We start from the raw sequence: 57,671 nt of genomic DNA on the forward strand, positions 1-57,671 counted from the left end.
GGCGGCGGCCTGCCGCAGCGGACCCCGGGTTCCAACGGCGCGCCGTCGCGCGAGGGTGCACCCACCGGTCTGCAGCGCGATGCCGGTAACGGTCTGCCGCAGCGGGACGCCGGAATCGGCCTCCCGCAACGGGATTCGGGCAGCGGTCTGCCGCAGCGCGGTGCCGGTGGTGGACTGCCACAGCGCGAGGGCATCGGCGGACTCCCACAGCGTGACGCCGGAAGTGGTCTGCCGCAACGAGAGTCGAATGAGGGTCTGCCGCAGCGTGCCCCGGCCGCGGGCGGTCTGCCGCAGCGGCAACCGGGCGCCGGTCTGCCGCCGCGGCCGGAACCCACCCCGGGGCTGAGCCTGCCCGGACGTCATGCGCCGCAGCGGGACAGCTCCGCCGCGGACGCGAATGCGGAATCCGGCGAGGGCCGCGAACGCGGCCGTCACAGTTACCGGTCGAATCCGCAGAAGACGGCATCGTTCTTCCAAACTCGGCTGCAGCCCGCAGCCGACGCCGGCCCGTCGGAAGGGGGGAGTCCGATCTTCGCCGAGATGATGTCGGCGTGGCTCGCGGACCCCAACCCGGACCGGTCCCAAGTCGCCGCCTCCTTCGAATCCCCAGGTGACGAAGGCTGGCAGGCTGCCCGGCGGGCAGTGGAAACCTCGTCGGAGAAGCGGACGGCGGCCGGATTGCCGCAGCGCGATCCCGGTAATCGGCTGGTTCCCGGTGGTGTCACCGGGCGGGCCGATCGGACGCCGAGCCGCGACCCAGAGTCGATCAGGTCAAGTCTGAGTCGTCACCAGCAGGGCGTCCGGGATGGCCGCGCAATGGGAGCAATGAACCTAACCGGAGATAAAGGAGACCGATGAACCCCGATCTAGGTGGTACGAACCGTCAGCTGGATTGGCTGGTTTCGAACTTCGCCAACGAGGTTCCGGGCGTCGCTCATGCCGTGCTGGTTTCGGCGGACGGCCTGTTGATGGCCGCGAGCGCTCAATTGCCCGTCGACCGTGCCGAACAGCTGTCCGCCGTGACCGCAGGTTTGGCCAGCCTCTCTGTCGGCGTTTCGAACCTGTTCGAAGGCGGCACGGTACTGCAGTCCGTGGTCGAGATGGAACACGGTTACCTACTGCTCATGGCAGTCGGTGACGGGTCCTATCTGGCCGTGCTGACGAACACGTCCTGCGATATCGGCCAGGTGGGCTACGAGATGGCTCTGCTGGTCGAGCGGGTGGGCCAGACAGTCCAGGCCACACCTCGCGTCACGATGGGTTCCTGATGGTGGGATGGACATAGACAACCAGCACGTGGGGAGCGCCGAGCCCAGCCTCGTCCGTCCGTACTCGCTGACCGCCGGCCGTACGCGACCGACGGTGGAGTTGGCATTGGAGGCGCTCGTCGCATCGCATCCGGTCGCCCTAGAGCGGCAGTTCGAACTGACCAACATCGAGACGTCAATCGTGGAGTTGTGCAGAGAATCGCCATCTGTTGCGGAACTTGCTGCCCGACTGGGTATTCCGATCGGGGTGGCTCGAGTGCTCGTCGCCGACCTCATCGAGGCGGGACATGTTCGAGTTTCGGCGACTTTGAAAGACGATTCGAGCGACGATGAACGTCGCGAGCTGATCGAAAGGGTTCTCAGTGGACTCCGGCGTATTTGATTCGACGGCCCAGGTCGATACCCGCAACGCCAAGCCGACCTCCGCGAAGATCGTGGTGGCCGGTGGCTTCGGTGTGGGTAAGACGACCTTGGTCGGTGCTGTATCGGAGATTGTTCCGCTGCGCACCGAGGCTTTGGTGACCAACGCCAGTGTGGGCGTCGACAGCCTGGCCGCCGTGCCGACGAAGGCCACCACCACGGTGGCCATGGACTTCGGCAGGATCAGCCTCGCCGACGATTTGGTGCTTTATCTGTTCGGCACACCCGGCCAGTACCGCTTCTGGTTCATGTGGGACGACCTGATTCGCGGCGCCATCGGGGCGGTAGTGCTGATCGACACCAGACGGCTCGAGGATTCCTTCGCCGCCGTCGACTACTTCGAGGCTCGTGGGCTGCCGTTCCTGGTGGCCATCAACGAGTTCGACGACGCACCGCGGTATCCCCTGGAGGACATCCGCCAGGCGCTGGCCGTCCCGGCGGACGTGCCGATCATGTCGATCGACGCGCGCCGCCGCGAGCCCGTGAAGCAGGCGCTGGTCTCGGTCACCGAGTACGCGCTGCGCAAAGTGGTTCAGGGTTACTGATACGCCGGCGACCGGCCGCACGACGCGGCCGCGTCGGCGCGCGGTGGTACCACGACCGCCGATCGCCCGGTCCGGCGCGGTTACGCTCGGGACGTGAAGATCTCGGCGCGTGAGTTTTTCGACGGTGTGCTCGATCCCGGTTCATATCGCAGCTGGGATCGAGAACCGATCGAGGTCGCCGCCGCGCCGGCCTATCGCGCGGAACTGACCGCCGCGGCCGAGCGCAGCGGTACCGACGAATCGGTGCTGACCGGTGAGGGACGGTTGCGCGGGCGGCGCGTCGCGGTGATCGCGTGTGAATTCGGTTTTCTCGCCGGATCGATCGGCGTGGCGGCCGCCGAGCGGATCGTCACCGCCGTCGAACGCGCCACCGCGTCGGGTCTGCCCCTGCTCGCCTCGCCCACCTCGGGTGGAACCCGCATGCAGGAGGGCACGGTGGCCTTCGTGCAGATGGTGAAGATCGCGGGCGCGGTGGCCGCACACAAATCGGCCGGCCACCTCTATCTGGTGTACCTGCGCAATCCCACGATGGGCGGGGTGTTCGCCTCCTGGGGTTCGCTGGGGCACATAACCTTCGCCGAACCCGGGGCGCTGATCGGATTCCTGGGCCCGCGAGTGTACGAAGCGCTCTACGACCGGCCGTTCCCCGAGGGCGTGCAGACCGCGGAGAATTTGTATCGCAACGGGGTCATCGACGGGGTGGTGCCGGTCCGGTTCTTCCGCCGGATCGCGCACCGCGTGTTGAATGTCGCGGTTCTCGTTGCGGGACAGGCGGATTCGCTACATTTCGCTTCGCCCGTGCAGGATTTGCCGGGAGTCCCGCCCGGTGACGGCGGCGTCGCCGGCGGTGCGGCCGGAGAACCCGCCGAGCGGGATGCCTCAGCGCCACAAGATGATTCGAGTACCGGGCAGACCGCTGTGGATGCGCCGCCTGTCGACCGAGCGGATGCACCAGATGTGGGGCGGGCCGATGTGTCCGGTGTCGGGCGAGCGGGTGCGCCGGGTGTGGAGCGAGTGGGTTCGCCGGGCGCTGAGGGAGCGGACACACCGGCGTGGGAGTCGGTGCTGATCTCCCGTGATCCGCGGCGTCCCGGCATTCGTGAGCTGTTGCGGCAGGCGACCGATCGGGTGCCGTTGAGCGGTACGGGGCAGGGCGAATCCGACCGCACCGTCGTCCACGCCCTCGCCCGCCTGCGCGGCGAGCCGTGCGTGATCTTCGGTCACGACCGGGCCGGTCAGACCGGTGAGAACACCATGGGGCCGGCGGCATTGCGCGAGGCGCGCCGCAGTATGCACCTGGCCGCCGAACTTCGTATTCCGCTGGTCATGGTCATCGATACCGCTGGTGCGGCACTGTCACAGGAGGCCGAGGAACGCGGCTTGGCCCCCGAAATAGCCCGCTGCCTGGCCGATCTGGCCACCCTGGGCACGCCGACCGTCTCGGTTCTGCTGGGGCAGGGCACCGGCGGCGGCGCACTTGCGCTGCTTCCCGCCGACCGTGTCCTCGCCGCCACGCATGGCTGGCTGGCCCCACTTCCGCCGGAAGGCGCCAGCGCCATCGTCTTCCGCGACACCGAACACGCCGCGGAACTCGCTGCCGACCAACGGGTCCGGGCCGCGGACCTCCTCGCCGACGGCGTCGTCGACCGCATCGTCGCAGAACATCCCGACGCTGCCCGGGAACCCATCGATTTCTCCCGGCGCATGGTCGCCGCGATCGCCGAGGAAGTCGCCGCCCTCCGCACGCAGCCCGCCGCCGCCCTCCGCGCCCGGCGGCAGAACCGCTACCGCCGCTTGGGAGTTCCCGGCTGACGACGAACCGTCACCCTGCCGTAAGGAGCGCGACGCCCACGCCGGTGCCGACCGAAGCGATCGCGTCACCGATCCGAGTGCCGCGTACGCCTGCCGGACCACAGCCTGCGGCCACGGACACCACGCAGCGACGAACGCCGAGCTTCGGTGTTCTGCCTGCCAGGGGCATATGTCCCGAACACGCAGGTGCGCGTCGTTGACGGCTCGGCAAACCGCTTCTACGGTCGGAACGGTGACCTTTCGCAGCGAGAGCAGCACAGTACCGTCGGTGATTCTCAACGACGGCCATCTGATTCCGAGGCTGGGCTTCGGGGTCTTCCAGGTGCCGGAGGAACAGACCTTCGACACAGTGACCGCCGCGCTCGAGGCGGGGTACCGCAGCATCGACACCGCGGCGGCGTACGGAAACGAGGCCGAGGTGGGGCGGGCGATCGCCGAATCGGGGCTGGCGCGCGACGAGGTCTTCATCACCACCAAACTGTGGAATGCCGACCAGGGCTACGACTCCACCCTGCGCGCGTTCGAAGCGAGTATGGAGCGGCTGGGGTTCGAGTACCTCGATCTGTATCTGATCCACTGGCCGGTGCCGAGCGCGGACCGCTACGTCGACACATTCCGCGCCTTCCAGTCACTGAAAACGCAGGGTCGCATCGGTTCGATCGGTGTCTCGAACTTCCAGCCGGAACAGCTGCGGCGACTGATCGGTGAGACCGGTGAAGTGCCGGCCGTGAATCAGGTCGAATTGCATCCGGCGCTCGCGCAGAACACGCTGCGTGCCTTCCACGCGGAACACGGCATCGCCACCGAGGCCTGGAGTCCGCTCGGCCAGGGCGCGGAACTGAAGGATCCCACCGTGGCCGCGGTCGCCGAACAGGTCGGCCGCACGCCGGCCCAGGTCCTGATCCGGTGGCATCTGCAGCTGGGCAATATCGTCATTCCGAAGTCGGTGAATCCCGAGCGCATCCGGGAGAACTTCGACGTGTTCACCTTCGAACTCGACGCCGAGCAGATGACCACCCTCAACGCGCTCGATACCGGCAGCCGCGTCGGCCCCGACCCCGACACGTTCACGATGGGGCTCGACTGAGGCGCTGCGGCACTCAGGGCAGCGCCAGATAGCGCGTGAGTTCGACCGCCGCGGCGCGTCCCGCCCGGTTTGCGCCGATGGTGCTGGCCGACGGCCCGTAACCGATCAGGTGGATACGCGGGTCGGCGGCCACCTGCGTCGCGAGACGGCCCGTCATCGTGATGCCGCCGCCGGGCCCGCGCAGCCGCAGCGGGGCCAAGTGGTCGAGCGCGCTGCGGAAACCGGTGGCCCAGAGGATCACATCGGCGGCCCGGAAGCTGCCGTCGGCCCAGCGCACGCCCGCCGGTTCGATGCGGGCGAACATCGGATGCCAGGTCAGCGCGCCGCGCGCGCGGGCGGCGCGAATCCGGTCGTCGACCGGCAGTCCGGTCACCGACACCACCGACCGCGGCGGCAGCCCACGTCGCACGCGGTCCTCGACCATCGCGACCGCCCGGCGGCCCTCATCGGGCCCGAACGGCCCCTCCCGCCAGCGCGGCTCCGTCCGCGACACCCATGTCGTGCTCGTGACCTGGGAGATCTCGTCGAGCAGCTGGACCGCCGAGATCCCCGCGCCGACCACCACGACGTGCTTCCCGGCGAACTCCGCCGCCTTGCGGTAGTCGTGGGCGTGCAACTGGCGCCCGGCGAAGGTTTCCGCGCCCGGATAGTACGGAATGAACGGTTTTTCCCAAGTGCCGGTCGCGTTGATCACGCCGCGCACACGAAGGGTCTCGCCGGTGGCGCCCGGTAACTCGGTCAGCGCATCCGTCGATCGCCGCGAATCGGTGGCCGTATCCGGCTCGGTAACGGAACCCTGTGCGGCCGTGAGGTTTTCGCCGATCGCGGTCTCGACGTGCAACAGTCCGTCCACCAAAGCCCCCGGACATGTTGCGGTGCCGGCTCGGTCGCACACCACCCGCACCGAGACCGGCCGCCGAACCCGCAGGTCGAACCGCTTTTCGTACAGCTCGAAATAGTGCGGCACCGCGGTGGCGGCGGAAACGGAATCCGAACCGGCCGGCAGGGTTTCGGTGAACGACATCCCCGGCAGGTCGTGTACGCGATTCACCGTGCTCAAAGTCAGTGACGGCCAGCGGAATTGCCATGCGCCACCGGGCCCGGGGGAGTGGTCGACGATGACGAAATCGACGCCGGGGGTCAATCCGAGCCGCCGCAGGTGATAGCCGACCGACAGTCCGGCCTGGCCGGCGCCGATCACCACAATCTCGAAATCGGGTGCGGTCACCGCCGTCACAGTACGCGTCGGGTGCGTTGCGGCAACTGTCCGGCGCATACAGTGGAGTCGATACCGACCGGCGGGTGCGGTGAGGTGCGCCCCCGGAGGAGAAACCGCGCGAATGGGGAGAGGTCAGATGCTCGCAGTGAGCCGGGATGGTGATGTGGTCACCATCGAATTGCAGCGCCCGCAGCGCCGCAACGCCCTCAACGACGAGTTGGTGGCAGCGTTGCGCGAGGCCGTCACGTCCGCGGCGGCCGACGCGCGGGTGATCGTGCTGACCGGTCAGGGGCCGATTTTCAGTGCCGGCGCCGATCTGTCCGGCGTCTACTCGTCGGATTTCCTCGACGGACTGCTCGGTCTGTTGCAGGCCATCGAAACGGTGCCGGTGCCGGTGATCTCCGCCATCAACGGCGGCGCGCTCGGCGCCGGTGTGCAGCTGGCGTTGGCCTCCGACCTGCGGGTGATGAGCCCGGATTCCTATATCGCCATTCCGGCCGCGAAACTGGGCATCTCCGTGGATCGCTGGACGGTGCGCCGGTTGGTCTCGCTGATCGGCGGCGGCCCGGCGCGGACCGTGCTGATGGGCGCCGAGAGCGTATCCGCCTCCGACGCATACACTTTCGGCTTCGCCAACCGCCTCGGCACCCTGGCCGACGCGCAGGAATGGGCGAAGTCGATCGCCCAGCTCGCCCCGCTCTCGCTGCGTCACCTCAAGCTGGTGTTCAACGACGACGGCACCCGCGGCGAGGACACTCCCGAGCAGCGCGCGGCCCTGGAGGCCGCCTGGCGCAGCGCCGACGCCGAGGAGGCGCGGCTGGCGCGGGAACAGAAACGCGCGGCGAAGTTCGTGGGCCGCTGATGGCCGGCACCGAGATCGTCGCGGCCGCCCGCCGAGCGGCGCTGGCCGCGGCCGGGCTGGTCGGATTGCGCTGGGTGGCACGGGCGGCGTGGCGGATTCCCGCGGAAATGGGGGCATCCGCTGCCGCCATCGCGCCGCTGGCGACGCGGTCGGCGAGCTACCGCGACCGCCAGTTCCACAACACCGAACCCAGCAGCCAGATCACGCCCGGCTCGGGTGCGTCCCTGCTGCTGTCGGCTCTGACCCGTCGCGATGTGGGGCGGCCACCGGCGCAGATCCCGCTGGCCAGCGCCGAACACCCCGAGCAGGCGGCCGAGCTGGCGGTGACCTGGTTCGGCCACGCCACCGCGCTGGTCGAGGTCGACGGCTACCGCATCCTCACCGACCCGGTGTGGAGCGAGCGGGTCTCGCCGTCGCCACTGGTCGGCCCGGCCCGGCTGCATCCGGTGCCGGCGCCGCTGTCGTCACTGCCCGCGGTGGACGCGGTGGTCATCTCGCACGATCACTACGACCATCTGGACCGTGAGACCGTGCGCGCGCTGGTGGCCGGTCAGGACGCGCCGTTCGTGGTGCCGATCGGGATCGGCGCGCATCTGCGCAAATGGCAGGTGCCGGAGGCGCGCATCATCGAATTGGATTGGAACACCTCCACATCCATCGCCCGTCCGGGGCGCGGTGAGCTCACCGTCACCTGTACCGAGGCGCGGCATTTCTCCGGGCGCGGCTTCACCCGCAACACCACGCTGTGGGCGTCGTGGGTCTTCGCGGGCCCGCGCCGACGGGCATATTTCGGCGGCGACACCGGATACACGAAGGCGTTCGCCGAAATCGGCGCGACCTACGGTCCGTTCGATCTGACCCTGCTGCCGATCGGCGCCTACGACGTGCATTGGCCGGATGTGCACATGAATCCCGAGGAGGCGGTGCGCGCCCACGCCGACGTATGCGTCGGAGACGCCGAATACGGCATGTTGGTGCCGATTCACTGGGCCACGTTCAACCTGGCCTTCCACGGCTGGTCGGAACCGGTCCGGAGACTTGTTGCAGCGGCGCGTGCGGCGGGTACCCGGGTAGTGGTGCCGCTTCCCGGCGGGCGGATCGATGCCGATGCGGCATCACCGCAGGTCTCCTGGTGGGAGGATGTGCGCTAGCAACGCAGTCGACGAGTGAAGGAGTGGGCTTCATGAGTTTGATGGATACGCTCAAGGGGCTGGTGAGTAAGGGCCGCGACGCGGCCTCGCAGAACGCGGACAAGGTGCACGGAGCGCTCGACAAGGCCGGTGGCTTCGTCAACGAGAAGACCGGGGGCAAGTACTCCGATCACATCGACAAGGGCACCGAGGCCATCAAGAAGAACATCACCCCGCAGGGCGGCAACACCCCGCCGCCGGCGCCCGAGCCGCCCGCCACGCCGCCGCAGACTCCGCCTGCCACACCGCCGCAGGCGCCGCAACCGCCGGAGGGCTGAGGGGCGCGGCGGGATGCCCGGTTCGCCCGGGCTCACTCGCCGATCGACAACGGGCACCGCCTGGAGGTTCCCTCCTCCGGTGGTGCCCGTTCTCGCTTTACACTGCGACTATGGCGGCGCGCCGCGAGTTCGGGGGTATCGAGGTCGGTCTGACCAACCTCGACAAGGTGCTGTACCCGGCGACGGGCACCACCAAGGGTGAGGTGATCGACTATTACACCGCCATCGCACCGGCTCTGCTGCCGCATATCGCCGATCGTCCGGTGACGCGTAAGCGCTGGCCCAATGGGGTGGGCGAATCCTCGTTCTTCGAGAAGAATCTGGCCGCGCACGCACCGAAATGGATCGAGCGGCGGCCGATGGAACATTCCGATCGCCGGGTGAACTATCCGGTCATCGATTCGGTGGCCGGTCTGGCCTGGCTCGGACAGCAGGCGTCGTTGGAAATCCATGTCCCGCAATGGCGCTTCGTCGACGGCTCGCGCGGCCCGGCCACCCGCATCGTCTTCGACCTCGATCCCGGGCCCGGAGTGGAACTGGCCGATTGCGCATCGGTGGCGTTGTGGATTCGCGATACCGTGCGCGACGCCGGTCTCGACGCCTATCCGGTCACCAGCGGTAGTAAGGGTATTCACATCTACGTGCCACTGGATCGGGTACTGAGTCCCGGCGGCGCCTCGACGGTCGCCAAACAGCTGGCGACCGGCCTGGAGAAGTTGCATCCGGCACTGGTCACGGCGACGATGGCGAAGGCCGTGCGACCGGGCAAGATCTTTCTGGACTGGAGCCAGAACAATCCGGCGAAGACCACCATCGCGCCGTATTCGATGCGCGGGCGCGAGCAGCCGACGGTGGCGGCGCCGCGCAGCTGGGACGAAATCGCCGATCGACACCATCTGCGGCAGTTGCGTTTCGACGAGGTGCTCGAACGCTGGCGCACCGACGGGGATCTGCTGGCTGGCCTGGATCCGCCCCTGGGCAGTCCCGGTGCGCCGGATCCGCTGCAGACCTACCGATCCATGCGCGACCCCGCCCGCACCCCCGAACCGGTTCCGCCCGGCCCGCCCGACCCCGGCGCCGGTGATCGCTTCGTGGTGCAGGAACATCACGCCCGGCGACTGCACTGGGACGTGCGGCTCGAACGCGACGGTGTGCTGGTGTCGTGGGCGGTGCCGAAGGGACCGCCGACCTCGCCGTCGCAGAACCGGCTGGCCGTGCACACCGAGGACCACCCCCTGGAATATCTGCATTTCCACGGCACCATCCCGAGTGGCGAATACGGGGCCGGGCAGATGACGATCTGGGATACCGGCACCTACGACACCGAGAAGTGGCGCACGGACGAGGTGATCGTCCAGTTTCACGGCGAGCGTCTCAACGGCCGCTACGCCTTCATCCGCACCGACGGCAAGCAGTGGTTGATGCACCTGATGAAATCACAGGCCGCCGAGCCGGAAGAGGATGCGGGACAGGGCGGTTCGACCGACGGGCAGCGCGGCGCCCTGCCGGACGGCGCCGCCGAACGCGGGCGCGGCGGTTCCGAAACCGATGCCGCGGGCGGTGATTCCGCCGCGCGGTCGGGGGCCGAGTTTCCGCGCGGGCTGTCACCGATGCTGGCGACCTCCGGGGATGTGGCGAAACTCGGGGCCGGAGACTGGGTCTTCGAGACCAAATGGGACGGGTTCCGGGTCATCGTCGAAATAGACGAGAACGGCGTGGTGATCCGCAGCCGCGCGGGCAATACCGTCACCGGCCGCTATCCGCGGATCGCCGAGCTGGGGCGGCAACTGCGGGGGCATCGGATCGTGCTGGACGGTGAGGCGGTCGTCTCCGACGCCGAGGGGGCATCGAATCTGGCTCTGCTGCAGGCGGATCCGGCGCAGGCGGACTTGGTCGCCTTCGATGTGCTGTATCTGGACGGCACCTCGCTGCTGCGCAAGCGCTACGCGGATCGGCGGCAGGTGCTGGAGGCGCTGGCCGAGGGCGTGCCCGCGTTGCTGGTTCCGCCGCGTCTGGACGGTACGGGTGCGGACGCCCTGGAATACAGCCGCGAGCATCGTCTCGAGGGAGTCGTCGCCAAACGCAAGGATTCGGTCTATCTGCCCGGCAAGCGCGGCCAGTCGTGGGTCAAGACCCGCAACTGGCGCACCCAGGAGGTGATCATCGGCGGCTGGCGGCGCAGTGCCGCAAGAGAATTCGCCTCTCTGCTGGTGGGTGTGCGCCACGAAGGCGAGCTGTATTACATAGGTCGCGTGGGCACCGGTTTCAGCGATCACGAGATGTCGGAGCTGACCGCGCGGCTGCGCCCGCTGCGCCGCAAGACCAGTCCTTTCGCCAACGAGCTGACCGCCGACGAACGCAAGGATGCCGTCTGGGCGACGCCGAAGATATCCGGCACGGTGCGGTATATGAACTGGACCGAATCCGGGCGGCTGTGGCACCCGGCGTGGGTACCGGAGGCGAAGTAGCGGGCGCCGCACGCTGCGGCAATGTGGCACTCGGGGACCAGGACTCGACGGCCGCGACCGGGTGGGTCGCGGCCGCCGGGCAGGGATCGTACGAGCGCCGCCGCGACCTCAGTACGTGGTGGTGTCGTTCCACTTGGTCGTGCCGGCGGGGGCGGCCAGCGTGCTGACCAGGTCGACACCCGCGATGATCAATGCGGGGCCGCCGACCACGATCGTGCCGATGATGGCTCCCACCGTTGCGCCGGTGATGAATCCGGCGATGATGCCCGGGCCGGTGGGCGCGGCGACGGCCGCCCCGATCACACCGCCGATGACCGCGCCGGCGGCCGTTCCGACGAAGCTGCCGATCGCCGTCGCGAGCCCGAACTGGGTGGCGAAGGCGTTCATCGCATTCTGATTCTCCCGGGGCGACGCCACCGGCGTCACCGGAACCGGCCGGGCCGCCGCGGCGTCCTTCACGACGGTCAGATCCAGGACCCGGGCGTCGTCGCGCACCTGATGGGGCATGGGGTACTCCAGGCCGTCCTGCCGGAAGGACAGCGGCAGCGTGACGAGTGTCCGGCCGTCGGCGTCGGTGACGTCGACGGTGCGTCCGCCCGCGTCGACGCGGAAAAAGCCGCCGTCGAGAGTGGTTTCGACGGTGTTGCCCGTCAGATGGGTTTCGTAGCGCACCGTGGGTGCGCCGGTATCGGCATGGACGGTACCTGCCCCGAGGGCAACGGCCACCACTGCCGGAAGGGCAACGGCGGCGAACTTGCGCAGAAACATTCCGGTTCCAATCTCCATCAGGAAGACATTCGGCAGCCGAAAACGACGCGCGCTGAGAACCCAATACCCCCGACGTATTTCAACCCCTGCGCGTGGAGCCGTGGTCCGGCTAACTCACTGAAGTAACCGTACCTTCACTCGGTCGTAAAGTGGAGCGAATTCGATCCGCTGACTTGGTTTTTCGCAAAGCGAACACGTTTGCCCGCCGCTGCGTCAGATTGCTGACTATTTGCCTCGGCGAGTTACAGCAACACGCCGATGGCCGCCGCGCCTCCGCACACCAGCACCGACACGATCAGGGCGAGGTAGTCGGCGCGGTGGGGTCCGGCCGGATGGGCGGTCAATTCGCCCGTCCCGCCGCGTGCCGTGATGGCCTCACCCAATTCGCCGGCCCGGCGGGTGGCGACGGCCATGGCCGCGGTGAGAATGTCCACGAGCGGATTCGCGGCTCCGCGCGCCATGGAACCGTCCTTGGGACGTAGCCGGCGGGCGGCGCGCAACACCCGGATCTCGTCCATCAGCAGCGGCAGTCCGCGCAAGGTCAAGGCCACCACGACCGCCCACTCGTCCACCGGAATCCGCAGCACCCGCAGCGGCGCACCGAGTTTGGCGAGGGCGGGGGCGATCTCGCTCATCGGGGTGGTCCACGCGATCAGGAACGAGGTGGTCAGCAAGATCAGCCCGAACAGGGTCACCTGGACATACCGCAGGACGGCGGTTCCGCCGGTGGGGATGGTGATCAGTCCGCCGAGCACGATCAGCGCCCAGAACCACCACGGCAGCCGTGGCAGCGTGCCCAGCGGCAGCCTGGCGGCCAGTCCGATCACGATCAGGAAGGCGACCACCACACCGAGTACCGGCCATGTGGGCTGCAACATCAGCAGGAGGCTGATGAAGAAGGCGACGATCATCTTGGTTCCGGCCCAGAGCCGATGGATCGGGCTCTCGACCGGAACTTCGCGCAGCAGCACCATACTCATCGCGCACCTCCGAGGGCGTCGCCGTGCCGGCCCCGGCTGTGGCGCTTCCGGAGCCGAGTTGGGTCCGGTTCGGGGCGCGCGCCGTCCGTGCCCGCCTGAACGGGTTCGGATCGCGTGCCCGCGATCCCGGCTTCCCCGCGTCCGTCGCCGTCGGCGGGCGTACCTACCACCGGTTCGGCCGGTCCCGGAGAGGCCGCCGGAGCGCCGGCGGTATCGGACGGGCTGTCGGCGGCGGCCGCGACGGCGGGCAGGCTTTCCAGAATCAGACCGGATTGCAGGTGGACGGTGCGGTCGCAGACGCTCTCCATATCGGCCACGTCGTGCGAGATGACGATCAGCGTCAGTCCCGAATCACGCAGCCGGGCGAGCAGTTCCACGACTTCCGCGCGACCCTGCGGATCGAGTCCGGCCAGGGGTTCGTCGAGCACCACGACCTGCGGACGGCTGGCGACGATCGCGGCGAGGACCACGCGCTTGGCCTGACCGCCCGACAATTCCTCGATCGAGCGCGAGGCCATCGCCCGGTCCAGCCCGACCGCGTCGAGCGCGCGGCCCACCGCGCCGGAGCCGGTGCCGTGCCCGCCCCAGTCCTCGATCTCGGCGCCGACGGTCTGGCGCTGCAATTGCAGCCGGGAATGCTGGAAGGCCAGCTCGACCGCGCCGATGCGCTTGTGCACGGGCCGGGAGCCGGTGTAGTCGCACAGCCGGCAACTGCCGGTGGTCGGCACGACGAGCCCGGCCATGATCCAGGCCAGGGTGGATTTCCCCGACCCGTTGCCGCCGACCACGAGCAGCGTCTCGCCGCGGTGGACGGTCAGATTCACCCCGCGCAACGCGGTCGCCGCCCACGGCGTACCGCGATTGTAGGTGTGGCGCACATCGCGCAGTTCGAGCAGCGGTTCGCCGATCGGGCAGCGCCGCAGATTGCGCGCCGGGCGCGGCCAGACCGGCAGATGCTCGACCTGGCGGCCACCGGAGAGATGGATGACCCGGTCGGCGGCCGCCGCGTCGGCCTCGTGGTGGGTGACCAGGACGACGGCCATCCGGTGCCGGGCGGGCAATCCGGCCAGCAGCGCGACCAGTTCGCGCCGGCCGTCCGGATCGATCATCGAGGTGGCCTCGTCGGCCACGAGCAGTGCGGGATCACGTGCCAGGGCGGCCGCCACCGCCAGGCGCTGTTGCTGGCCGCCGGACAGGGTCGCGGTCTCCGCTCCGCCGAGCCCGCTCAGTCCGACCTCGCACAGCAGCGCCTCCACGTCGACGGCCCGCGCGGCCTCGGGGGGCAGGCCCCACACCACGTCGTCGGCGACCAGGACTCCGAGTGTCTGGCTCTCGGGCCGCTGCAGCACCAGTGCGGTGCCGCCGATCACGCCGAGCCCCGCCGAACCGGGACGTTCGACCGTGCCGGCGGTAGGCGGAAGTCCGGCCAACAGGCGGGTGAGCGTGGATTTACCGGATCCGTTGTGGCCGACGACGGCGACGAATTCGCCGATCTCGACGCTGAGGTCGATTTCGGTCAGCGCATCGGCACGCGCCCCCGGATAGCGGAAGGACACGCCGCGCAACCGCACCGGCACCGGCGCGACCGCCCGCGTATCGGCCGGCGCTTCCAGCCGATCCCGCCCCGGCAACCACTCGAGGCGATCCAGGACCGAGCCGAGGACGAACCAGGAGAACACCGCCGTGAAGACCACGCCGAGGAACACGCCGCCGCCGATGTAGAGCCACCACCAGGCCAGCACTCCGTCGGTCACCGAGACGACACCGTTGCCCAGCGATTCGAGTTGTTGCTGCCGGGAGAGCATGTGATCGATGCCCTGGGCGATATTGCGCACGTTGTCGAAGACCAGCCGGCGCGAGGCGGCGAACAGGAAGAGCATGCCGACCGAGAACGCCGCCCAGATCAAGCCGGCCAGGGAGGACAGGAACAAGACCGTGATCAGTCCGAGTCGCCGCCGTTTGACGGTGCCGATGATGCCGCCGATCGTCGCCGCGCTCACCACGGTGGCCGCCGGCACCAGACCGGCGGCGACGAAACTCACCAGGGTCGCGGCGACGGTCGCACCCAGGATGGCGCGCAGCCGGTAGCGCTGCGCCAGCAGACCCATCGGCACCGCGGCGACCAGATTGAGGGCCGCCGCGTAGGGCACCACCGAGCCGATGGTCACCAGCCCGACGGTCACCCCACCGAGGACCGCCGCGGTGGCGAGTTCGACGGGGCGCAGCGGGCCGTGAGCGATTCGCGGCTCGGCGCCGGCGGAGGGAGGCGCGGTCACGGCTCAAGTCTGCCAGCACCGGCCGACTGCGGGACGGCCCTCGCCGGCGCGAAGGGCTCGCGCGGACCGCTCGCGCTGGTCATCACGTGCGGACGGGCTCCGGTGCGCGCAGCACGTAGTCGTCCGGGTTCAGCGACCGGGTGCGCACGCGGTACGCGGTGACGGTGCCGGGCCAGTTGTTGGTGATCCGCCCGGCGGCATTGCGATACCAGCTCGAGCACGCGGTCCACGGCGTGCGCAGCAACCGGCGCTGGGTGTGCGCGTCGAAGGCGGCCGCGGTCTCGGGCTTCACCTCGAGACAGGATCCCGGATGTTCGCTCAGATAGCCCACGGCCTGCCGGATGTAGCGGGCCTGGCATTCGATCATGTAGATGATCGAGCCGATGCCCAGATTGGTGTTGGGGCCGTACATGAGGAACAGATTCGGGAATCCCGGCACCGTCATCCCGAGATAGGCCCGGGCCCCCTCGGCCCACACCTTCTCCAGGTCCGCACCGTCGCGTCCGAAAATCCGGATCGGCCAGAGGAATTCGCTGCCCTTGAAGCCGGTACCGTAGACGATCACATCGGCCGGATATATGGTCCCGTCGGCGGTGCGCACGCCCTCGGGCACCACCTCGGCGATGGGCTCGGTGACGACGTCCACATTCGGCCGCACCAGCGCCGGGTAGTACTCGTTGGAGAACAGCACCCGCTTGCACAGCACCGGGTAGTCGGGTGTCAGCTTCGCGCGCAGGTCCGGATCGGGCACGTCGTGGCGAAGGGCGCGCGTCCCCAGCCAGGTGGCGATGCGCCGGATCGGCGGAATCGCGGCCAGGCCGAGAGCGAAGAACTCCAGGAAGCACCAGATCCACAGGCGTTGGGCCAGTCGCAGCCCGGGAACATGTTGGAACAGTGCGTGGTGGATCGGCCGATACTCGCGGTCGGTGCGCCGCACCACCCAGGCAGCGGTCCGCTGGAACAGCGTCAGACGTTCCACCTCGGGGGCGATGGCGGGCACGAATTGGATTGCGCTGGCGCCGGTTCCGATCACCGCGACCCGCTTCCCGGTGAGGTCGACGTCGTGTTCCCACTGCGCGGAATGGAACGACGGTCCGGTGAACGTCTCGATGCCCGCGATATCGGGCATCCGGGGGCGCGACAGCTGCCCGACCGCGCAGATCAGCACGTCCGCGGAGCGGATCTCGCCGTCTGCGGTACGGATCGTCCAGCGCCCGGTGTGTTCGTCGAAACTCGCCTCGGTGACGTCGGCGCCGAAGCGGATCCGCTCGAGCAGCCGGTGTTTCGTCGCCACCGTGTGCAGGTAGCCCAGGATTTCGGTCTGACCGGAGTAGCGATGCGGCCAATCCGGTTTCGGTTCGTAGGAGAACGAGTACAGCGGGGAGGGCACGTCGCAGGCGGCGCCCGGATAGGTGTTCTCCCGCCACACCCCACCCAGGTCGCCGGCCCGTTCCAGCAGCGTGATGTCGTCGAAACCGTTGCGCTGCAGCTCGATTGCCACACCGAGTCCCCCGAACCCGGCTCCGACGATGACGACCGACGGCTTGGTAGCGGGCATGCGCGCGCTCCTCGAATCGAGAACAGTATCTCCACTGTAGGCGCGTGCCGCCGGCTCCGAACCCCGTTCCGCGAACCGTGCTCAGCGCGGTTGTACGCGGATCCGCCCGCCCATCGGTACGGTGCGAACGATCGAGGTCAGCCGCCGATCCGCGACGGCGTGCAGCACCACGGACGGGTCCGGCGCGTAGTCGATCGGAACGTCGCCGGGCTCCTCGACCTCCCATGCCCCGCCGATGGCCGAGGCCACGCTGGGCGCCACCACCAGCTGCCGCCCGCCGAACAGCGTCGTGCCCATCGCGTGCATATGGCCGGTGAGCACGCCGAGAATTCGCGCGTCACCGGCGATGGTACGTTCCAGCCGTTCCGGATCGGCGAGCCGGATCGGATCGACCACCGTCGAGTACATCGGCACCGGGGGGTGATGCATCGCCACCAGCACGGAGGCGTCCGCGGGCGTGGCGGCCAGCAACCGGTCCAGCCATGCGTAGGTGCGTTCGCCCAGCGCGCCGCCGCCCGCGCCGGGAATCGTGGAATCGAGCAGCGCCACGGTGAGCTCGCCGATCTCGACGGCCTGGTTGATCGGCCCGTCCTCGGCGGGGCCGTCGAGCAGCGTCTGTCGCAGATTCGCGCGGTCGTCGTGGTTGCCGGGCAGTACGTACAGCGGGATGTCGGTGGTCAGCGATTTGCGGGCCTGCTCGTACTGGGCGAGGGTGCCGGATTCGGTGAGGTCGCCGGTGACGAGGATGGCGTCGGGCCGGCGCGGTAATCGGTCGAGGTAGCCGAGGACGGCGGCGACTCGTTCGGCGTTGCGCGGATCCAGATCGAAGTGAGTATCGCTGAGCTGTGCCAACAGAATCATGGCGTCCGCTTTCTCGTGGGATCGCACCGTTGCGCCCGTCGCCGGGAACGACCTGTGCGAGCCCGTGTGGAATCGGCCCCCGGGTGTGATCGCTTCGGCCGCATGCGTGCCGATACGGCACTTGTCCAGAGTAGAAGGTCCTCAGCGTGCCGTCTGCGTGACGGAGGCCACCTTTTATAGCGAACGGCTATTCCGCGATGATCTGTTCGAGCAGGTCGGCCGGATTCTCGAGGATCGGTTGCGACCCCGTCGAGAAGAAATCCGCACCCGGCGTAGCGGTCAGCGCGAGTTCGGAGTCCGCGCGCCAGGGCGCCTCCACCCGCAACGACAGCGAATGCAGATGCGTGCGCGCATACTCACCCGACTTGTCGAACAGCGGATCACCGGCGATCGGATAGCCGATCCACGCCAGATGGACGCGGATCTGATGCCGCCGCCCGGTGACCGGCCGAGCCAGCAGGATCGTGTGCCGATCGGTCCGCGCCACGGTGGTGAACTCGGTCCGGGACGGATAGTTCTTACCGGCCAGCAGATCGCCCTCGTCGACCGTCCACAGTTGCCCCTCGCGCCGGATGGTGTCGCGGGGCGCCGCGATCCGGACCCGGTTCTTGCGTCCGACGCTCAACGGCAGGTCGATGACGCCGGTATCGGGCAGATCGGTGGCGGCGGTGACGACCAGATACCGCTTGTCGGCCGTGCGCTTGGTGAATTGCCTGGTCAGACCGCCGTGGGCGGTCAAGTCCTTGGCGAACAGCACGAGACCGGAGGTGACCTTGTCGATGCGGTGCACCGGGTAGAGGGTGATTCCCTCGGCCGCGGCCAACTCGACCAGGTCGGTGTCGTGGCGTTCCCCGGTCACGGCGATACCGGCCGGCTTGTTCAGCGCGATGATCGCCTCGTCCTCGTCGACGAGGCACTGCTGCGCCAGCTGCTGCCAGCCCATCTCCACCGGGTGCGTCTCCACCCGGCCAGATTAGTGGGCCGCTCGATGGCCGAATATCGCCAGGAGGGGTGGGTGGGTCCGGCCCGCTGTGCTAGAGCCAGGCGTCATCGAGGTCGGTCGTGGTGCGATCCATCGCGTCGAGCAGATCGAAAAGCGGTGCGGTGCGGGGCAATTCCCAGTGGAAGAAGTACCGTGCGGCGGCCCGCTTACCGCGGTGGAAGTCCTCGGATCCGCCGGCGGCGGCCACCGCCTGTTCCAGCCAGATCCAGGCCAGCACCACATGTCCGAACGCCTCCAGGTAGGCCGACGAATTCGCCAGTGCCGCTTCCGGATCGGCGTCGCGCCACACCGTCGCGGTGGTGGTCGCGATGCGTCCCGCGGCCGCGGCCAGCGCATCGGCGAAATCGCCGAGTTCGCCGTCGCCCGTCGCGCGAGCGCGGTCGACCGTTTCCCCCATGGTGTCGAGCAGCAGTGTCAGCGCCGCCCCGCCGTCCGCGACCACCGCCCGGCCGAGCAGGTCCAGACTTTGAATGCCGTGTGTGCCTTCGTGAATCGGATTCAGGCGGTTGTCGCGGTAATGCTGTTCGACGTCGTAGTCGCGGGTGTAGCCGGCGCCGCCGTGCACCTGGATGGCGAGGTCGTTGGCGGCCAGACACCACTGGCTCGGCCAGCTCTTGGCGATCGGGGTCAGCACCCGCAGCAGGAGGGCGACGCGCTGCGCTTCCGCGGCGTCCACGGCGCTGCGCTGACGATCGATCAGCGTGGCGCAGTACAACTGCAGGCCGAGCGCGCCTTCGGCATACGCCTTCTGCGCCAGCAGCATTCGGCGCACATCCGGATGTTGTGCGATCGGGACCTGCGCGCTCGCACCGCCCTTCGCGGTCACCGGGCGGCCCTGCGGCCGATTGCGGGCATAGTCGAGCGCCTTGAGGAAACCGGTGTATCCCAGCGCGGTGGCGGCGAGGCCCACGCCGAGGCGCGCCTCGTTCATCATGTGGAACATGTAGGTCAGTCCGCGATTCGGCTCACCCACCAGGTAACCGACCGCGCCCGGCGCGCCGCCGGGGGTGAACGCGCCGTCGCCGAAGACCGGCGCCGTGTTCACCGTGCCGCGCCAGCCCATCTTGTGGTTGATCCCGGCCAGCACCACATCGTTGCGCTCGCCGAGCGAACCGTCCTCGGCGGGAAGGTATTTCGGCACGATGAACAGCGAGATACCGCGCGTTCCGGCATCCGATCCGGGAATGCGCGCCAGGACCAGATGCACGATGTTCTCCGACAGGTCGTGGTCTCCGCCGGAGATCCACATCTTGCGGCCGAACAGCCGGTACGTGCCGTCGTCCTGCGGCACGGCCTTGGTGGTGATGTCGGCCAGCGAGGAACCGGCCTGCGGTTCCGACAGCGCCATCGTGCCGAAGTAGCGGCCGGTCAGCATCGGCCGCACGAACCGGTCGAGCTGATCCGAATCGGCATGTGCGGCCAGGAGATTGGCATTGCCGATGGTCAGCAGCGCATAGCTCGCGGTCGCCACGTTGGCGGCGTAGAACCACGCCATGCACGCGGTGAAGACGGTGTGCGGCAACTGCATACCGCCCACTCGCTCGTCCATCGCGGCCCCGACGAATCCGGCTTCGGCGAAGGCCGACAGCGCGGTCGCCACCTCCGGAATGATGTGCACCTTGTCGCCGTCGAAGGTCGGCTCGTGCAGATCGCCCTGGCGGTTGTGCGGGGCGAAATACTTCTCGGCCAGTTCCCGGCTCAGCGCGAGCACCTGATCGAAGGTTTCGCGGCTGTGCTCCCGATAGCGCTCGCGCTCGGTCAGCCCGGTGACGTCGAGCCACTCGTAGAGCAGGAAATCGAGGTCGCGGGCGGACATGATGAGCGAATCCATATCCCAAGCCTCCTGGGCAACGCCCGTGCGCGCAAGGGTGCGCGGGCGTTGCCGTCGCCGGGTCGGCTCATCCGGTGCCGTCGGGCCGGGCGGGTGTGCTCAGCCCGCCGGGGCGACGAGGGGAGCGATGAAGCGCTCCAGCATGTCGCGCTCCTCGGCCTCGTCCCGGCCGGGCACCGTGAGCAGGGAGACGATGATGCGGGTCAGCCAGCGGGCCAGCCGGGCCCAATCCTCGTGTGCCTCATCGGGTGCCGAGGTCGTTTCGGCGGCGAACAGCGAGCGGGCGATGGCCTCGATCACCTCGGAGGTCTGGGCGATCTGCAGCGTGGCCCCGGCGTCGTCGGGCCGGAACCACGCGATCAGCAGGGGATCCGAACGCACTGCGCGCAGGCTGGCGAGCACTCCGGCGACGGCGCGTGCACCCGGGTCTGCGATGCCGCCGATCTCGGCGGTCACCCGGGCGCCCACCCGCCGCGCCTCGCGATGCACATACGCCAGCTGCACCGCCTGCCGATTGTCGAAGTAGCGGTACAGCGTCGCCCGCGAGCAGCCGGCGGCCTTGGCGATATCGCCCATCTGGGTAGCGTTCACGCCGCGTTCGGAGAACAGGCTCGCGGCGGCGTCCAGGATCCGCTCGGCCGCCTGCAGGGAACGCGGATGCGCCAGCCAGTCGCTCATGCCGGGACGAAGGGGACGTTGACCGGCCAGCGCACATAACTGCCCTCGGTGTATCGGACTCCGTCCAGGTCCACCGTAAAGTCCGGGCAGCGGGCCAGCAGTTCCCGCAGCGCGATGGTGGCCTGCATGCGGGCTGCGGCCGCGCCGAGGCAGTGGTGGTTGCCGTTGCCGAAGGTGAGAATATTCTTCGGATTGCGCGTCACATCGAGTTCGCCTGCGTCCGAACCGTATTCGTGTTCATCGCGATTGGCCGAGGCGTACAGCATCAGCACCCGGCGGCCGGCGGGAATGGTGACGCCCTCGATCTCGACATCGCGGGTGGTGGTGCGGGCCAGGCCCTGCACGGGCGAGGTCATCCGCAGGAATTCGTCGACCGCCCCCGGGATCAGGCTGGGATCGTCGAGCAGGCGCTGCCGCTGCTCGGGGTGGCTGGTCAGCAATTGCACCGCGCCGCCCAGATTTCCGGTGGTGGTGTCGTTGCCGCCGGTGATCATCGTGAACGCGAAGCCGATGATCTGCAGGATTTCGCCGAAGTCGCCGTCGGCGCCCAGCCCGGAGGCGACCAGATGCGAGACGGTGTCGTCCGCCGGTTCGCGTTTGCGCTTCTCGATCATCGCGATGAAGTATTGCGTCAGCTCACCGACCGCTTCCTGCGCATGCTCGATGCCGCCGGTCGCCGAGGCCGCCACGATCGCCTCGCTCCATCGGTCGAACTGTGCCCGATCCTCTTCCGGCACACCGAGATAATGCGCCACCACCATGGTCGGCAGCGGTTTGAACAACTCCACCGAGATGTCACCACCACCGGCCACGCGCAGCTTCTCGAGCCGCTCGACCACGAACGCCTCGACCGCGGGCCGGATCTCCTGGACCTGCCGCGGCGTGAAGCCCTTGGCCACGCGGCGCCGGAAAACGGTGTGGTCGGGCGGATCGGTGAAGACGAACGGCCGGTTCTCGCCGAGCCCGATCTCGCTGAGGTTGTTGTAGTCGACGGTCAGGCCCTGGGCGGAGGAGAACGTCTCGGGATCGCGCACGGCCGCGTAGATGTCGGCGTAGCGCGACAGGACGTAGTAGTCCTCGTGCGGGCGGCTCTCGGGGACGACATGGTGTACCGGGTCGGATTCGCGCAGCGCGGCGTACATCGGCCAGGGGTCGCGCCAGGATTCGCCGGACCGCAGGGTGAAGCGTGCCTCGTGAGACATCGTCTTGCTCATGTATCGACGGTAAGACAAATCGGCCATCATGTCTAGAACGTGTTCCATGGAATCGCCGGCCGCCGGGTCGCCGCGGCCGATACCGGGCGACCGGCCGGTGAGATCGGTACTGTGGGCTCACCAGCGCCGCCCTCGGACAAGGAGCGCCCATGCGAACCGGTCCCGCTCTGCGAGAGTTCTTCCGGCGCAAGCCGATCGACCAGATCCAGGACGAATCCGCCACCACCCTGCATCGCACGCTGGGCCTGTGGCAGCTCACCGCCATCGGGGTGGGCGGGATCATCGGCGCCGGCATCTTCACCCTGGCCGGTGCGGTCGCGAATCAGACCGCCGGCCCGGCCGTGCTGGTCTCCTTCCTGATCGCCGGGATCGCCAGCGCCGCCGCCGCGCTCTCCTACGCCGAATTCGCCGGGCTCATCCCGCGCGCGGGTTCGGCCTACACCTACGGCTACGCGGTCCTCGGCGAGCCGGTGGGCTGGTTCATCGGCTGGGATCTGCTGCTGGAATATACCGCGATCGTGTCGGTGGTGGCGATCGGCATCTCCGGCTACATCCAATTTCTGCTGGGGCAGTTGAATATCGGGCTCCCCGAATGGATGCTGGGTGCGCCGGGAACCGGCCACGGCCATGTGGTGGATCTGTTCGCCGCGCTGCTGTGCCTGCTCATCGCGGCCCTGCTGAACCTGGGTATCCGGGCCGCGGCGCGATTCGAAACCTTCGTGGTGGGCCTGAAGATCGTGGTTGTTCTGGTGGTGATCGCGGTCGGGTTCTTCCACATCGACTCCGCCAATTACCACCCGTACTTCCCGTTCGGTATGTCCGGCGCGGTCACCGGGGCGGCGACCGTCTTCTTCGCGGTCTTCGGCTACGACGCGATGTCGACGGCGGCGGAGGAGTCGGTGGACGCGAAACGTCATCTGCCCAAGGCGATCCTGCTGTCGCTGGCGGTGTCGATGGTGCTCTATGTGCTGGTCTGCCTGGTCCTCACCGGCATGCAGCACTACACCGATATCGATCCGGAGAGCGGGCTGTCCACCGCGTTCGAATCGGTCGGCCTGCCCGGTCTGGGCAGTCTGATCGCGGCGGGCGCCATCGTCGGCATCATGACGGTGCTGTTCACCTTCATGCTCGGCGTCACCCGTGTCTGGTACTCGATGAGCCGGGACGGCCTGCTGCCCCGGTGGTTCGCCAAAACCCACCCGGTGCGCCAGGTGCCCACCCGGATCACCTGGATCGTCGGTATCGCGTCGGCGGTGATCGCGGGGTTGCTGCCGATCGGACAGGCCGCCGAGCTGACCAATATCGGCATCCTGCTGGCGTTCATCGTGGTCTGTGCGGCGGTGATCGTGCTGCGCTATCGCCGTCCGGACCTGCCGCGGAGTTTCCGCACGCCGTTGATGCCGGCGGTGCCCCTGCTCGGGATCGGCTTCTCGATCTGGCTGATCACCTACCTGCAGCCGGTGACGTGGTTGCGCTTCGCCGTCTGGTTCGCCGTCGGCGCGATCGTCTACCTGAGCTACAGCCGTCGCCATTCCCTGCTCGCGACCGGCCCGGATGCGTCCGAAACGCCCGCCGGACGACCGTAGGGATTGTATCGAAATACCAGCGATATCTGAGGTATTTCGCAAATTTATCGTTTCGTTATTCGAATTGGTGTGTTCGTATTTGTTTTCGCTTCGACCGTGGCGAATCATGGCTCCCCGGATCCAACGATCGACTGATCACCGTGGTGTTTCGGAAATCTGCTCTCGCTACGAGACTCGGAGGAACGCATCATGGCAGGAACCGAGGCGGGTCGATGTACCCGCCGTTTGCGTCGTAAGGCCTGGTCGACCGCTGCATCGCTGGCCGTTCTGCTCGGCGCGGCGGGCACGATGGTGGCGACCGCCGGCCCGGCACACGCCGACTCGCCATTCCCCGCCCCGGTCGTACCGGGAATTTCACTTCCACCGCAGTTCACAATTCCCGGGCTCTTCCCGGAAATCCATCCGGCCCCGCCGCAGACCTTGAAGTCGATCGGTGAGCGGGCGCTCGAGGCCGCCGAGTCCAAGATCGGCTCGGCCTACATCTCGGGTGCCGCCGGACCCGACGCCTTCGACTGCTCGGGCCTGGTCCAGTGGGCGTATCGGCAGGTCGGGGTAGACCTGCCGCGCACCAGCTACGACCAGCTGTCCGCCGGTACGCCGGTCGACCTCGACACGCTGCAACCCGGCGATCTGGTGTCGTTCTACGGCGGCGGTCACTCCGCCCTCTACGCGGGTGACGGCACGGTCGTGCACGCCGCGACGAGCGGTGAGGGTGTCATCCGATCGGCGATCGGGCAGATGCCGGTCACCGGCGCTCGCCGCTTCTGAGGCCGGCGGCGGGCACGCCACGCGGCTCGCCGATCCGGGGGTTCGAATCCGCCGCGAGGATATGTTGCGCGACAATGTGCATCGAGCTCGACCAGCATTGGACTGCAACGTGAATCGCGGAGGAGGGGGCCGGTGGCCGAGACCCGGGCGAATGCCGACGACGAGCCGTTCGGGCCGGTGCGCCCCTCGGATGCGGTCGACGGCTGGGAGTTGGCCGGCGACGGCACCCGCTGGTGGCTGGTCAAGGCGTTCGGCGAAGCCCGCGGCCTGGTGAAGCCCACCACGCGGACCACCTGTGCGTGGCGTGTCGAAGCCGCCGACGGCCGGATGTTGCGCGAGGTCAGCGCGCGATCGGTCGCGGAGGCGAAAGCCGCTGCGGAAGAATGGATCCGGAGGACGATCGGCTGAGCTGTCGCTCGGCCGATCGTCCGGATCGCCCGGCTATCGCCGGTGCGACTGCCGCTTCGACATCGCCTGCAGACTGACTGCCGATGCCGGCTGATCGGGAGCGGGTGACTCCTCGGTGTAGGCGCGCGGCCACGCGCGGCCGCTGTCGGCGAGATCGAGATCGCCTGTGGTGTCGACGTTCTCGCGACGCGAGGGCCCGTCGACCTCCGCGAGTCCGACGAGTACCACGAGCATGATGGTGACGAGTGTGACCACCATGATCAGCGGCGTGAGCAACTGCACCGAGTCGACCCCGCCGGACGGTTCGGACATGTTGTCCATGCGGTGCGCGGTCATGGATGCCATTCCGGTGTAATGCATTCCGCATACCGCCAGGCCCATGATGAGCGCCGCGCCGACGGTGGCGGAGAACCCGCGCACGTGCAGGACGAACCACAGCGCCGCGGTCGCCGCCACCACGGCGATCAGCAGCGACAGGGCCACCAGTCCGGTGCTGTATTCGATGTGCGCGCCGGCGTGCATGGCATGCATGCCGAGGTAGTGCATGGCCGCGACGCCGAAGCCGGTGATCATCCCGCCCAGAGGCAGTGCGATCGCTTCCCGGTGCCCGCGCACCACGATCGACAACCCGGCCCAGACCACGACGATCGCGATACCGGCGCTGAGCAGCGTCATCGGCACGTCGTAGCGGATGTTCGCGCCGTGGATCGAGAAACCGAGCATGGCGGTGAAGTGCATGACCCAGATACCGGCGCCGCCGAGTGAGACGGCCGCGGCGATCAGCCAGCCGCCCGGCCAGCGTGAGGCCCGGGCGTGTGTGGCGCAGCGCAGTGCCAGAACGGATCCGATGAAGGACATGAGATAAGCCAGGACCGGGGTTACCCAGCCGTGGCTGAAATGGTCGAGCTCGAGCACAAGGTCTCCCGAAGCGAAAGAGGGGTTATCGATTCGTGACCGGACGATAGTTCACATTGCTCAGGATCGTTACCCGCGCTCGTTCGTATCCGGGCGCGGGCGGTCTTGCCTTTCGCCCGGCAAATGTGCAGGTGACACAGGTTCATGGGGCGTGTGCACGGTGTTTGCCGGCCTGTCGCCTGGAAGACACCGAACCGGAGGTGTGTTCTGGCGCACTTGCGCCATCTCTCGGGCCAATGGCCCTTGACGGGTTTACCGGACGAATCCCGACGTTCAGGACTATCGGAAGTGATATTGTATGGATATAGTATGGAAACCATAGGATATGGTTTCGAAAGTAGCGGAGGTTCCGGAATATGGATGCGCAGCGGTATCGGCGGATGGTCAAGCGACTCAATCCGCTCGTCGTCGGCCTGCAACGGCTGGGAATCGGTTTCGGGCCGATGCAACTGCTCACCGTCGCCGGCCGGCGCAGTGGGCAACCGCGCACCTTCCCGATCGCGGTCAACGAGCTGAACGGGGGGCACTACATCGTGCAGGCCTATCCCCGGGCGGCGTGGGTGGCCAACGTGCGGGCGGCCGATTCGGTCACGCTGACGCGCGGGCGCACCTCCTCGACCGCGCGACTGGTCGAGGTTCCGGTCGGGCAGCGTGGGGATCTGCTGCGGGAATTGGTCGGATCCGGGCCCGCCAGTGTCGGGAATCGTTTCGTCACAACCGGTTTGGCCGACTCGGCGACGCCGGACGGGGTGGCGGCGGCGGCCGAGCGCATCGCGGTGTTCCGGGTCGAACGGCACTGACCTGCCGGAGCTGTTCGGCCGGGGATATCATATGAAAACCGTATGAATCGACCGGAGGGTGCCGATGAGCTCGGAGGCGGATCGCGTGGCCGCGCAGCAACGGCGCCGGCTGACCGTCGACGTCAAGGATGCGTTGCGCGACTTGAACATTCAGCTCGCCCTGCTGAATCGCCGATTCGGCGGCCGGGTCGAGCTCCGTGACGTGGACTGGACCTGTCTCGACCTGATCAACCGGCAGGGCCCGATTTCGCCGACCGCCCTCGCCCGGCGCACCGGCCTGCACCCGGCCACCCTCACCGGCGTCCTGGACCGGTTGCAGAAGGGCGGCTGGATCGTCCGGGAACGCGACCCCGAGGCGAGCGACCGGCGCGCAGTCACCCTGCGCGCCGTCCGCGAACGCAATTCCGAACTGTTCCAGGTCTTCTCGGGTATGAACCGGCGCATGGACGAACTGCTCGAGCGGTATTCGGAAACGGAACTGGAGGTGATCGCGGACTTCCTCCGGCAGACCGGAACCGCGGGGTCGGACTCCGCGTCCGAACTCGGAAGCTGATCGGCGGCACCCGCCGGCACCGACCGGGCGCGGGGGAGCTCTGGTACAAGTAGGGCGTGAAATTGCTTCGTGGGGGGATCTTTTCAGTTGTCGCCGCTCTGCTTCTCTGTGGTTGCGCAACAGCCCATTCGCCGAAACCCGTCGACTCGCCGGTGATGCCGCAGGCTACGGCGCGGTCCACACCCGGCCCGACGGCGGTCGCCGGAAATCGTCCGCATACCGGCACCGGCCCGGTGAAATCCGATCCGGAGCTCGGTGGCAATCCGGTGCTCAGCGAACAGGGTGTGGGCCTGTCGAGTGTCGACTGCCGGCTGCCCGGCTGGCGGAACACTCCGGACGGTGCGGAGGCGTACTACCGGGCCGCGATCGGCTGCCACGACGCCGCTTGGGCGCCGACCCTGGCTCACTTCCGGATCGCCATGTCCTCGCCCGCTCTGTGGGCCGGCGCCCGAATCGGTGACTACGACGGCGCGTGCAGTTCCACCGGCAGCAATCGGGAAGCGTTCTACTGTGCGGCCGACCGGACGATCGTGATGCCGTTCGACACCATGACCCCGGTCATCGGCTACGGAGTCGGCAATGTGCTCGCGGTGCTCTCGCACGAATACGAGCACCATGTGCAACAACTCACCGGGATCATGGCCGCCTTTCAGGCCCGAGCCTCGGCACTGAATTGGAGTGGACCGGAGGTCGACCTGCTCAACCGTCGGCTGGAGCTGCAGGCCTGGTGTTTCTCCGGGATGTTCTACGGCGTCAATACCGGACGCGGTTCGATCACCCGGAGCCTGGCCGACCGGGCCTACACCAACAATGCCGGTGCCGGCGATCGGCCGGGCGAACGACGCTGGCACGGGACCAACCAGAACGTCGCCAACTGGTTCGGGTGGGGCATGCATCCGAGCAGCGATCCCGCCTCCGCCGCTGAACCGTCGCTGTACGAATGCAATCCGTGGGCGGCGCGCAGCGACGCGTGGCTCGAATGAACACGCGGTCGCGTGACACCGCGGTCGTGTCGTGGGCTGTTCATCGGGTGCGGGTAGGCTCGGGGCATCGGCGGGTCTCCGCATATGTCCTCGTCGGTGGGCGTTCGCGCCACCACACACCAATTCGAGGATGTAGACCATGGCAATCACCGAGATCGGCGCGTACGCACATCTCGGGCCCGCCGATATCGAGGCGCTGGGGCGTGAGCTCGACCGTATCCGCGCCGATGTCGAGGCCGATCTGGGGGCGCGCGACGCGAACTACATTCGCCGGACGATCGTCTTTCAGCGCACTCTCGACGCCGTCGCGCGACTGATCATCCTCGGCGGTCGCGGCCGCCTGGCCTGGGTGCTCGGTACGGCGGGCCTGGCGACGGCCAAGAGCGTCGAGAACATGGAGATCGGGCACAACGTCTCCCACGGTCAGTGGGATTGGATGAACGACCCGGAAATCCACTCCACCACCTGGGAGTGGGATATGGCCGGGCTGTCCGCGCAGTGGCGTTACGCACACAACGTCCGTCATCACCTCTACACCAACGTGCTGGGCATGGACGACGATATCGGCTTCGGCGTGATGCGGGTGACCAGAGATCAGCGCTGGCATCCGCGCCTGCTGCTGCAACCGTTGCAGAACGTGCTGCTGGCGGCGACGTTCGAATGGGGTATCGCCTGGCACGATCTGGACTCCGAACACGACCGGGCGACCGATCCCGCCGAAAAGGCCGGCCAGACCCGCGCGCTGCTCGGAAAACTGATCCGGCAGGCCGGCAAGGATTACGTACTGTTCCCGGCATTGAGCGGAAAACGCTGGCGGCGCACGCTTTTCGCCAATCTCGGCGCCAATGTGCTGCGCAACCTGTGGGCGTACCTGGTGATCTTCTGCGGACATTTCCCCGACGGTGCTGAGAAATTCACGCCGTCGGTGCTGGAATCGGAAACCAAGGCGGAATGGTATCTGCGCCAGATGCTGGGCACCGCGAACTTCGATGCCGGGCGGGTGCAAGCCTTCATGAGCGGCAATCTGTGCTACCAGATCGAACACCACCTGTTCCCGGATCTGCCCAGCAACCGGTACCGGGAAATCGCCACCCGCGTGCGAGCCCTGTGTGAAGAATTCGATCTGCCGTACACCACGGGTCCACTGCTGCGGCAATACGCGCTCACCCTCCGCACGATCCACAAATTGGCGCTGCCGGACCGCTTTCTCACCGCGACCTCCGACGATGCGCCCGAAACCGCCTCGGAGCGAAAGTTTCTCGGATACCGCACCTTCGCCGCAGCGGACGGCGCGCCCTCTCGTTCGCGTCGAGGGCTGCGCACCGCGCTGCGTGCGGTGGCGGCGAAGACCGCGCTGCCGGCCTGATGACCCGGTCGCTTCGGCCTAACCGTGCGGGCGCACCGGCAGTTCCGTGAGTCCCCGCATGAGCAGACTCGGCTGCCATCGCGGAGTGAACGAGGGCGCCAGGGCGAGCTGCGGAAAGCGATCCAGCAGGGCGGTGAAGGCGACGGCCGCCTCCATCCGGGCCAGGGGAGCGCCGACACAGAAGTGGATTCCGTGGCCGAAAGCCACATGCCCGGACGGTTTTCGGCCGATGTCGAGTGCGTCCGGCGAATGGTATCGATCGGGATCGCGATCGGCCGCCGACAGGGCGACGTAGACCAATTCGCCTGCGGGAATGACGGTTCCGCCGATGTCGACGGGTTCCTCGGTGTACCGGACCGTGGCCCAGCCGACCGGGCCGTCGATCCGCAGAAATTCTTCCACGGCGGCGGGGATGCCCGCCGGATCCGCGCGCAGCGCATCGAATTGGGGCCGGTCGCGCAGCAGCGCGAAGGTGCCGTTGCCGATGAGATTCACCGTCGTCTCGTGGCCGGCCACCAACAGGAGGAAAGCCATCGCCACCAATTCCTGATCGGTGAGACGATCACCGTCGTCGGATTCGGTGGCCAGCCCCGACAGCAGGTCGTCGCCGGGCCGCGCGCGCTTGTCCGCCAGCAGCCCCGTCAGATATCCGCCCATGTCGGCGGATGCGCGGTCGCGGTCCGCCAGGTCTCCGGCGGCGCCCACCAGGATCTTCGTCCACAGCTGGAAATCGTCGCGATCGGTGAAGGGAACCCCGAGCAATTCGCAGATCACGGTGACGGGTAGCGGGGTCGCGAACGCGTGCAACAGGTCGACCTCGTCGTGCGCCGCCACCTCGTCGAGCAGTCCGGCGGTGATCTCCTCGATGCGGGGACGCAATGCCGCCACCCGCCGCGGCGTGAAAGCCTTGTTCACCAGCTTCCGTAGCCGCGTGTGTTCCGGGGGATCGGTATTGAGCATATGGGTGCTCAAGGCCTGCGCATCCGAATTCGACAGCACCGCAGAGCCTTTGCGCCGGAACAGCTCGATGGTGCCGGCCGAGTTCTTGTGCAGTCGGGGATCGGCGAGCGCTGCTCGTGCTTCGGCATGGCCCACCACGACCCAGCACGGAATCCCGCGCTCGTGCGTGAACCGCACGTGATGCACCGGCCCCCGGGCCCGCCAGCGCTCGTAGTACTTGTGCGGATCGTCGTGGAAGTCCTCTTCCACCAGTTCGATCTGCTCGGATACCTCGGCCTCGGCCATACTGTGCTCCCTGCTACCGGCGCCGCTCGACGCTCCCCACGGTGTCAGCCCAGTCGTAACGGTGACCGTATCCAAAGTACCGAAAATCGCGCCGGGACGCGGATGTCCGATTCGCGTAGAAATCCGTTCCGCGCGAACCACTTTCGTCGGTCAGGCGTCAGTCCACTGCCGCAACTTCTCCGGATTGCGGATCGCCCAGATGCGGGTGATCCGGCCGTCGGCGATATCGAAGGCGTAGACGGTCGCGATGGTCCCGTCGATCTGTGCCACCAGGCCCGGCTGGCCGTTGACGGTCCGCTCGAGCAGCGTGACTTCTCCTGCGCGGGAGGCGATGTGGATCCAGGCCCGCGCGATCTGCTCGCCGCCGTTGATCGGGTCGCGGAACGCCAGTACCCGGCCACCGCTGTCGGCCGTCGCGACGGCCCGCGGATCCAGAATCTCGATCAATGCCTCGATATCCTTCGTTTCCCAGGCCCGTTTGAAGTCCCTGACGACCTCGGCGCGCTCGTCCCGAGACGGACTTGCCGAGGTCTGGACGCGACGGCGCGCGGAGGAGGCGAGCTGGCGGCAGGCCGCGGGCGTGCGGCCGACGATATCGGCGATCTCCGCGAAGGAGTAGCGGAAGACATCGTGCAGGACGAAGGCCACCCGCTCGGCGGGCGTCATGGAATCGAGCACGACGAGGAACGCCATACTGATCGATTCGTCGAGCGTCACGCGGTCGGCGGGATCGGCCGGTGCGGGTGCGCCCCATTCACTGCGGTCGGGCACCGGCTCCGGAATCCATTCCCCGACGTAGCGCTCGCGCCGGGCCCGCGCAGAACCGAGCAGATCCAGGCAGATGCGGCTGGCCACGGTGCGCAACCAGCCCCCCGGCGCGGCGACGGCCCGCTGCTGTTCCGGGGACATGGCGTACCAGCGCGCATAGGTCTCCTGCACCACGTCCTCGGCCTCGGCGAGGGAGCCGAGCAGCCGGTAGGCGAGGTTGAGCAGTGCCCGCCGCTCGCTCACCACGGCGCTCGGGTCCGGATCGGTCATGATGTTCGCTCCCTCGTTCGGTACAGGCCCCTTCCACTGTGGACGAAACAGCGCGCCGAAATGTGAGGCCGATATATGCTGCCGTTCGCCGTGAGAGTGGGGGAGTTCGCAATGAAAAGGTCGGTTCTGGTGGCGATCGTGGTCGGTGCGGTCGCGCTTTCGGGCTGCGGCGCCGGGGAGGACGGCGCTTCGGCGCCCACGTCGTCCGAACCGGTGGCTCGGCAGATGACCGCTGCGCCGGATACCGCTGCGCCCGATCAGGATGCCGGTTGCCCCCTTCCAGCCGCGCCGTCGACAGGGCCTTACAGCGGCATCACCGTGCCGGTGCGAGAGCAGACCCCGAGCCTGACGACCGACGTCGTGCTGCCACAACTCGAGGGTGGTGACCAGGCGATTCGTGATCGTTTCAACTCGGCGATGCGCGCATCGCTGGCCGATCTGAGCGGCGGCGCCGCGAACGGTGCGCTGCACGCCGCACAGCTCCGTTGCCGCGAAACGAGCCGCGTCACCCGCATCGGCGCGCATGTCGTCGCGGGCGTGTTGATCACGGATCACACGTGGGAGGGCGGCCCGCATCCGGTCAACCAGATCGGCACCGTGGTGATCGACACCGGCACCGCACAACCCGTCATGCTGCCGACGGCTCTCCGTGATCCTGGTCGGGCCTGGGGCGCGCTCGCCACCACCGCTCAGAGCCTGGTGCCCGCGGACGGGCCCACGCTGTTCACCCACGCTCCCGGTGCTGACGATTTCGCCGACTGGGTGCCCGCGCCGGAGGGACTCACCGTCTACTTCTCCGTCGGCCACGCGCGGGGCGACTACTACCCGGTTCAACTCCCGTGGAACCGGATCCGGGACCTGTTCGACCCGGCCGCATTCGCGACGCTGTCGAGCTGACCGGCCGCCACCGCCGATTCACACCTTCGCGCCCACCAACTGCCGATAGTCGGCATTGCGGGCGACCAGTTCGTCGTGCGGACCGCTGTCGGCGATCCGCCCGTCCCTCAGGAACAGGACGGTATCGGCCTCGCGGATGGTGGACAGGCGATGGGCGATCACCAAGAGGGCGCATTCTTTCCGCACGTTCCGGATGGTGACGTTGAGCGCCTTCTCGGTTTCGGCGTCGAGCATGGCGGTGGGTTCGTCGAGCATCATCAGTACCGGGCGGCGGATCAGCGCCCGGGCCAGTGCCACGCGCTGGCGCTCGCCGCCGGAGAGCAGAACGCCGTGCTCGCCCACCGGAGTGTCCAGGCCGCGGGGGAGCCGGGCGACGAGATCGGCCAGACCGGCGAGCTCGGTCGCGCGTCGCAGATCGTCATCGCCGAGGCCCGGCTGCCGGTAGGTCAGATTGTCGCGGAGGCTGCCGAACAGCGGCGGCGCGTTCTGCTCCAGCAAGCTGATCTCCGAGCGCCACATCCGGCGTGGCCGGCCGGCGTAGGAGCGGCCACCGAGCAGAATATCGCCGGTGTCCGGATTGTAGAACCGGCTGACCAGGGAGAATACGGTGGATTTCCCGGCACCCGAGTGGCCGACCAGGGCCACATGTCCCCGCGGAGGTACGGAGAAACTCACGCCGTGCAGGATCGGCCGCTCGTCGTAGGAGAAATGCACGTCCCGGAATTCGAGTGCGGGATGTCCGTTCTCCGAGTAGGTCTCGATCACGGCAACGCCCACGGTGACGAAGACGATCGAGAACAGCAGCCAGTCGAGATAGATCATCACCGCCACGGTGCCGACGAGTGTGATTGCGCCCGTGACTATTTGGACCAGACTGCTCCCGACCGCGTTGCGGATCACGGTCGAATCGAGCGTGACCCGGGAAATGAGATCGCCGACCCGCTGCGACTCCAACGTGGGGATCCGCAACCGCAACAGATGCCCGGCCAGACGACGGCGCACGGACAGGAGCACGGATTCGCTGGTCCGCTCGAGGAGGTAGGTGCCGCCGGTGTCGGCGACGGCGTACAGAAGATAAGCCCCCACCAACGCCGCGAGCGACCATGCGATCGTCGCGCCCGACGACGCATCCCGCACGACCTGCCCCGCCAGCAGCGGCTGCGCCAGCGACAACCCGGTGCCGACGAGAAGCAGCGCCGTCGCCGCCAGCAGCGAATGACGTTGGGGTACGAGCAGTCTCAGGAGCGCGCCGACCCGCCGCGGCCAGGAATCGCCCTGGCGAACCGCACCGTCGTCAGCTGACATACTTCCCCCGTTTGCGTTCGAGCCGACCGCTCTCAGCCGGCTCAACGTAGCCGCACTCGTGTCTCGGGTCGAGCCGACGGGAGAGTGCGGAGATCGTCGGAACTCGGTTCGGCGAAGTTGCCGGGTTTGCCCGATCGGTGCGGGCCCGCAGTTCCCTGTGGTCGTGCGCCGGTTCATGCCGTCGCACACACGGCGGGGCGGTTCTTTCGTATGCTCGTTGTCAGCGGATGGGGAGGGGCGTCGGTGCCGGGCCCCGCGGGTCCGGCGATGGAGGAAGGTCCTCGCGAATGGACAGGCGCGAGGCTGCCGATATGGCGCGGGACTGGTCGGCGGCCCTGGTCGATTGCGGTGGCGTGCTGACGGCTCTGCCGCGCGCCCAGCAGTTGACGGAATGGCTCGTCGACCTGGAAGCCGCCATGTCGGCCGAATCGTTCGATCCGTCGCCCGCGTACCGAGTCGGGGTCGAGATGGTGCGGTGGAAGCTGACCGACCCCGCCCTGATGACTCCGTCCGCGACGGTGCTGGCCTGTTTGCTGGAGCGGTCGCAGCGGCCGGATCGCACGCAGCGGTTCGGCGCCCTCCTGGGCGAACTCGGGCGCGGTTACAGCGCCGAGTTGTTGAAGGTCCACACGGACAGCCAGGAGATAGCCGACCAGCGGTTCCGGGTGGTGTTCGACAACGCGGCGGTGGCGATCGCGCTGTACGACAGCAACGGCATCACGCTGGAAGCCAACCCGACCACCGCGCGGATGGTCGGGATGAAACCGGAGGACGTGCCGGGGGTCGCGGGGCTGGATCTGATGCACCCCGAGGATCGCGACAAGCTCCAGCAGGTGGTCGTCGATCTGTACCAGCACCGGCACGGCACCGTGCACTTCGAAGGCCGCTTCTGCCGCCCCGACGGCACCGTCTGCTGGGGTGCGTGGACGATGACGCTGGTGCGTGGCGCGGGCGGACGTGATCTGCGCCTGCTCGCCGTCGGGGAGGACATCACCGAGCGCCGGGCGATGGAGCAAAAGCTGTGGTGGCAGGCCCGTCACGACCCGTTGACCGGTCTGCCCAACCGTCACTGCCTGCTCGAGCAGTTGGAGGCTATCGTCGCGACGGCCGGCCCCGCCGACCACATCGGTTTGTGCTTTCTCGACCTCGACGAGTTCAAGCTGATCAACGACCGCTACGGCCACCGCGCGGGCGACAGCGTGCTGGCCGAGGTCGGGCGGCGGCTGGACGCGAAAATGGCCTCACCGTCGGTCACGGTCACCCGCATCGGCGGCGACGAGTTCGTCGCGCTGCTCGCACCGCCCTGCGACGAGGAGACCGCCCATGCCGCCGCCGAGACGATGCTCGCGACCCTGCGAGAACCTGTGCCCGTCGGTCCTGCCGATCTGCTGGCGATGTCGGCCAGTATCGGCGCCGTCGTCGCCCCGGTCGCGGGCGCGAACGCCGAGAAACTGCTGAACGATGCCGATGTGGGCCTGTACCGGGCCAAGGCCGCCGGCCGCGGCACCTGGGTGTTGCATCGCGACGAGAACGGTCGCGCAGCCGAATAGCTCAGGGCGGAGGCTGTCCAGGTCGGTGCCGGCCCATCGCGAGTTCCCCTCGCCGCGCGGCCCGCCACCATCGCTGTCCGGAGTCGACGCCACGCCGCATCGTGCGCACGGCGGGTATCTGCATGAGCAGGTGCATCTGGTAGCGCCACGGCATCTGCAGCCCGTGCCGGACCGCCATCGCGTAGGCGAACTGCACGGCATCGCGGTCCAGATACCGGTCGGCGCGTTCGAACCAGGTCATGCTGGCACGGGCGGCGGCCTGAATCGGGCGCATCGCGGCGCGCCGTTGCGTGTCGTAATCCTCCAGCGCGTCGGCGATCTCGCCGTGTTCGTACAGGCTCTGCGCGAGCACGATGGCGTCGATGATCGCCAGCCGGGTGCCCGAACCGATCGTGAAATGCGTCGTATGCGCCGCGTCGCCGAGCAGCACCACATTGTCGTGGTACCAGGATTTGTTGGTCACCTCGGGAAAGCAACTCCACCTTGCGATTTCGCCTCGCGACTTACTGATCAACGAGTGACCGTCGAGTACGCGTTCGAAGATAGCTTCCAGGTCACGCGTATTCGCCGCGTTGTCCGGGGAATCGAATCCCAGCCCCTGCCAGGTCCGCGGTTGGCATTCGACGATGCAGGTGCTGATCTTTCCGGCGATCGACGGATAGGCGTGGAACCAGATCCAACCGGCCGGGGTGTGTTCGAAGGCGAAGGTGAATCGGTGGAAGACCTTGTCGGTGCCGAGCCAGATATAGCGATTGGCGCCGAGTGTCACCGACGTTCCGAACCGATGATCGTCCAGCTGCCGCACCCGGCTGCTCGCGCCGTCGGAAGCGACGACGAGATCGGCGTCGTCGAAGCCGGACAGATCGTGGACTTCTCGGCCATATCGGACGTCGACGCCGAGTTCGCTCGCCCGGCGCGACAGTACCTCGAGCAATGCCGCGCGGCCCATGCTGAAGCCGTAACCCGGGAAGTATGCGGTCCGGTCGTCGCCCACGTGAATGGCCTGTTCCCGCCAGAGAACCGATCCGGCGCGCACCGCCTGTGCGCTGTCAGGGTCGTTCCGATACAGGATGTCGAGCAGGTCGTCCCAGTACACGACGCCCCAGCCGTAGGTGGAGCCGGGAGGATCGCGGTCGATCACCGTTATGGCATGGGCCGGGTCGCGGCGCTTCATCGAGATGGCGAAGTACAGTCCGGCGGGCCCGCCACCGATACACACGATTCTCATTCGGTCACCGTTTCCGCCCGGTTGGTCGAATTCGGTGGCACAGCAACGGTAGTCGATGCGGCCGAGCCCGGCACGCTGGGCGTGTCCGGGCTCGGTCATCGGCGCTAGAAGCTGCCCCAGCCGCCGCCGAAGGGGTTCCACCAGCCGGGGTTCCAGCCCCAGCCGCCCCCGTTACCCCAGCCGCCGCCGTTCCCCCAGCCACCACCGTGGCCCCAGCCGCCGCCGTTACCCCAGCCGGGGCTGTCGACGGATTGGGTCGCGGAGTTCGGTGTGGCGGCGGACGCTTGCGTCGCGGCTGCGACGACCGGAACCGCGGCAGCCGCGGCTATTCCGGCGGCGGCCGCCAATCGTGCGAATTTCGAGTGTGAATTCCTTTTCTTGCTCATGATAGGGCTCCAAATAGCTGTCCCGACCTGCTGGAATTCTACGCGTTTTCGGCGAATGCAAAAGTTGCCGAGACAACCTGTTTCACAATGTCGGGCTGCCGAATCGGCCCGGCTCCGATGTGCCGGGGTCGGCGACGGACGCGTTCAGGCGGCCGCGGCCCGGACCAGGTCCGCGATCCGTTGCTCGTCCGCCGCCGTCAGCGCGGTCAGTGCGTAGGTGACCGGCCACATCGTGCCCTCGTCGAGGCGCGCGGTGTCGTTGAAACCCAGTGTCGCGTAACGAGCTTTGAATTTCTCGGCGCTCTGGAAGAAGCAGACCACCTTGCCGTCGCGGGCGTAGGCCGGCATTCCGTACCAGGTCTTCGGGGCGAGATCCGGCGCCTCGGCGGTCACGATGGCGTGAATCCGTTCGGCCAGCGCACGATCGGCCGGCTGCATCGCGGCGATCTTGGCCAGCACATCGGCGGTGCCGTCCGCCTTCGCGGCCTTGCCGCCACGGCGGGCGGCGGTCTTCAGCTCCCGGGCATGCTCTTTCATCGCGGCGCGTTCCTCGGTCGAGAAGCCCACCGTGGCAGCGGTCTTCGTGGCAGAGGTCTTCGTGGTAGCCGTCTTCGTGGTCATCGTCGTCTCCGTTCGAGTCGGGTATCTCAGTTGTCCTGCAGCACGCCGAGCACGTTGCCGTCGGGGTCGATCACCGTGGCGACCCGGCGGCCCGCGCCGACGTCGCGGATCGGTTCTCCGACCACGGCTCCGGCGGCGGTCAGCTCGGCCAGCTTCGCCTCCAGATCCGGGACCGCCCAGTAGGTGACCGGTGCGGTCATGCCCTGCGGCCCGCCACCCGGAACCAGGCCGACATGGGTGTCGCCGACCTCGAAGCCGACGTAATAGGCGCTCTCGGCACTCGCCGGCACGCCCAGCAACGCGGCGTACACGGCCTTCGCGGCGGCCAGGTCGGTGACCGGGTGCAGCACGGTCCTGATGCCCAGGGTGGTCATGAAATCTCCTGTGGTGTCGTGTTCTTGTGGTTTCCACGGTAGGAATCGCGGCGCCGCGCAACATCCGTGGTGACCACGGAATCCACCACGGATCCGGTACGTGGTGGCACCGGTACGGGCGTCAGAATGGGGGCGTGTCGAAGCAGATCGCCACCGAGATCTCGGCTCGGGAGGCCGAGGTGCTCGCCCTGGTCGGGCAGCATCGTAGTAACGCCGAGATCGCGGCCCAGCTGTACATTTCCGTGCGCACGGTAGAGACCCATGTGTCGTCACTGCTGCGCAAGGCCGGAGTGCCCGATCGGCGGGTGCTCGCGGAACGGGCGGCCGCACTGGGTGATCGCCGACCGGCCGCCGCGCCGGTAACGGTGCTGCCCACGACCTTGACCACGTTCGTGGGCCGGGCCCGGGAACAGGCCGAACTGCGCGCGCTGGTCGCCGCGCATCGCCAGGTGACCGCGCTCGGTCCCGGCGGTGTCGGCAAGACCCGGCTCACGCTGGCCGTCGCCGCGGAATCGGCCGACGAGTTCGCGGGCGGAGTCTGGTTCGTGGATCTCGTGCCGGTCACCGATCCGGAGATGACCGGCGCGGCGGTGGCCCACGCGCTCGGTATCGGCGAACAACCGGGCCGGGATCTGGACGATTCGGTGACGGCGGCGCTGGCCGACCGTCGGCTCCTGCTCGTGTTGGACAACTGTGAGCATCTGCTGGACGGTGTGGCGCCGTTCCTGGAACGCTTGCTGGCGCGCTGTCCGGGGGTGACCGTACTGGCCACCAGCCGGTCCCGGCTGATGGTGCCGTTCGAGCAGGTCTACGCGGTGCCGCCGCTGACCCTGGAGGAGAACGCCGACGCGGTCGCGTTGTTCCTGGACCGGGCGGAGGCACTGGGCTGGTCGGTGCCGCCGGAGCAGACCGATCGGGTCGCCGAGATCTGCGCCCGCCTGGACGGTTTGGCGCTGCCCATCGAACTGGCCGCCGCCCGGCTGCTGACCCTGGGCCTGGACGGTCTGACCTCGAGTCTGTCCGATCCGCTGCGGCTGCTCGTGGGTGGCCGCCGCGCCGACGAGCGGCACCGGTCGGTGCGGGCCACGCTCGACTGGAGTCGAGCGCTGCTGACGGAATCGGATCGCCGGCTGCTGCAGCGGGTGGCGGTGTTCGCCGGGCCGTTCACCGCCGCGGCCGCCGCTGAGGTGACGGGTGGTCCGCCGCTGACGCCGGACGAGGTGCCGGACGGGCTGGCGCGGCTCACCGAACAGAGCCTGCTGACGGCGGTTCCGGCCGGCACCGGTATCCGATATCGGATGCTGGCGACCGTCCGCCAGTACGCGCGGGAACAGCTCGACTCGCTCGGCGAGCTGCCCGAGATGCTCGCCCGGCATCTGGCGTGGAGTCTGGCGACCGCTACCGCACTCGCGCAGCGGTCCGAAACCGGTTCGTGGCGAACCGAATTCGACGGCGTGGCCGACGATCTGCGCGCGGCGCTGAACTGGGCGGCAGCCGAGCCGGGGCAGCGGGCGGCGGCGTCCGGCCTCGCGCTGACCCTGGCGCGGATCGCCTTCACACGCAACCTGATCGGTGAATCACAGCGGCGCTACGAGCAGGCCGCCGCGCTCACCGCCGATCCCTCCGTGGCGGCCGAGGCGCTGCGCGAGGCCGCCACCACGGCCGGGTGCCGGCTACACGGCTCCGAGATGTACCGGTTGTACCTGGCGGCGGCGGAGATCGCGCGCACATCCGGTGACGATGCCGCTGCCGCAAGAGATCTCGCGACGGCGGTGAGCACCTGCTTCCGGATGTCCGATACTTTCGACGAGGCGCCCGCGCTGCCCGAGGTGGTCGAGCTGCTGGCCACGGCCCGCGGCCTGGCCGGAGACGATCCGGCTGCCGCGGCGGCCGTCGCCCTCGCCGAATGTGGTCTCCGAGCCGCGGAATCCGAGGGTCCGCAGGCGATCGCAACAGCCGAACGAGCGGTCGGACTGGCCGGGCGAACCGCTGATCCGCTGACTCGCAGCGCGGCCCTGGACGCGCTGGCCGCCGCCCAGTGGTGGTGCGGCGACGCGGCCGCGAGCGCGGTGACGACTCGCCGCCGGGTCGAGCTGCTCACCGCGGCGCCGTCGACCGCGGCAGGCGCGCTGGAACGAGTCGGCGCGCTGTCCGAGGCCGCGGACAGCTGTATCGGGAATGGCGATCTGGCCGGCGCGCAGCTCTGGGCCACGCAGCTACGTGATCTGCCACTGCTGGCCGAACGCGGCGATCTGGCCACCTCGCGTGTCCTGGTCGCGCGGGCATTGGCCGGCGACGCGCACGCGGTGTGGGCCGACAGCCAGCGGTTCGCCGACGCCCGCGAGCTGGCCGGGCGCGCCCGCGCCCCGCAGTTGGCGGTGTCGGCGGCCGCTGTCGCGCTGATCCACGGCCTGCGCGGTGACCTTCCCGCGCAGGCTCGATGGCAGGCGAGCGCCGCCGAGCTGTCCGGGACGCCGGCGGCCTGGCGAGCGGTCTTCGCCGCCCTTCAGTCGTTGCACGCCGGACATGCGGACCGAGCCTGGGCCGAACTGGCCACCGCACCGGACGATCTGGACGAGCAGGAACTGTGGATCTGGCGGCACTGGTACGTGGCGCTGCGCGCCGAGGCGGCGGTGCTGGCCGGTCGGCCGGAGGCGGCGACGATCCTGGATTCCGCGCGAACCACTGTGGTGGGCAACCCGATCGCCACCGCGATCGTCGGCCGCGGCACCGCCCTGCTCGCCGGCGATCGCCCCGCGGTACTCGCCACAGCAGCCGACTTCGAGGCCGCGCACTGCCCCTACCAGCAGGCCCGCAGTTCGATCCTCGCCCGCGACCCGGACGGCGCGGCCCTTCTGGAATCCCTCGGCCTCGCCCCGAACCGCTCGCCGCAGTGAAGCGTCAACCCTGCCGATGACCACGCTCACGTAGTCGACTACTCGTCTCGGTCTGCGGGCGTACCTGTCTTGCGACCACCGCCGTCAAGGCGTGTAATCGATGTGGGTCGGCGGCTGGAGGTTTCGTTCCGTAACAAGGTCGAGATTATGGTGGCGTGGAAGTGGCCGTTGGTCGGAAGGGATGCCGAATTGGCATTCATCTCGGCGGCCATGCGAGGCCGAGACCATTCGCAACCCGGAGTGGTGATCGCCGGGCCCCCTGGAGTCGGTAAGACCCGGTTGGCGCGCGAGGCCCTGGCCAAGGCCGTCCGCAGCGGTGCCCGGGAGCGTTGGGTGGTCGGCACCAAGTCCGGTCGGTCGGTACCACTCGGCGCACTGTCCAGACATCTGCAGGAAGACGGCGCGGCGAGCGAATCCGGGGGGCCGGCGATTCCCGCCGCACGCGCACTGGCCGCACGCATCGATGGTCGCCGCGTAGTGGTCGGCGTCGATGACGCGCATCTGCTCGACGAACAATCCGCGATGGCGGTGCAGCAGCTGGTCCTGGCGGGCACGACGCCCGTGGTCATGACCCTGCGGGCGACCGACAGGGCACCGGATGCGATCACATCGCTGTGGAAGGACGGGTACCTCGAGCGACTCGACCTGCGACCGCTGTCGCTGCGGGAGGTCACGGTTCTGCTGGAGACCGTGCTGGGCGGCGAACTGGAGCGTTCGAGCGCCGAGCACCTGTGGCGACTCGCCGGCGGCACCGTCTTGTTTCTCCGGCTGCTCGTCACCGCCGAACGTGAGGCGGGCCGGCTGCGGCTCGAGTCCGGTGTGTGGCGATGGTCCGGAGACATAGGGTTACCCACCACCCTGACCTGTTTGATCGAAGCGCAAATGGGCGCCCTCGACCCGCTCGTGCGCGAGGTTGTCGACATTCTCGCGATCGAGGAACCACTCACAGTGAGCGCATTGGAACAACTCGCGGGACGTCGAGCGATCGAACAGGCCGAGGAACGTGGGCTGGTGACGGTGCAACTCAGGGATGGGCAAGCCATGTCCGTGCGCCTCGCCCATCCTTTGTATGGCGAGGTGCGGCGCGATCGAACAGGGACACTGCAGGCTGTTCGCCTGCGCGGAAGAATCGCGCAGGCACTCACCCGGTCGCCGTACAACTCCGCCGCCCGGTTACGGGCGGCCGTCCTGACCATGCAGTCCGACCGCCCGCCCGAACCGAGGCTGTTCATGGACGGCGCGCGCATCGCCCTGGGCCGCGGGGATGCGAAACTGTGTGCGCAGCTCGCCGGTGCGGCGGCGACCGCGGGCAGCGGCCTTCCGGCGCGATGGTTGCGCGCACACGCGTTGGCGATGAACGGGGACGGCGCACAGGCAGAGCGCGAGCTGGCGGCGTTGGCGGAAGTGGGGGACGAGGCTCAGCGTGTGCGGGTCGCGATCGACCGCGTGACGAACATGTTCTGGAGCCTGGGCCGGGTCGATGACGCGAAGCTGATCGAGGCGCGGGCACGGTCATCGATCACCGGTCCTGACGCACGGCAGAGCTTGATCGCGCTCGGCGCCGTCCTCGATCTGTGCCGTGCCCATCCACGGGTCGCGGCCCGGGCGGCGCGAGGTGTGCTCGACAGCGGCTGCGCCGACCCCGCCGCCGTCGCGCCGGCGTGCTATGCCCTTGTCGGCGCACTCGGGGTCCTCGGTGAAACAGACCGGATCGGTCCCTTCGCCGACCGCGGTGCCATCGCAGCGCGCAGTCACGATACGAGTATTTTGCCGATCGCGGTACATATGGAGCATGTCCATGCCCTGGTGAACGCCGGATATCTGCATCGCGCCCAGGAACTGGCCGCCGACGTCCGGGCGATGGCCGCCGACGCTCCGGCCCCGATCCGGACCGCGGCGATGTTCGTGAACGGGCGGGTCGCACTGCGCTGCGGTCGCCTCGCCGAGGCGGTGCGCGCGCTCCGCGAGGCAACCTCCGGCCTGGGTGGGCGCGACGCGTTCGGAATGCGATATGCCTGTCGCGTCGCGCTCGCACAGGCTTTTGCACTCACCGGTGACGCCGACGAGGCGGCGGAGGCGATGGCGGCAGCGGAGGCCGCCCGGCACCCCGGATACTCGTTCCTCGATCCCGAGTTGATTCGGGTACGGGCATGGGTGGTGGCGACCGGGCAGCAGTCCGGTGCCGGCGCGATCGCCATCGCGCACGAGGCGGCGGACTTGGCCGCGAAGAATGACCAGCTCTCACTGGAAGTCCTCGCGCTGCACACAGCAGTGCAATTCGGCGATACCTCCTGCGCCGAGCGGCTGTCGCGCCTGGCGTCCTCGGTGGACGGCCCACGAGCTCCCGCCGCGGCTCGTCAGGCCGCTGCGCTCACCGACCGCGACGGGGCTGCGCTGGATGAGGTCTCCGCGGAATTCGAACGATACGGCGACCTGCTCGCCGCGGCAGATTGCGCTGCGCAGGCAGCAAGCGCCCACGCGTACCGCGGGATGCGGGTTTCCGCGCTCACATCGGCGGCACGCGCCCGCCGCATAGCGACCGAGTGCGGGGCGCACACGCCCGCCATCCGGGCGATTATCGCGATCGACGCCCGGCTCACCGACCGGCAGTGCGAAATCGCGACCCTCATCGGACAAGGCCTGACGAATCAGCAGATCGCGGACCGGCTGATCGTGTCTGTCCGCACCGTGGAAGGCCACATCTATCGCGCCGGGCGGCAACTCGGTGTCAATACCCGTGAGGCACTCGCCGCCATCGTCTGCGGACGGTGACCGACCGGTCGGGGACGGCCGACGCATGGGCGCGGATCGACGTCGCGTACTCCACTGCCGTCGCTGAGGTAGTCCACTACGTGCGCCATCGTGGTCGGCCAGGTCGAAAATCGACGGTGACACCCGCGGCGGATGAAGGTTCGGGGCATCGGTTCATCTGCCACTTGACGGAGCGCGGAGTCGCCAGCGTCCCCTTGTTCAGCGTCCGGAGTGATCGCCCTTGCCCGACAGGTTCATATCGCGTTACCGGTGTGACTCACCGCTGCCCTGTGACTCATTGCTGCGCGTCGGCACGGGCGAACTGCGCGTGCGTCGTGGTGGGCCGCAGGAGCGAACCGAGCGGAATGTGGTAAGCGACAGCGAAGGGGATCGGACCGCACAGGCCGCGGCCGGCCGGCAGCCGCAACTCGGTCACCGCGCTGATCGCCGGGTTGTCGCGTGGCAGTCGCGCGGCCTGACGCGCCGTCAGGTGGAACGGCATGGGCGGCCGGGTGGAGTCCGTGTCCTGGTGGGAGCGCCTGCGCAACCAGCCCGGAATCGTGTCGAAGACCATTTCCCCACCCGGAAAGGCGTGCGCACACACATCGATCAAGCCGAGCGCGTCTGCGGGCTGCAGGTACCCCAGCAGTCCCTGCGCGGTGATCAAGATCCCCTCTTCGGCATCGACGCGTTCGATCCAGCGGGTGTCCTGTACCGAGCACCCCATGACCTCGGCTCGCGCGTCTTTCGGCATGACCTGCTCACGGACCCCGATGACGCTGGGCAGATCGACCGACAGCCAGCGCAGCGAATCGGAGTCACTACGCCAGAATCCGGTTTCCAGCCCGTCGCCCAGCGCCACGACGACACCTCGCGGATGCCGGCGGGCGAAGTCGGCGACGGCCCGATCGAAGCACAGTGGCCGCAACGCATGCGATTGCCGCACCCGCCCGAACCCATCGAAGTCGTAGTCGATTCGCCGATACGCCTGAATCGCGACCGGATCGATGATCAGTGGCCGCGGCCGCATCGCCGCATGTGCGCGGTCTCGCAACGTCCACAGGGTCGTCGCCGAGAGCTGATCGAGTGTCACCGTCACCTTGCGTTCGGACATGAGTTCCTCGCTGGTGCAATCAGGCCGCCGGATATGTCGCGGATTCAGGTGAGACACAACGCCCGGAACGGTGGGGCACGCGCCGGTACTTCGGTCGGCGTGTTTCGGAGTATTCCACATTCGCTGAACGCGCGACCTCGGGACGGGGGCACGTTCCGACGCGAAGGGATGAGCGCATGACCTGCGAGGATTCGACTGCGAGCCCGGAGACCGCGTCCGCTCTGCCCCCGGGAGCGTTCGAGCTGTCACCGGCCCAGGCAGGTCTGTGGCATGCCCAGCAACTCCTGCCGTCGGTGCCGCTGTGCGTCGCTCACGTTCTCGATATCGAGGCCGAGCTCGATGTGGCCCTCCTGGAACGGTGCGCCCTGGTCGCCGGACATGAATTGGGTTCGCCGTTCCTCACCTTCCTGCGCCACGACGGCCGGGTCGTCCAGCGGGTGGACCACAGCCTGCCGCGCACGATTCGGATCAGCGATTTCAGCGACCATCCCGACCCCACGGCAGCCGCCCGGAAATGGATCGACGCCGACCTCCGCGCGCCCATCGACCTTCTCGTCGACGAGCCGGGGTGCACGCACCTGATCCGAGTCGGCCGCCACCATTACTGGTGGTACTCGCGTGCACATCACGTGGGCATCGACGGCATCGGCGCGATGATCTTGTTGCGCCGCACCGATGAGCTGTATTCCGCGGCGCGCACCGGAACCGAAGCCCGGCCGTCGGGCGCCCTCGCGCTGCCGGACATCGTCGAGCGCGAGTGCGCCTACCGTCGCTCCGCACGCGCCGAGCGCGACCGTACCTACTGGCAGGAGTGCCTCACCGGCCTTCGTGCGGTGCCCTCGCTCAGCGGCCGGGTGGCCCCGCCGTGCGCCGTTCCGCTCGTCGCGCGTGGCGTACTGCCCCCGGATTCCGATCACGCGTTGGCGGCGGCCTCCGATCGCTTCGATGCGCAGACTCCCGTGCTCATCGTGGCGACGGCGCTCGCGTATATCGCCCGGATGACGGGGGCGCGCGACGTTGTCGTCTCGCTCCCGGTCGCTGCCCGAACCACCGCGGCATTGCGTCGCTCGGCGGGCATGGTGGCGAATACCGTCCCCCTGCGTGCACACGTCGGTTCGGACACGACGGTGGCAGACCTGGTCCGGCAGGTGCGCCTGGCGGTGACCGGGGCCCTTCGCCACCAGCACTACAGGCTCGAGGACATCCGGCGGGACCTGGGGCCGGCAGTCGGGGGTCGTGGTGCTCTCGGGCCGGTGATCAACCTGATGCTCGTCGATGAACCGCTGCGGTTCGGTGGCGAGCCGGCCGGCGTGGAGGTGCTGCCCGCAGGTGGCGTCGAAGACGTGGCATTGCATGTCTACCGATTCGGCGCGCACGCTCCCTTGGGCATCGACCTCTCGGGGAATCCGGCCCTCTACACCGACGCCGTCCTGACCGGCCACCATGCCCGGCTCCTGACGCTGTTGAACGCGGTCGTGGCGGCCGAGCCCGATACCTTGGTGTGCACGCTGCCGATGCTCACTCCCTCGGACGAGGCGAACCTCCACGATCGAGCGGGCGAGCACCACGAAACACCTTCCTTCGCGGTACTTCCCGATATTCTCGCCGAAGGCGCGGCACGCGCACGCGCGAGCGCCGTCGAGGCGGAGGGTGTCCGATGCGGGTACGCCGAACTCGACGGCCGGTCCTCGCAATGGGCCCGCGAGCTCATCGCGGCGGGGGCGGGACCCGAAACCGTGGTGGCGGTGCTCGTCGATCGGTCGCTCGCTTCGGTGCTGGCGTTCTGGGCCGTCGCCAAGACCGGCGCGACGTGGATGCCGATCGATCCCGCGACCCCGGAGGACAGGGTCGCCCGGATGCTCGCCGACGCTCGTCCGGTAGCCGGGCTCACCGTCGGCGAATGCGCCGGTGGGCGATCCGGCGGGCTGCGGTGGATCGCCGTGGACGACCCGGAAACGTGCGCCCGGGTCGGCGCGCGCCCGTCTTCGCCCGTTCTCGATTCGGAGCGGACCCGCCCGTTGCACAGCGCCCACCCCGCCTATCTGATCTACACATCCGGGACCACCGGCTCGCCCAAAGGCGTGTCGATCACCCACCGCGGACTGGCGAATCTGACTCGATACATCGTCGAGCACTATCGGGTGCGGCCATGTTCACGCGTGTTGCTGGCGCACGCTCCCGGCTTCGACGCGGCACTGCTCGAACTCCTCGCCGCGTTCGGCGCCGGTGCCACCATGGTCGTCTGTCCGCCCGAGGTCATCGGCGGCAGCGCACTCACCCGGCTGCTTTCGGGTCTGCGGATAACCCACTACCTGTCCACCCCGGCGGTGCTCGCGACAGTGGATCCGGCCGCGCTGCCCGAACTGGAGACGGTCGTCACCGGCGCCGAAGCGTGCCCGCGAACCATCGCGGCGGCGTGGAGCGAACGGCATCGGCTGATCAACAGTTACGGCCCGACCGAGACCACCGTGATCGCCACCCAAACCGAACCGCTCGGCATCGACGGGCCGATCACGATCGGCACACCGGCGGCCGGTGCGGAAGTGGTCGTGCTGGACCGGCGGCTGCAGCGGCAGCCGCGCGAGGCGAGCGGTGAATTGTATGTATCGGGTCCAGGCATCGCCCGTGGATATCACCGCTCCCCTGCCCTGACCGCCACCCACTTCGTCGCCGATCCCTACGGTCCCGCCGGTAGCCGGATGTATCGCACGGGCGACCTGGCACGGCGGCGCCTCGACGGGGCCTTCGACTACCACGGCCGCGGTGACAGCCAGATCAGCCTGCGGGGTATCCGGGTGGAACCGCATGAGATCGAATCCGCGTTGGCGGACGACCCACAGGTCGCCCGCGCGGCGGTGGCGATCCATCCCGGCCCCTCCGGTGACGTGCTCGTCGCCTACCTCGTCCCCGCCGGCGCCGAACTCGCCGCCGATTCGGTGCTCTCGCGCGTACGGCGTGCGCTGCCGCAACCGCTCGTACCGACCACGGCGATCGTGCTGCCCGAACTGCCGCGGACCGCCAACGGCAAACTGGATCGCGCCGCGCTTCCCGCTCCGGTGCTGACCCCGGCGCGCCATCGAGCGCCGCGGACCCCCACCGAGGAGGCGGTCGCGGCCACGATCGCGCAGCTACTCGGCATCGCGCGGGCCGGGCGCGACGACGACTTCTTCGCCCTGGGCGGCCACTCGCTGGCCGCTACGCAACTCGCGTCACGGCTGTCCGAATCCACCGGTGCGGTGCTCGGGGTGCGTGACGTTTTCGAGCATCCGACCGTCGCCGCCTTGGCGCGTCGTATCGATGCCGGATCCGAGGGCGCCGCGCTGGTGAAACTCACCCGGCGAGATCCACGTCCGGGACGCATCCCGCTCGCGCCCGCACAGCGACGACTGTGGATCGCCAACCAACTGGATCCGGACAGTCCCGCGTACAACATGCCGTTCGCGGTCCGGCTCGACGGCCCGCTCGACACGGGCGCGCTGACCGATGCGCTGCGCGATGTGCTGGAACGACACGAACCGTTACGAACGGTATTCCCCGCCGATGCCCACGGGCCGACCCAACGTGTGCTGCCGGTAGACGAGATACCGCTCGACCTGTCTCCCCGGCCGATCGAGCCGGACGAACTCGGCGCACGACTCGCGGCGCTGGCGTCGGCGGGTTTCGACGCTTCCGTCGAGCCGTGTTTCCGGGTCACCCTGCTGCGGTTGGCCCCCTCCGCGCACGTGCTGGTGCTCGTCCTGCATCACCTGGTGGCCGATGGTTGGTCGATGAGGCCGCTGGCCCGCGATCTCGGTGCCGCATACGCCGCTCGCCATGCTGGTGACCCGCCCGGATGGTCCCCGCTACCGGTCTCCTATGCCGACTACGCCCTGTGGCACACAGATGTTCTCGGTGATACGTCGAACCCCGACTCGTATGGCGCGGAGCAGATCCGGGGCTGGCAGCAGCGACTGACGGGCCTGACACCGGAGCGCGTGCCGGCTTCCCGTCCCGGCGCGATCCGTCGCACCGCTCGCGGCGACCACATCACATTCACTGTGGACCCGGTGTCGTGTCAGCGTCTGTCTCGCGTCGCGCACACCGTCGGCGCGACAGATTTCATGGCCTACCAGGCATTGACCGCGGTGTGGCTGCAACGCCTGTCCGGCGGCGGTGACACCGTCGTCGCCACGCCGACCAGCGGTCGTGGCGATCGCCGGCTCGACGCGCTGGTGGGTATGTTCGTCAACACGATCCTGTTGCGCGCGCAGGTGGAACCCACCGACAGTTTTCGCCGCATCCTGTCGCGAGTCCGGGATTTCGACATCGCCGCATTCGCGCAATCCGACGTTCCGTACGAACAAGTCGTCGCGGCGATCGGCGAGTCCGATCTGCAGCCGGCACAGACGATGCTGATCGTGGAGACGGCCGTCGGCGAGCAACCGACGCTTCCCGGGCTGCGGCCCACCGAGGTTCCCCTCGAATTGTCCGTCGCGCGGTTCGACGTGGACATCACACTGACCCAGCGGCGCGACTCCGCCGGGACCGTGATCGGCGTCGACGCGCGACTCGGCTACGCCGCAGACCTTTTCAGCCGTCGCACCGCCGAGGCGTACGCCCGCATGTTCTCGACGCTGGCCACGACGCTGGCAGAAGACCCGGACACGGAGCTCAGCCGGCTCGCACCGGCCACGCCGCCGGTCATACCGTCCGATCCGCCGCCACCCGTCCGAACACTGCCCGAACTGCTCGCCGCCGGCGCGCACCGAAACCCCGACGGACTCGCCATTCGAGATGGCGACCGCGCTCTGTCCTACCGGGCACTGGAATCGCGGGCGGCCCGCTTGGCGCGCGAGCTGATCGAACTCGGCGTGGGGCCCGAGCAGATCGCCGCCGTCGCGATCCCCCGCAGCCTCGAATCGGTCCTCGCCTGGTGGGCCGTCACGATGACGGGGGCCGCGACGCTGATGATCGACCCCGAGCAGCCCCGCGGGCGGATCGCGACGGTGATGAGCGACGCACGACCGGTCGCCGGAGTCACGTTCGCGCGTCATGCCGCGGTTCTGCCGCAACCTGCCCGCGGCTGGGTGGTCCTCGACGATCCCGAGACCAGTGCGCGAATCGCCGGCCGGTCCCCGGGCGTGGTGACCGATGCCGAACGCACGCTGCCACTGCACGTCGATCACCCCGCCTACGTGACGTTCACCTCGGGCACCACCGGGCGGCCGAAGGGGGTCACGATCACCCACCGCGGGCTCGCGGCTCTGACCGCACACCTGACCGACCGCTATCGCGTCGGAGCCGACGCCCGGATAGCGCACGCGCACGCACCCGTCTTCGACGCCTCGCTGCTCGAGCTGTTCGCCGGATTGAGTTGCGGCGCAACCTTGATCGTCGTTCCGCCCGGCATCGTCGGCGGCGCCGAGCTGACCCGGTTGCTCGCGCGCGAACGCGTGACCCACTACCTGTCCTCCCCGGTCGTGCTGTCGAGTCTCGACGCCGAACAACTGACAGATCTTCGAACGGTGGTCACCGGCGGCGAGCCGGTCGATACCCGGGTGATCACCCGCTGGGCACACCCGCAACGCCGTCTCATCAACAGCTATGGACCGACCGAAGCGACCGTCGTGTCCACCCAGAGTGAGCCGCTCACGCCGGGCGGGCCGGTATCCATCGGGGCACCCATACCCGGCGTCGGCGTCCTGCCACTGGACAGGTGGCTCGCCCTGCGCCCGCCCGATGTGCCCGGGGAGCTGTATCTGGCCGGCCCCAGCCTCGCCCGCGGCTACCACCGCGACGCCGCCGCCACTGCCGCCCGCTTCGTCGCCAATCCCTACGGCCCGCCGGGCAGCCGCATGTATCGCACGGGTGATCTCGTATGCCGTTGGGACAACGGGAGATTGGATTACCACGGGCGGGTCGACAATCAGATCAACCTGCGCGGGCACCGCATCGAGCCGGGAGAGATCGAATCCCTGCTCGCCGCCCACCCGCAGGTTTCGCGCGCGGCGGTCGCGGTGTACCACCAAGGGCTCCCCGACGCCCGGATGGTCGCGTATCTGGTCCCCGAAAACGGCGCGGTCGATGCGGACGACGTGCTCGCCAGGGTCCGCGAGTTGCTACCGAGCCACCTCGTTCCCGCCAGTGCGTGCGTGGTTGCCGCCCTGCCGACCACTCCGGCCGGCAAATTGGACCGCGCCGCCTTGCCCGCACCCGCACCCGCGTCGGCGCGGCGGCCCGCCTCCGGCGATGTCGAGAAACTTGTCGTGCGGACTGTCAGTGAGCTACTCGGCGTCGAAGACGTCGCCGCGAACGACAACCTCTTCGCGCTCGGCTTGCATTCGCTCACCGCCACCGAACTCGCCGGGCTCCTGCGCGCGCGCACCGCGACGCCGATCACCGTGCGCGATATCTACACCCATTCCACACCCGAATCGCTTGCCGTACTTCTCGATCGAGGCGTGGCCGCACCGGACGCGGCCGATCCGGATGCCGCGCTGCGTACCGTCCTGCCGATCCGTGCGACCGGCACACTACCGGCGTTGTGGTGTATCCACTCCGCGATCGGTCTCTCGTGGTCGTTCGCCGGCTTGGCCGGTCACCTCGACCCCGAGACGCCCATCTACGGACTGCAAATGCCCCAACTCACCGATCCCGCTGCCGAATTCGACTCCATCGAAGAGCTCGCCGACCATTATCTGACCGAGATTCGGGCACACCAGCCCCATGGGCCGTACAGCTTGCTGGGCTGGTCGCTCGGCGGTTCGATCGCCCATGCGATCGCCGTCCGGTTACGGGCCGACGGCCAATCCGTTGCGCTACTCGCGATGCTGGACAGTGCGGTGCTGACCCACGAGGCCTTCGCGGACGACGCACCGGACGCCGCTCGAATACGGCGCCTGCTGAACCGGTTCGCAATACACACGGAATCGCTGGATGACCGGCATCGTGACAGGCTGTGTCGCGCCGGCGTGAGCACGATCGAGATGGCCCGGCGCTACAGTCCGGCGCGCTTCCCCGGCGATCTGCTGTATTTCGGTGCCGCAGGGCGGCCGGACCCAGATCTCGGCGTGAATTCGTGGCGGCCGTTCATCGAAGGAACCATCACCACACTGCGCGTTCCCGCCGACCACGACGAAATGACGAGTGCCGCGGCCTTGGAATTCATCGGGCCGCGGCTACGGACGCACATGCCGCGCCACCCACACCGTGTAGATGGCCTCGACCCCGAGGAGACACCATGACTACGCCGATAACCACACTGACCGGACATCGTTCCGGCGTCGAATGGCTCAACCTCTTCGACTCGGAACCGCCGGACCCCCGCGCGGCGCGGTTGGCGCAATGGTCTCGGGAGTACCTCACCGCACCGCACGAGGAACTCGGCCGACCGGGCGCCGTGTGCCCGTTCATCAGCCAGGCGATCGCGAAGTGCCTGTTGTGGGCGACCTTCGTGGACGGTGATGTAGCCGTACCGACACTCGATGTGGTGGTCGACGATATGTACGACCGGTTCGTCCACCTCACGACGATCTCGGATTGGAAGCGCCCGCACGCACTGATCACGGTGCTCACGGAGTTGTCCGATCACACCGTCATCGACGAGGTTCACGCTGCCCGAAAGACGCAGTTCGTCGAGCAGGGGTTCATGCTGGGGCAGTTCTACCCCGGCTGCTCGCATCCGGGGCTGTGGAATCACGACTTCCACCCGCTGGACACGCCCTGGCCGATGATCGTGGCCCGGAACATGATGACAACGGACCTGCCATTCCTGATCGCCCGCCCCGACTGGCTGCGGGCCTACTTCAAAACCTTCGCCCCCGCGCTGCCCACCGCCCTCCGATCTCGTCTGGCCGAAGATCTGTGCGACCGCGGAGACGCGATAGCGGACATCACCGCCAATCACGCCCTCATCGGATCCGAGTACGCCCGCTGACGGAGGAGGACGCCGTAGCAGATGCCCGGCAGCGGCTCAGCGTGGACACGCGCCGGCCGGCGCGCGGGTATGTGCCCTCGGCAGGATTCGAACCTGCGACACCCGCTTTAGGAGAGCGGTGCTCTATCCCCTGAGCTACGAGGGCGTAAACCGTGCGTGACAGTGTGAAAGCCCCCGTTTCACAACGGGTTTCGCACGTGCCTCGCGGTGGTCCACGGTGCCTGTGCCTCCCGGGGGTGACGAACAGGCGTGGTCAGTCTAGCGTGTGGCGGGCCGGTGGCCAGTTCGCCAGGGTGGTCCGCGCCGGCGGGAGGTAGCGCACCGCCCGGGTCCACGGCGGAATCCGGCGGTCACGCGCCTCACCGCGGCAACGACAGGAAATCCTCGACCGGGCGGCGCGGGGTGGGCGGGACGAAGGTGTCGTGGGGTGCGGTGCCCAGGCGGATGAGTACCTGGGGTATGCGATCGGGGTCGGGGAGCAGGCTGCTGATCGCGCGGACGGCGGCCGGGATTTCGGTGATGTGGGTGAGGGGGCAGGTCGCGAGTCCGGCGGCTGTGGCGGACAGCAGGGCGGTGGACAGGGTCTCGCCGGTCGCCAGCCATTCGTGCGGGGTGTTCTCGGCGGTGCTGAGCACCACCAGGGTGGCGTGATCGGCTTCGCCGGTGCGGTGCGGACTTCCGGGCGGGATCGGGAAATCGCGGCCGACGTCGACCAGTGCGGCCTCGCGCGCGGTGGGCAGAGCGGAGGACGGGATCCCTTCGGGAAGATCGAAATTACCTGTCCACCAACGTAATTCGTTCTGGTACGGGGTGTCGAACTGCTGCATGGCGGCGGTCTGCTCGGAGGCGGCGGCGAGTCGCGGACGCACCGAATCGTCGACCGCGTTCACCCGCACACCGTCGATCTCGGCCACCTCGCGCAGCTGCTGCACCAGCTCCGGCCGGTCGGGCGCCGACATCGGGAGCCGGTCGGTGCGGCGCGCGCGGATCGCGGCGGCGAGGGCCCGTTCCCGATCCGACGGCGCGCGCGGCGGCTCGAATTCGGCGACGGCCAGCAGGTCGTGCAGTCCTTCCTCGGGAACGTAGGACACCGTGATCGGATGCCCCTGCTCGGCGAAGGCGATCCGGGCGTGGTGCAGATTGGCGCCGCAGCTGATCACCTCCTGCCGCCCGCTCGGATCGGCCACCTTCAGTTGCCGGGTGGAATCGCTGAACAGGTGCAGGCGGGTCCCGTCGAAATCCCAGTGCCAGGGCTGAGTGTTGTGCACGGACGGGGCGCGGGCGGCCAGCCGCAGGGCCGCGACGATGGTCGAGCGGTCGGGAACGTGCTGCATGATGCCTCCCAGAGCGATATTTCGTCGGGTGCATTCGCCAGAGTATTGCCAGTATCGCAGTTGTCACCAGCGCGGCCGGTAGGGTGGGGGTGTCTTCGCCCTGGAACGCTCGTGAACCGCTCGGAAGGTGGGACGCATGGCCTCGAAGGCGCCCGTGGTGGTGGGAGTCGACAGTTCCGACGACGCGCTGCGGGCCGCGCGCTGGGCCGCGAATGACGCGGCGCTGCACCGGGTTCCGCTGGAGGTGATCTCGGCGGTGCCGCCGGTTCCGCAGGACCGTGCCGCGGACGAGGGCGTGCGCGCCTACCACGAGCGCTCGCGCGAGCAGGCGCAGCGCGCCGTCGCGCAGGCCGCTCGGGTGGCGGCCGATATCGCCCCGAAAATCGACATCGACACCGCCGTCATCGATGCGCCGATCATTCCCGCGTTGCTGTCCCAGGCCGACGAGGCCCGCCTGGTGGTGGTCGGCGCCCGCGGGCTCGGGGCATATCAGCGCAGCCTGCTCGGCTCGGTCAGCACCGCGCTGGTACGGCACGCTCGCGGCACGGTCGCCGTGGTGCCGGCCGATCCGCTGCTCGGTTCCGAACGTCCGGTGCTCGTCGGATACGACGATTCCCCTTGCAGCGCACAGGCTCTCGCGATCGCCGTCGACGAGGCGCGGCGGCGCCGGACCGATCTGGTGGTGGTGCACACCTGGCAGCGGTTCGGCGCCTACCCCTCTCCGGCGGCCCTGGAAGAGGAGGGCAACCGGCTCCTCGACGCCGCCCTGGCCGCGCACGAGGATCCGGACGAACCGATTTCGGTGCGGCGGGTCGTCGTCGAGGATCGGCCGGTGCGTCGCATCCTCGACGAATCGGCCGCCGCGCAACTCGTCGTGGTGGGCAGCCACGGCAAGGGCGGATTTCCCGGAATGACGCTGGGTTCCACCAGTCAGGCGCTGATGCACAGCGTCGAATGCCCGATCGTCATCGCCCGGCCCCGCACCGAATGATCAGGCGGTGAGTTCGGCCAGCAACTTCCAGGTGCGCAGCTGATCGTCCTCGCCGGCGAGATCGGTCTGGTGGATCTGCAGTTCGGTGGCACCGGCGTCGACATATGCCCGCAGGCCGCGGGCGACGTGCTCCTCGTCGCCGATCAGCGCCACATCGACCGCGTGCGCGACCCCCTCGCGGTCGAGAACCGCGCGGTAGGAATCGAATTGCTCGTAGAACCCGAGCGCCTGCGCCGCGGTCTCGCGCACCTCGTCGGCGCGATCGGTCACCACCGCGACCACACCGGCGATCACCTGCAGCGGCCGCACCGGATTCGCCGGGCGGGCCCGCTGCAGTGTGGGCACGATATGTGATTCCAGCGTGCGCGGCCCGGCGAGGAACGGCAGCACGCCGTCGGCGGCCTCGCCCGTGGCCCGCAGCGCCAGCGGGCCCATGGCGGCCACGAGCAGCGGGATATCGCCGCCGCCGTGCACCGTCGTCGGGATCGGCGGGCGGGCGTATACCCGCTCGCCCTGGACATCGACGGTGCCGTCCTCGATGGCCTGGCGCAGCGCGATCAGATATTCGCGCAGCCGCCGCACCGGCTTGTCCTCCCGGATGCCGAAGGCCGCCGATTCCAGTGGCGGAGCGCCCAATCCGATTCCCAGGCGGAAGCGGCCACCCGACGCGGCCTGTGCGGTCTGGGCCTGCGACGCGACGACCAGCGGATGACGCGGATTGATCGGCACCACGGAGGTGCCCACCCCGATCTCCGGCACGGCGAGTCCGACGACCGCCGCGAGGGTCAGCGCATCGAGATCGTATTTCTGCCCGAACCACACCGAGCGCACCCCGGTGTGCTGCGCCGCGGTGGCGAGTCGGAGGACCTCGTCGACGTCGTTGGCCGCGTCGGGTCGCGGCCACACCGACACCCCGATCGGAACTGGAAGGCTCATCGGACCGAGGCTAATCCGCGCATCGGCCGATCCCACCGTTGTGCTCGGACGGATCGAAACCGTTGCCGTGGCGGCCATTTGCGCGTCGCCGCCGTTACCATCGCACGATGGGGCGTCGAGTATCGGGTGTGCTGGCCTTCGCTGTCCTGGTCCTGATCGCGATCGCGACGGCCTGGGAGCAACAACCGCACGGATATCGCGACGTCGCGACCCCGGCCGGCGAGTTCAGTGCCGAGCGCGCGCTGGCGACGATCCGGGAGATCGCCTCGCGGCCGCATCCCGTCGGCACCGCCGAACACGACCGGGTGCGCGACCATCTGGTCGGGAAGCTGCGAGAGCTGGGGTTGGACACCGATGTTCGCTACGGAGTGGGCCGGTATCCGGTGGATCCGCATCGTGCGGTAGCGGTCCTCGGGCAGACCGGAAATATCGTCGCACGTTGGCCGGGGAGCGGCGCGACCGGCACGATATACCTTGTCGCGCATTATGATTCGGTGCCGCCCGGCCCCGGTGCGAACGACGACGGGGCCGGCGTCGCGACCGTCCTGGAGACGGTGCGCGCGTTGCGGGCGAGCGGACTGCGGCCGCGCAACGATCTCGTGGTGCTGTTCACCGATGCCGAAGAGGTGGGCCTGCTCGGCGCCGAGGCCTTCGCGAGCTCCGGCGCCGCCGATCCGCGCGGCGGTGTGGTGATCAATCACGAGGCACGCGGCGCCGGCGGTCCGCCCATGCTGTGGCGGCTCAGTCATCCCGATGCCGGGCTGATCAGCGTGGTCACCGGGGTTCCGCATCCGAACACCGATTCGCTGTCCACGACCCTGGCCGGTGATCAGACCGGGAGCACCACCGATTTCGCGGCGCTCGATCCGCACGGCTTCCGGGTGCTCGACTGGGCCTTCGCCGGCCGGAATGCCTACTACCACAACCCGTTCGACGATCCGGACCATGTCGACCTCGCCACCGTGCAGCAATTCGGTGACAACACCACCGCCGCGGCGCGCGAATTCGCGGCGCGGGATCTGCGGGCCGCGGCCGATCAGCCGGATCGCGCGTACTTCCCGCTGCCGTTCGGTGCGCTGGTGGTACTGCCGCTGTGGGTGGTGGTCGTGGCCGCGGTGGCCTCGGTGCTGCTCGTGGCCTGGGTGGTGTGGCGGATCCGGCGGACCGGCGAGGCCACGATCGGCCGGACTCTGGCCGCGGCGGCGACCGCGTTGGTGGCGGTTCCGATCGGAATGGGCGTCGTCTACGGGTTGTGGACGGCGATCACGGCGATCCGCCCGGAATACCGCGCGCTGTTCGTCGATCCGTACCGGCCGCAGTGCTACGGCGCGGCCGTGGTGATGGCCTGTGTGGCCGTCCTGGCCGCCTGGTACGCCCTGTCGCGGCGGCTGT

At 68.7% G+C, this 57,671-nt stretch carries 45 protein-coding genes, 1 tRNA gene and 1 pseudogene (1 of these 47 running past the window's edge); 25 read left to right on the forward strand and 22 right to left on the reverse strand.

Annotation, left to right across the window (positions count from 1 at the left end; translation table 11 throughout):
• The 6 genes and pseudogenes from AC5592_RS31490 to AC5592_RS31515 form a co-directional block, all read left to right on the forward strand.
• Positions 1–858, forward strand: a pseudogene (locus tag AC5592_RS31490) (sensor histidine kinase); the annotation flags it as partial.
• The gene (locus AC5592_RS31495; RefSeq protein ID WP_011207200.1) at positions 855–1,268 is read left to right on the forward strand and encodes a roadblock/LC7 domain-containing protein; all 414 of its coding nucleotides are present in this window, start codon (positions 855–857) and stop codon (positions 1,266–1,268) included. The pseudogene AC5592_RS31490 and the gene AC5592_RS31495, both read left to right, overlap by 4 nt.
• A 7-nt stretch (positions 1,269–1,275) precedes the next feature.
• A complete protein-coding gene (locus AC5592_RS31500; protein WP_025347064.1) occupies positions 1,276–1,650 on the forward strand; it encodes a DUF742 domain-containing protein in 375 nt (124 codons plus the stop codon).
• Positions 1,631–2,233, forward strand: a complete 603-nt coding sequence (locus AC5592_RS31505) for a GTP-binding protein (RefSeq protein WP_174372252.1) — start codon at positions 1,631–1,633, stop codon at positions 2,231–2,233. The genes AC5592_RS31500 and AC5592_RS31505 overlap by 20 nt, the downstream gene beginning before the upstream one ends.
• A 93-nt stretch (positions 2,234–2,326) precedes the next feature.
• Entirely contained in the window at positions 2,327–4,045 is a 1,719-nt protein-coding gene (locus AC5592_RS31510) for a carboxyl transferase domain-containing protein (protein ID WP_036498033.1), read from the forward strand.
• A 232-nt stretch (positions 4,046–4,277) separates the two neighbouring features.
• A complete protein-coding gene (locus AC5592_RS31515) occupies positions 4,278–5,132 on the forward strand; it encodes an aldo/keto reductase (protein WP_036498039.1) in 855 nt (284 codons plus the stop codon).
• Between the two features lie 13 nt (positions 5,133–5,145).
• Here the strand turns inward: AC5592_RS31515 and AC5592_RS31520 are convergent, their stop codons facing one another.
• On the reverse strand, positions 5,146–6,408 hold the full coding sequence (locus AC5592_RS31520; protein ID WP_063066281.1) for an NAD(P)-binding domain-containing protein: 1,263 nt from the start codon (positions 6,406–6,408) through the stop codon (positions 5,146–5,148).
• Between the two features lie 79 nt (positions 6,409–6,487).
• Here AC5592_RS31520 and AC5592_RS31525 point away from each other — a divergent pair, with 79 nt between their 5' ends.
• The 4 genes from AC5592_RS31525 to AC5592_RS31540 all read left to right on the forward strand — a co-directional run bounded on the left by AC5592_RS31525 (position 6,488) and on the right by AC5592_RS31540 (position 11,149).
• Positions 6,488–7,213 (forward strand): enoyl-CoA hydratase, encoded by a 726-nt coding sequence (locus tag AC5592_RS31525; RefSeq protein WP_063066282.1) that lies wholly within the window; start codon positions 6,488–6,490, stop codon positions 7,211–7,213.
• Complete coding sequence (locus AC5592_RS31530) at positions 7,213–8,364, forward strand: MBL fold metallo-hydrolase (protein ID WP_036498049.1); 1,152 nt, start codon at positions 7,213–7,215, stop codon at positions 8,362–8,364. The genes AC5592_RS31525 and AC5592_RS31530 overlap by 1 nt, the downstream gene beginning before the upstream one ends.
• Positions 8,365–8,396: 32 nt before the next feature.
• Entirely contained in the window at positions 8,397–8,681 is a 285-nt protein-coding gene (locus AC5592_RS31535; RefSeq protein ID WP_036498082.1) for an antitoxin, read from the forward strand.
• 110 nt (positions 8,682–8,791) lie between these two features.
• Positions 8,792–11,149 (forward strand): ATP-dependent DNA ligase, encoded by a 2,358-nt coding sequence (locus AC5592_RS31540; RefSeq protein WP_063066283.1) that lies wholly within the window; start codon positions 8,792–8,794, stop codon positions 11,147–11,149.
• A 108-nt stretch (positions 11,150–11,257) separates the two neighbouring features.
• Here the strand turns inward: AC5592_RS31540 and AC5592_RS31545 are convergent, their stop codons facing one another.
• The 9 genes from AC5592_RS31545 to AC5592_RS31585 form a co-directional block, all read right to left on the reverse strand.
• Positions 11,258–11,935 carry a DUF8020 domain-containing protein gene (locus AC5592_RS31545; RefSeq protein WP_232329640.1) on the reverse strand — a complete coding sequence of 226 codons (678 nt, stop codon included), beginning with the start codon at positions 11,933–11,935 and terminating at the stop codon, positions 11,258–11,260.
• A 224-nt stretch (positions 11,936–12,159) separates the two neighbouring features.
• Positions 12,160–12,897 (reverse strand): energy-coupling factor transporter transmembrane component T family protein, encoded by a 738-nt coding sequence (locus tag AC5592_RS31550; RefSeq protein ID WP_036498053.1) that lies wholly within the window; start codon positions 12,895–12,897, stop codon positions 12,160–12,162.
• Positions 12,894–15,173: an ATP-binding cassette domain-containing protein gene (locus AC5592_RS31555; protein ID WP_084507475.1), complete on the reverse strand. Its 2,280-nt coding sequence runs from the start codon at positions 15,171–15,173 to the stop codon at positions 12,894–12,896. Before AC5592_RS31555 ends, AC5592_RS31550 begins: the two co-directional genes overlap by 4 nt.
• 82 nt (positions 15,174–15,255) lie before the next feature.
• Positions 15,256–16,731 carry a flavin-containing monooxygenase gene (locus tag AC5592_RS31560; RefSeq protein ID WP_063066284.1) on the reverse strand — a complete coding sequence of 492 codons (1,476 nt, stop codon included), beginning with the start codon at positions 16,729–16,731 and terminating at the stop codon, positions 15,256–15,258.
• Between the two features lie 81 nt (positions 16,732–16,812).
• Complete coding sequence (locus AC5592_RS31565) at positions 16,813–17,592, reverse strand: metallophosphoesterase (protein WP_063066302.1); 780 nt, start codon at positions 17,590–17,592, stop codon at positions 16,813–16,815.
• A gap of 187 nt (positions 17,593–17,779) precedes the next feature.
• On the reverse strand, positions 17,780–18,556 hold the full coding sequence (locus tag AC5592_RS31570) for an RluA family pseudouridine synthase (protein WP_232329641.1): 777 nt from the start codon (positions 18,554–18,556) through the stop codon (positions 17,780–17,782).
• Between the two features lie 70 nt (positions 18,557–18,626).
• Positions 18,627–20,426 carry an acyl-CoA dehydrogenase gene (locus AC5592_RS31575; RefSeq protein ID WP_036498057.1) on the reverse strand — a complete coding sequence of 600 codons (1,800 nt, stop codon included), beginning with the start codon at positions 20,424–20,426 and terminating at the stop codon, positions 18,627–18,629.
• 99 nt (positions 20,427–20,525) lie between these two features.
• Entirely contained in the window at positions 20,526–21,104 is a 579-nt protein-coding gene (locus AC5592_RS31580; RefSeq protein ID WP_036498059.1) for a TetR/AcrR family transcriptional regulator, read from the reverse strand.
• Entirely contained in the window at positions 21,101–22,318 is a 1,218-nt protein-coding gene (locus AC5592_RS31585) for a cytochrome P450 (protein ID WP_063066285.1), read from the reverse strand. The genes AC5592_RS31580 and AC5592_RS31585 overlap by 4 nt, the downstream gene beginning before the upstream one ends.
• Before the next feature lie 149 nt (positions 22,319–22,467).
• Here AC5592_RS31585 and AC5592_RS31590 point away from each other — a divergent pair, with 149 nt between their 5' ends.
• The 3 genes from AC5592_RS31590 to AC5592_RS31600 all read left to right on the forward strand — a co-directional run bounded on the left by AC5592_RS31590 (position 22,468) and on the right by AC5592_RS31600 (position 25,080).
• Positions 22,468–23,904, forward strand: a complete 1,437-nt coding sequence (locus AC5592_RS31590; RefSeq protein ID WP_063066286.1) for an amino acid permease — start codon at positions 22,468–22,470, stop codon at positions 23,902–23,904.
• 189 nt (positions 23,905–24,093) lie between these two features.
• The gene (locus tag AC5592_RS31595; protein WP_051024248.1) at positions 24,094–24,672 is read left to right on the forward strand and encodes a C40 family peptidase; all 579 of its coding nucleotides are present in this window, start codon (positions 24,094–24,096) and stop codon (positions 24,670–24,672) included.
• A gap of 132 nt (positions 24,673–24,804) precedes the next feature.
• Positions 24,805–25,080, forward strand: coding sequence for a hypothetical protein (locus AC5592_RS31600; protein ID WP_036498064.1), 276 nt, complete (start codon positions 24,805–24,807; stop codon positions 25,078–25,080).
• A gap of 33 nt (positions 25,081–25,113) precedes the next feature.
• On the opposite strand, the gene AC5592_RS31605 is transcribed toward AC5592_RS31600, so the two are convergent.
• Positions 25,114–25,995: an MHYT domain-containing protein gene (locus AC5592_RS31605; protein WP_306304663.1), complete on the reverse strand. Its 882-nt coding sequence runs from the start codon at positions 25,993–25,995 to the stop codon at positions 25,114–25,116.
• Positions 25,996–26,351: 356 nt separating this feature from the next.
• On the opposite strand from AC5592_RS31605, the gene AC5592_RS31610 reads away from it, so the two are divergent.
• The 4 genes from AC5592_RS31610 to AC5592_RS31625 all read left to right on the forward strand — a co-directional run bounded on the left by AC5592_RS31610 (position 26,352) and on the right by AC5592_RS31625 (position 29,697).
• Positions 26,352–26,795, forward strand: a complete 444-nt coding sequence (locus AC5592_RS31610) for a nitroreductase family deazaflavin-dependent oxidoreductase (protein WP_198163983.1) — start codon at positions 26,352–26,354, stop codon at positions 26,793–26,795.
• Positions 26,796–26,859: 64 nt separating this feature from the next.
• Positions 26,860–27,348: a MarR family winged helix-turn-helix transcriptional regulator gene (locus AC5592_RS31615; protein ID WP_086007184.1), complete on the forward strand. Its 489-nt coding sequence runs from the start codon at positions 26,860–26,862 to the stop codon at positions 27,346–27,348.
• Between the two features lie 155 nt (positions 27,349–27,503).
• The gene (locus tag AC5592_RS31620; RefSeq protein ID WP_084507478.1) at positions 27,504–28,331 is read left to right on the forward strand and encodes a neutral zinc metallopeptidase; all 828 of its coding nucleotides are present in this window, start codon (positions 27,504–27,506) and stop codon (positions 28,329–28,331) included.
• Positions 28,332–28,470: 139 nt separating this feature from the next.
• Positions 28,471–29,697, forward strand: a complete 1,227-nt coding sequence (locus AC5592_RS31625; protein ID WP_036498065.1) for a fatty acid desaturase family protein — start codon at positions 28,471–28,473, stop codon at positions 29,695–29,697.
• A gap of 18 nt (positions 29,698–29,715) precedes the next feature.
• Here AC5592_RS31625 and AC5592_RS31630 read toward each other — a convergent pair whose 3' ends face one another.
• Positions 29,716–30,942: a cytochrome P450 family protein gene (locus AC5592_RS31630; protein ID WP_063066287.1), complete on the reverse strand. Its 1,227-nt coding sequence runs from the start codon at positions 30,940–30,942 to the stop codon at positions 29,716–29,718.
• 150 nt (positions 30,943–31,092) lie between these two features.
• The gene (gene sigJ / locus AC5592_RS31635; RefSeq protein WP_063066288.1) at positions 31,093–31,980 is read right to left on the reverse strand and encodes an RNA polymerase sigma factor SigJ; all 888 of its coding nucleotides are present in this window, start codon (positions 31,978–31,980) and stop codon (positions 31,093–31,095) included.
• A gap of 111 nt (positions 31,981–32,091) precedes the next feature.
• Here sigJ and AC5592_RS31640 point away from each other — a divergent pair, with 111 nt between their 5' ends.
• On the forward strand, positions 32,092–32,877 hold the full coding sequence (locus AC5592_RS31640) for a hypothetical protein (RefSeq protein ID WP_157122354.1): 786 nt from the start codon (positions 32,092–32,094) through the stop codon (positions 32,875–32,877).
• Positions 32,878–32,895: 18 nt separating this feature from the next.
• Here AC5592_RS31640 and AC5592_RS31645 read toward each other — a convergent pair whose 3' ends face one another.
• Positions 32,896–34,182 carry an ABC transporter ATP-binding protein gene (locus AC5592_RS31645; protein ID WP_063066290.1) on the reverse strand — a complete coding sequence of 429 codons (1,287 nt, stop codon included), beginning with the start codon at positions 34,180–34,182 and terminating at the stop codon, positions 32,896–32,898.
• Positions 34,183–34,469: 287 nt separating this feature from the next.
• On the opposite strand from AC5592_RS31645, the gene AC5592_RS31650 reads away from it, so the two are divergent.
• Complete coding sequence (locus tag AC5592_RS31650; protein WP_063920428.1) at positions 34,470–35,732, forward strand: diguanylate cyclase domain-containing protein; 1,263 nt, start codon at positions 34,470–34,472, stop codon at positions 35,730–35,732.
• Between the two features lies 1 nt (position 35,733).
• Here AC5592_RS31650 and AC5592_RS31655 read toward each other — a convergent pair whose 3' ends face one another.
• The 4 genes from AC5592_RS31655 to AC5592_RS31670 form a co-directional block, all read right to left on the reverse strand.
• Complete coding sequence (locus AC5592_RS31655) at positions 35,734–36,960, reverse strand: FAD-dependent monooxygenase (protein ID WP_063066305.1); 1,227 nt, start codon at positions 36,958–36,960, stop codon at positions 35,734–35,736.
• 104 nt (positions 36,961–37,064) lie between these two features.
• On the reverse strand, positions 37,065–37,346 hold the full coding sequence (locus AC5592_RS31660) for a hypothetical protein (RefSeq protein WP_084507485.1): 282 nt from the start codon (positions 37,344–37,346) through the stop codon (positions 37,065–37,067).
• Positions 37,347–37,490: 144 nt separating this feature from the next.
• Complete coding sequence (locus AC5592_RS31665) at positions 37,491–37,967, reverse strand: iron chaperone (RefSeq protein ID WP_051024253.1); 477 nt, start codon at positions 37,965–37,967, stop codon at positions 37,491–37,493.
• A 26-nt stretch (positions 37,968–37,993) separates the two neighbouring features.
• Entirely contained in the window at positions 37,994–38,341 is a 348-nt protein-coding gene (locus AC5592_RS31670) for a VOC family protein (protein ID WP_036498073.1), read from the reverse strand.
• A 134-nt stretch (positions 38,342–38,475) separates the two neighbouring features.
• Here AC5592_RS31670 and AC5592_RS31675 point away from each other — a divergent pair, with 134 nt between their 5' ends.
• Together AC5592_RS31675 and AC5592_RS31680 are read left to right on the forward strand one after the other, a co-directional pair.
• Entirely contained in the window at positions 38,476–41,238 is a 2,763-nt protein-coding gene (locus tag AC5592_RS31675) for an ATP-binding protein (protein WP_198163984.1), read from the forward strand.
• A 147-nt stretch (positions 41,239–41,385) separates the two neighbouring features.
• Positions 41,386–44,010, forward strand: coding sequence for a helix-turn-helix transcriptional regulator (locus AC5592_RS31680; RefSeq protein WP_036505675.1), 2,625 nt, complete (start codon positions 41,386–41,388; stop codon positions 44,008–44,010).
• A gap of 274 nt (positions 44,011–44,284) precedes the next feature.
• On the opposite strand, the gene AC5592_RS31685 is transcribed toward AC5592_RS31680, so the two are convergent.
• The gene (locus tag AC5592_RS31685) at positions 44,285–45,103 is read right to left on the reverse strand and encodes a class I SAM-dependent methyltransferase (protein WP_063066292.1); all 819 of its coding nucleotides are present in this window, start codon (positions 45,101–45,103) and stop codon (positions 44,285–44,287) included.
• Between the two features lie 176 nt (positions 45,104–45,279).
• Here AC5592_RS31685 and AC5592_RS31690 point away from each other — a divergent pair, with 176 nt between their 5' ends.
• On the forward strand, positions 45,280–52,326 hold the full coding sequence (locus tag AC5592_RS31690) for a non-ribosomal peptide synthetase (protein WP_063066293.1): 7,047 nt from the start codon (positions 45,280–45,282) through the stop codon (positions 52,324–52,326).
• On the forward strand, positions 52,323–53,018 hold the full coding sequence (locus AC5592_RS31695; RefSeq protein WP_063066294.1) for a DUF6875 domain-containing protein: 696 nt from the start codon (positions 52,323–52,325) through the stop codon (positions 53,016–53,018). Before AC5592_RS31690 ends, AC5592_RS31695 begins: the two co-directional genes overlap by 4 nt.
• A 72-nt stretch (positions 53,019–53,090) precedes the next feature.
• On the opposite strand, the gene AC5592_RS31700 is transcribed toward AC5592_RS31695, so the two are convergent.
• Both AC5592_RS31700 and AC5592_RS31705 read right to left on the reverse strand, forming a co-directional pair.
• Positions 53,091–53,163 (reverse strand) — tRNA-Arg (locus AC5592_RS31700).
• Positions 53,164–53,377: 214 nt separating this feature from the next.
• Positions 53,378–54,352 (reverse strand): Acg family FMN-binding oxidoreductase, encoded by a 975-nt coding sequence (locus tag AC5592_RS31705; protein WP_063066295.1) that lies wholly within the window; start codon positions 54,350–54,352, stop codon positions 53,378–53,380.
• 136 nt (positions 54,353–54,488) lie between these two features.
• Between AC5592_RS31705 and AC5592_RS31710 the strand changes: the two genes are divergently transcribed.
• Positions 54,489–55,343, forward strand: a complete 855-nt coding sequence (locus AC5592_RS31710; protein ID WP_063066296.1) for a universal stress protein — start codon at positions 54,489–54,491, stop codon at positions 55,341–55,343.
• Here the strand turns inward: AC5592_RS31710 and AC5592_RS31715 are convergent, their stop codons facing one another.
• A complete protein-coding gene (locus AC5592_RS31715; RefSeq protein WP_036505664.1) occupies positions 55,344–56,279 on the reverse strand; it encodes a TIGR03564 family F420-dependent LLM class oxidoreductase in 936 nt (311 codons plus the stop codon). It abuts the gene before it with no gap.
• Positions 56,280–56,386: 107 nt separating this feature from the next.
• Between AC5592_RS31715 and AC5592_RS31720 the strand changes: the two genes are divergently transcribed.
• Positions 56,387–57,671: the 5' portion of a M20/M25/M40 family metallo-hydrolase gene (locus AC5592_RS31720; protein ID WP_084507490.1), read on the forward strand. 953 nt of this gene lie beyond the right edge of the window; 1,285 of the gene's 2,238 nt are visible here — the first part of the coding sequence; the start codon lies at positions 56,387–56,389; its stop codon lies beyond the right edge, outside the window.

This window comes from Nocardia violaceofusca NBRC 14427 (genome assembly GCF_963869435.1).
Taxonomy (GTDB): domain Bacteria; phylum Actinomycetota; class Actinomycetes; order Mycobacteriales; family Mycobacteriaceae; genus Nocardia; species Nocardia aobensis.

Coding starts and splice junctions, on each gene's coding strand:
- AC5592_RS31495 (WP_011207200.1), top strand. CDS start 855: ATGAACCCCGATCTAGGTGGTACGAACCGTCAGCTGGATTGGCTGGTT.
- AC5592_RS31500 (WP_025347064.1), top strand. CDS start 1,276: ATGGACATAGACAACCAGCACGTGGGGAGCGCCGAGCCCAGCCTCGTC.
- AC5592_RS31520 (WP_063066281.1), bottom strand. CDS start 6,408: ATGCGCCGGACAGTTGCCGCAACGCACCCGACGCGTACTGTGACGGCG.
- AC5592_RS31525 (WP_063066282.1), top strand. CDS start 6,488: ATGCTCGCAGTGAGCCGGGATGGTGATGTGGTCACCATCGAATTGCAG.
- AC5592_RS31530 (WP_036498049.1), top strand. CDS start 7,213: ATGGCCGGCACCGAGATCGTCGCGGCCGCCCGCCGAGCGGCGCTGGCC.
- AC5592_RS31535 (WP_036498082.1), top strand. CDS start 8,397: ATGAGTTTGATGGATACGCTCAAGGGGCTGGTGAGTAAGGGCCGCGAC.
- AC5592_RS31540 (WP_063066283.1), top strand. CDS start 8,792: ATGGCGGCGCGCCGCGAGTTCGGGGGTATCGAGGTCGGTCTGACCAAC.
- AC5592_RS31545 (WP_232329640.1), bottom strand. CDS start 11,935: ATGGAGATTGGAACCGGAATGTTTCTGCGCAAGTTCGCCGCCGTTGCC.
- AC5592_RS31550 (WP_036498053.1), bottom strand. CDS start 12,897: ATGAGTATGGTGCTGCTGCGCGAAGTTCCGGTCGAGAGCCCGATCCAT.
- AC5592_RS31560 (WP_063066284.1), bottom strand. CDS start 16,731: ATGCCCGCTACCAAGCCGTCGGTCGTCATCGTCGGAGCCGGGTTCGGG.
- AC5592_RS31565 (WP_063066302.1), bottom strand. CDS start 17,592: ATGATTCTGTTGGCACAGCTCAGCGATACTCACTTCGATCTGGATCCG.
- AC5592_RS31575 (WP_036498057.1), bottom strand. CDS start 20,426: ATGGATTCGCTCATCATGTCCGCCCGCGACCTCGATTTCCTGCTCTAC.
- AC5592_RS31580 (WP_036498059.1), bottom strand. CDS start 21,104: ATGAGCGACTGGCTGGCGCATCCGCGTTCCCTGCAGGCGGCCGAGCGG.
- AC5592_RS31585 (WP_063066285.1), bottom strand. CDS start 22,318: ATGAGCAAGACGATGTCTCACGAGGCACGCTTCACCCTGCGGTCCGGC.
- AC5592_RS31590 (WP_063066286.1), top strand. CDS start 22,468: ATGCGAACCGGTCCCGCTCTGCGAGAGTTCTTCCGGCGCAAGCCGATC.
- AC5592_RS31595 (WP_051024248.1), top strand. CDS start 24,094: ATGGCAGGAACCGAGGCGGGTCGATGTACCCGCCGTTTGCGTCGTAAG.
- AC5592_RS31610 (WP_198163983.1), top strand. CDS start 26,352: ATGGATGCGCAGCGGTATCGGCGGATGGTCAAGCGACTCAATCCGCTC.
- AC5592_RS31615 (WP_086007184.1), top strand. CDS start 26,860: ATGAGCTCGGAGGCGGATCGCGTGGCCGCGCAGCAACGGCGCCGGCTG.
- AC5592_RS31620 (WP_084507478.1), top strand. CDS start 27,504: ATGCCGCAGGCTACGGCGCGGTCCACACCCGGCCCGACGGCGGTCGCC.
- AC5592_RS31625 (WP_036498065.1), top strand. CDS start 28,471: ATGGCAATCACCGAGATCGGCGCGTACGCACATCTCGGGCCCGCCGAT.
- AC5592_RS31630 (WP_063066287.1), bottom strand. CDS start 30,942: ATGGCCGAGGCCGAGGTATCCGAGCAGATCGAACTGGTGGAAGAGGAC.
- sigJ (WP_063066288.1), bottom strand. CDS start 31,980: ATGACCGATCCGGACCCGAGCGCCGTGGTGAGCGAGCGGCGGGCACTG.
- AC5592_RS31640 (WP_157122354.1), top strand. CDS start 32,092: ATGAAAAGGTCGGTTCTGGTGGCGATCGTGGTCGGTGCGGTCGCGCTT.
- AC5592_RS31645 (WP_063066290.1), bottom strand. CDS start 34,182: ATGTCAGCTGACGACGGTGCGGTTCGCCAGGGCGATTCCTGGCCGCGG.
- AC5592_RS31650 (WP_063920428.1), top strand. CDS start 34,470: ATGGACAGGCGCGAGGCTGCCGATATGGCGCGGGACTGGTCGGCGGCC.
- AC5592_RS31655 (WP_063066305.1), bottom strand. CDS start 36,960: ATGAGAATCGTGTGTATCGGTGGCGGGCCCGCCGGACTGTACTTCGCC.
- AC5592_RS31660 (WP_084507485.1), bottom strand. CDS start 37,346: ATGAGCAAGAAAAGGAATTCACACTCGAAATTCGCACGATTGGCGGCC.
- AC5592_RS31665 (WP_051024253.1), bottom strand. CDS start 37,967: ATGACCACGAAGACGGCTACCACGAAGACCTCTGCCACGAAGACCGCT.
- AC5592_RS31670 (WP_036498073.1), bottom strand. CDS start 38,341: ATGACCACCCTGGGCATCAGGACCGTGCTGCACCCGGTCACCGACCTG.
- AC5592_RS31680 (WP_036505675.1), top strand. CDS start 41,386: ATGGTGGCGTGGAAGTGGCCGTTGGTCGGAAGGGATGCCGAATTGGCA.
- AC5592_RS31685 (WP_063066292.1), bottom strand. CDS start 45,103: ATGTCCGAACGCAAGGTGACGGTGACACTCGATCAGCTCTCGGCGACG.
- AC5592_RS31690 (WP_063066293.1), top strand. CDS start 45,280: ATGACCTGCGAGGATTCGACTGCGAGCCCGGAGACCGCGTCCGCTCTG.
- AC5592_RS31695 (WP_063066294.1), top strand. CDS start 52,323: ATGACTACGCCGATAACCACACTGACCGGACATCGTTCCGGCGTCGAA.
- AC5592_RS31705 (WP_063066295.1), bottom strand. CDS start 54,352: ATGCAGCACGTTCCCGACCGCTCGACCATCGTCGCGGCCCTGCGGCTG.
- AC5592_RS31710 (WP_063066296.1), top strand. CDS start 54,489: ATGGCCTCGAAGGCGCCCGTGGTGGTGGGAGTCGACAGTTCCGACGAC.
- AC5592_RS31715 (WP_036505664.1), bottom strand. CDS start 56,279: ATGAGCCTTCCAGTTCCGATCGGGGTGTCGGTGTGGCCGCGACCCGAC.